The following is a 56829-nucleotide window of genomic DNA, read 5'->3' as shown; positions in this document are numbered from 1 at the left end:
GATGCCCGAGTGGATCACACCGCCGATCCAGCTGATCACCAGCCCCAGCGAGACGATCGTCGACAGCGGGTCGGGGATGTCCTCGAACTGGTCGTATGACAGTGCCGCGATCACGAACGAACCGATGCAGAGCAGGTAGAAGGCCGCGGCCATGCCCTGCCAGACACTGCGGAGCCACAGGGAGGCGAACCCGATCGTGAACGGGGTCGCCAGGCCGCAACTGACTAGGGGGAGGACCGCCCACCCAACGGCTGCAGTCCACACCGCGCCACTGGGACGGCCCGGATGGCTGTACGACATGGCGGAGAGACTATCGCCCAGTTCTCGCACATATCGGGCGCAGCGCAAACCTGTGGATAACCCCCCCTCAGGCTGTGGACAGCTGTGGAAAACCTGGGGACAAGTCCCAGGATCATTTGCCTATACGCCCAAGTGCGCCATGATATTGAAGTATGGGAAGGATCCCAGGAGTGGGACTGGCGAAAGGGTTGTCTATCACCCTTCGCCACATGCTGCGCAAATCGGTGACGCAGCAGTACCCCGAGGTCAAACCTCCCCTCCCGCCCCGTAGCCGCGGCGTTATCGCGCTGGTTGAGGAGAACTGCACCTCTTGCATGCTGTGTGCGCGAGAGTGCCCCGATTGGTGCATCTACATCGATTCGCACAAGGAGACCATCCCGGCGCCTGAGGGCGGCCGTCCACGGCAGCGCAACGTCCTCGACCGGTTCGCCATCGACTTCTCGCTCTGCATGTACTGCGGCATCTGCATCGAGGTCTGCCCGTTCGACGCGCTCTTCTGGTCTCCGGAGTTCGAGTACGCCGAAGGTGACATCCGCGACCTTCTGCACGAGAAGGACAAGCTGGCGAGCTGGGTGGAAACCGTCCCCCCGCCGCCCGCCCACGATCCCGGCGCCGAACCTCCCAAGGAGCTCGCGGCCACGTCCCGCCGCCCGCCTCGATCGGGCGAGGGTGCGGCGGCCTCGCCTCGCGCGACCGGACCGGCCCCGAGCGGCCCGCCGGGCGCCCGTGGCGAGCCACCGAGCCGTGCCACCGCCGGAGAGGCGGCCGCTACCGGTGAAGAGTCCACAGGCCGAACTGCGGACACTCGCGGAGAGGCCGCAGGTCGGGTGGGCGATGCTCGCGGAGAGGCCGCAGACCAGAAGGGCGATGCTCGCGTAGGAGCCGCAGGTCGGACGGCTGATGCTCGCCGAGAGGCTGCAGGCCGGACGGCTGATGCCGGTGCGGAGGCTGCGGGTCTGGCGGCCGGTGCCGGTGGAGATGTCCCGGGTCCTCCCGCTGGGGGAGCCGACCGGCCGCCTGCTGTCGGCGAACCGTCTGGCGGCGCGCCCGTCGCTGTTGAGGGCCCCGCCCCCGGCGGACGGACGACGCCCGGCGGCCTGCCGGAACCCGGCGACGTCGCGGCTTCCGAACGTCCGGCGGACGCAGGAGGCCGTCCCGGGCCAGAGAACTCCGCCGTCGGCGGCACCTCCGCCGGCACCTCGGAGACTTCCACAGGTGCGTCGGGGACCTCCGTGACCCCGGACGCCGTGACAGGTGAGGCCTCGAGTTCCTCGGGCGACGTGTCCGAAACGGGCGCCCCATCAGCGGGAAGGCCTGGGCGCCCGCGCCGGTCGATGGCGAACGTGCGCAACATCCGCCCGCCTGGCGCGTTGCCGTCCCGTCCCGCGGGTGAATCCACAGAGCGCTCCCGGACGGAGTCGAAGCAGGCTGAACCGTCCACGCCACCCGGTAATCCACCTGTGGACGAGCGCGGCGCGGGCACGTCCTCCACGAAGTCGCAGGAGGAAGGCGGACAGGCCGCAGGCACCGGCAGGCCGTCCGGGGAAGTGCCGGACACCGGCTCTTCCGCCGTAGGGGCCCCTTCATCCACAGGGACAGACGCGGGCGAGGAGTTTTCCACAGGCAGTGAGAGCAAGGGCGAGCCGTCGTCCACAGGACACGGGGGTGGTGGCGAGCGGTCGTCCACAGGGCGGGACGAGCGGTTGTCCACAGGAGGGCGACCCGAGGAAGGGTTGTCCACAACCTCGGGCGAGCCTCCGTTGAGGCCCAGGCCGGAGGGGCAGACTTCTGGCGCGAGCCCGCGTAGGCGCAGGATGGCCGATCCCCGGTCCATCCGTCCACCTGGGCGGCTCGGCCCTGACGAGACAAGGGAGTCCGAGGAGGAGTCGTGACCGAGGCGGTGCCCTCCTACCTGTCACCCACCGGGCAAGAGGTCGTCTTCTTGCTGCTGGGCGCGGTAGCGGTCGGATCGGCGCTGCTCGTCGTCACGACAAGACAACTCGTCCACGCCGCCCTCTGGCTCGTGGTCTCCTTCGGCGCACTCGCCGGGAGCTACCTGGTGCTCACGGCCGAGTTCGTGGCATGGGTGCAGGTGTTGATCTACGTGGGCGCCGTGGTCGTCCTGCTGCTGTTCGGCATCATGCTCACCCGCGCGCCGATCGGCCGCTCCGCGGATCTCAACAGCGGCAACCGGTGGGTCGCCGCTCTGGTGGCGGTGGCGACGGCGGCCGTCCTGGTCACGGTGGTCGTCGACGGTTTCCGCACGGCGTACGCGCCGCTCAAACCCGGCCAGGGCGCCGCGAAGGAGCTCGGCGCCAGCGTGTTCAGCACCTGGGTGCTGCCGTTCGAGGCGCTGTCGGTCCTCCTGCTGGCGGCCCTGGTCGGCGCCATCGTTCTGTCCCGCACCGACATACCCGGCGGTTCGCCTTCAGATCAGACCGGGGGTCATTAGTGCACATCGTCTACCCGGCGGTCGTCTCCGCGCTGCTCTTCTCCGTCGGCGTCTACGGCGTGCTCGCGCGGCGCAACACGATCCTCGTGCTGATGTCGGTCGAGCTCATGCTCAACGCCGTCAACCTCAATCTGGTCGCCTTCGACGTGTGGCTGGGCGACCGGCTGCACAGCGGTCAGGTGCTCACGCTGTTCATCATCGTGATCGCCGCCGCCGAGGTGGGCCTGGGCCTGGCCATCGTCCTGGCGCTCTTCCGCAACCGCAGAACCGTCGACATCGACCACCTCCGCGCCCTCGCCGAACCCGCGTACCAGGGGGAGAGCGGCGACGACCCGTCCGAGACCGGCTGGGGCGCCACCGGCCTCACCGGCCAGGCGGGGTCCGAAGATGAGCCTGCCGCCGATTCGGGTGCAGGGATCAACGGCCCGGCGGGGCCAGGGGAAGGACGGGCCGACTCCGGCGAGCAGGGAGCAGACGGGGCGGCTGATGGTTCCGGGCGTGGCGACGGGCGTCACGTCAGGCGAGGGGGCAGGCAATGACGAATCTCCCGTTGCTGGCCGTGCTCCTGCCTTTCGTGGCTGCCTTCGCGGGCCTGCTGCTGTCCCGCCGGCCTCACGGGCACGCTCCTCGCATCGGCGAGGGGATCCCCCCTGGCGCGGGTTCTGAAAGTGCGGACGCATCGGGCGCGACCGGGCACGCGGGCGTGGCGGACGGCGTGGAGCGCAGGGCCGCGGACGCGCGGGCGGCCTGGATCGCGGTCCTGCCGACGGCGGTCTCCGGGGTGCTGGCGCTCTGGCTGGCCTGGGGGCCGGGCTTCGCGTTCCTCGACGGCTCTCCGGCGGCGGACGTCACCCATACCTACGGGACGATCGAGACCGGCGGCATCCCCATCTCGCTCACACTCCAGGCCGGCGGCCTTTCCGGCCTCCTCGGCGTGCTGGTCACGCTGGTGGCGCTCGCCGTGCAGGTGTACTCGGTCGGCTACCTGAGCGACGATCCGCGCTATCCGTCCTACAGCGCGTTCGTCAGCCTCTTCACCAGCGCGATGCTGCTCGTCGTCTACGCGGGCGACCTGCTGGTCCTCTACGTGGGCTGGGAGGTCATGGGCCTGTGCTCCTACCTCCTCATCGGCCACTGGTGGGAGGACAAGGCCAACTCCCGGGCCGCGATCAAGGCGTTCCTCGTCACGCGGCTGGGCGACGTCGGCTTCCTGTTCGGCATCTTCGTGCTCGGCATCTCGGCAGGCAGCTTCCGCATCCCGGACGTGCTGGCGAAGGTGCCGGAGATGTCCTCTGGCACGCTGGTGGCCGCCACGATGCTGCTGCTCGCCGGGGTCGCGGGCAAGAGCGCCCAGGTGCCGCTGCACACCTGGTTGCCCGACGCGATGGCGGGTCCCACGCCGATCAGCGCGCTCATCCACGCCGCCACCATGGTGGCCGCCGGGATCTTCATCGTGGCCAGGCTCTTCCCCGCGTTCCTCGCCGCCCGTCCCACGCTCGACCTGCTCGCCGTCATCGCGGCGCTCGGCATGCTCGGTTCCGCCCTGGCCGCGCTCGCCCAGGACGACCTGAAACGGGTCCTCGCGTACTCCACGATCAGCCAGCTCGCCTACATGGCCGGCGGTCTGGCCGCCGGATCCGACAGGGCCGCGATCTTCCATCTGATCACCCACGGCGCGTTCAAGGCGCTGCTGTTCCTGTGCGCGGGGGTGGTGATCCACCACGTCGGGTCCAACCTGATGAGCCAGATGGGCGGGTTGCGCCGGTCGTTGCCGATCACGTTCGTCGCGATGACGGTGGGTTTCGCCGCGCTCATGGGCCTCCCTCCCGCCAGCGGCTTCTTCAGCAAGGACGGCCTGCTCCTCGCCATGGACCGGGCGCTCGCCGGCGGCGGTCTCACAGACGCCGCCGCCCTCCTCCTGTACGGCTGCGCGCTCGCGACCGTCGCCGTCACCGGGGCTTATGCGACGCGGGCCTGGCTGCGTACGTTCTTCGGCGACGCGCGCGCTCTCGCTCTGCCGGAACCGGAGCCGGGCACGGCTCACGTGATCGATGTCCGCGAGGCGCCGCCGACGATGATGGTGCCGGTTGTGCTGCTCACGGTTCCGTCCCTGCTGCTCGGGTTCGCCGGTGGCCTGCACGTCGAGGCGTCCGTCGCGGTCGTCAGCGTGGCGCTCGCGCTGCTCGGCGGCGGCGTCGTCTACGCGTTCTGGCGCAGCGACCCGGTGCGCGACCCCGCCCGGCTGCTGGGGCCGTTCCTGGCGCCGTGCGAGCGCGCGTTCTACGTCGACACCCTCTACGCCGCCGTGTTCGTCCGCCCGATTCTGGCCCTGGCCCGAATCGTCGTCAGAACCGACGACGCGGTGGTCGACGGAGCCGTGCGCGGTTCGGGCCGGTCCGTGCGCGGGCTGTCGGGGGTGCTGCGGCTCGCCCAGAACGGCAACGTCCAGCTGTACATCAGCGGCGTGCTGGCCGGAGTCCTCTTGATCGCGGTGGGGGCGGTGGTGTTCAGGTGAACTGGCTGCCGGTCGCGTTGCTGGCCGTCCCGCTGCTGGGCGCGCTGCTCCTCGTGGTGGCGCCGAAAACGGTCCGTCCGATCCTGCCGGGTTTCGGGCTGGCCGTGTCCGGCGTGACCCTGGCGATCGCCGTGGCGCTGGTGGCCACGTTCGACTACGGACGGGCCGCGCAACCGCAGTTCGACACGGACCACGAGTGGATCCCGGGGCTCGGCATCCACTTCCACCTGGGCATCGACGGCATCTCGCTGCCACTGGTCGCGCTGACGGCGCTGCTGACCTTCCTCTGCTTCGCCTACCTGAGCTGGCGCGGAGGGCACGCCCCCGGTCAGCTCCTGCACCCGCGTCCCGGCGGTGCCCGGCCGAGAGCGCTGGTGTTCACGCTGCTCGTGCTCGAGGTGGGGATGCTCGGCACCTTCCTCGCCCTCGACCTGCTGTTGTTCTTCGTGTTCTTCGAGATCGTCCTCATTCCGATGTACTTCCTGATCGCGATCTGGGGCGGGGCGGGGCGGCGCAGCGCCGCGATCAAGTTCATCCTCTACACGCTGCTCGGCTCGGTCGTGATGCTGCTCGGCCTGCTGCTCATCTGGTCCCAGACCGGCACACTCGACGTGCTCGCGCTCGGCCGGGCGCACGGCACCGGCATGTCCAGGGCCGTGCAGGTGCTCGCGTTCGTGGCCGTCGGGGCGGGGCTGGCGGTCAAGACACCGATGTGGCCGCTGCACACCTGGCTCCCTGACGCGCATACCGAGGCCCCGACCGTCGGGTCGGTGCTGCTGGCCGGGGTCCTGCTGAAAATGGGGACGTACGGGTTCGCCAGGATCGCCATCCCCGTTCTGCCCGAGGGCGCCGAGTCGGTGGCGCCGTGGCTGGGGGCGTTCGCCGTGGTCGGCATCGTCTACGGCGCGCTGGCCTGCCTGGCCCAGCGCGACCTCAAACGGATGATCGCCTACTCGTCGGTCGGGCACATGGGCTTCGTCCTGCTCGGCTTCGCCACGCTCACCACGGTCGGCGTGAACGGCGCCCTGTTCGCCAACGTCGCCCACGGCCTGATCACGGGCCTGCTGTTCTTCCTCGCCGGGGCGGTCAAGGACCGCTACCACACGGCCGACATGCGCTCGCTGGGCGGCGGCATGCTGGCGACCCTTCCGCACCTGGGCTCGGTTCTCACGTTCGCCGCCATCGCCTCGCTCGGGCTGCCGGGGCTGGCGGGGTTCTGGGGGGAGATGCTGGCCCTCCTCGGCGCCTTCCAGCCCGGTGACGGGCTGCCACGCGGGCTGTTCCTCACCTTCATGGTCATCGGCGGGCTCGGCGCGGTTCTGACGGCCGCGTACTTCCTGGTGATGCTCTCCCGCGTCACGCACGGCCTTCCGGCAGCCGCCTCGCTGATCCCCGCTGTAGCGGGCGGACGGTCGCCTGGATCTCCCGCCAGCGCCGCCGCCGACCGTGACGACCTCGGCGTCAGCGCCCGACTGCCCGGCGGGGGGCCGCCGGATGCGGGTCGGCCCGGCCCGAAGGCCCCCGACGAGCGGCCACTGACGCCCGAGGACTCAGCCGGGCGCGAGGATTCAGCCGGGCGCGAGGACTCGGCCGGGCGCGAAGGACGACCGTCCGAGCTGGAACACCCGCCGGAAGAGCATGCGTCCGAGCGGGGACTCGCGCCGGAAGAGCGTGCGGCCGGGTCGGGACTCGCGCCGGAAGAGCGTGCGTCCGAGGAGTCTGTCGGAGGGGGGACGCAGCCCGAGCCCGACGCTGTCTCCTCGGCTGGCGGCCGGGGCGGTCGGCTGCCTGTGGGGGGCGGCACGGCTCTGCCGGACATTCGCGGATATGAGCTGGTCGCCTGGGTGCCGCTGATCGTGCTGATCCTGCTGTTCGGGCTCTGGCCGAAGCTCCTGCTCTCGCTCACCACGCCGGCCGTGCAGACCTTGCTGGGAGCGATCTCATGATCCAGCAGATCGACTACTTCGTGATCGCGGTGCCGCTGGTCCTCGCGGTGGTGGCCGGCCTGGTGCTGCTGCTCGACGCGTTCCTGCCCGCCCGGCCGGCGACCAGGATCTCCCTCGGGCTGGTCACGCTCGCCGGGGTGCTGGTCTCGCTCGGCCTGGTGGTGGCGCAGGCCGTACGCGGGGGCGGGGCGCTGGCGACCTTCTGCGTCCCCCGCGAACTCGCCGGGGCCGTCTCGGTAGGGGCGGGTACGTCCGGTGCGGCGGCGTCAGGCGGTCATGGCCTGTGCTCCTTCGTGGTCGACCAGTTCACGCTGGTCTTCGCCGGGCTGATCCTCGTCGCCGCCGTCGTGGTGGTGCTGCTGTCGATGACCGAACTGGCAGGCGGTCGCATCCCGGTCGGCGAGTGGTACTTCCTGCTGCTCTGTACGCTCGTCGGCGCGGTCACCCTGCCCGCCTCCCGCGACCTGATCATGCTCGTGGTGGCGCTCGAACTGGTCTCGCTCCCGGTCTTCGCCCTGACCGGGTTGAAACGGTACGACGGACGATCCTCCGAGGCCGCCGTCAAGCTCTTCCTCGTGTCGGTCGTGTCGACGGCCATCATGCTGTTCGGCGTGTCCCTGCTGTACGGCGTGGGTGGAAGTGTCTTCCTGGCCCGGCTCGCGGAGGTGCTCAGCGGTAAGGTCACCGTGCCCGGTGGGGGCTCGTCCACACTGGAGCTCTCTGGCGGGCTGCCGATGGTGGTCACGGTCGGGGTCGTCCTGGTGCTGGCGGGCTTCGGCTTCAAGATCGCCGCAGTGCCGTTCCACTCCTGGGCGGCGGACGTCTACCAGGGCGCTCCCATCCCGGTCGCCGCCCTGCTCTCGGTCATCTCGAAGGCGGCCGGGTTCGCCGGGCTCATCCTCATCCTGGTCGCCACGCTGGCCAGCCAGGCGTCCACCTGGACCCCCGTGGTCGCGATCGTCGCGGCGCTCACGATGACGGCGGGCAACCTGCTCGCCATGCGTCAACGCTCGGCCGTCCGCCTGCTGGCCTGGTCGTCGGTCGCCCAGTCGGGTTACATCCTGGCGCCGCTCGCGGTCGCCGCCGCAGGAGGGGCGGCGGGAGCAGCCAGTGCCGGAGCAGCCGGTGCCGGGGGAGTCGGTGTCGGTGGTGCGTTGCCGGTGGCAGGGGCCGTCGGGGCCTCCCTCGCCTATCTGGTGATCTACGCTGCGATGAACCTCGGAGCGTTCGCCGTGGTCATGCTGGTGTCCCGGACGGTGCCACGCAACGAGCTCGACGACTACCGTGGGCTGGCCTTCCGGAGCCCGGTGGCGGCGCTGGCGCTGGCTTTCTGCCTGATCTGTCTGGCCGGGTTGCCGCCTGGGCTCGCAGGGCTGTTCGCCAAGGTCGTGGTCTTCCGGGAGATCGTTCACGGTGGGGCCGGGTGGTTGGCGGTGGTCATGGCGGTCAACACCGTGATCGGGCTCTACTACTACGTCGTGTGGACCGCGCGACTGTTCACACCCGACGGGGCGGCGCGTGGAGCTCGCCGCGCGCTGCCCGCCACCTGGATCGCCGTCGGGCTCGCCGTGGCAGTCGCGGTCCTGTTCTCGGTCGCGCCGCAACTGGTGCTCAGCATGACGTCGCTTTCCGCCTCCGGCTGAGCGCGCAGCGCCCTCGACGCGCCGGGGCCGAGTCCTCGATCTGGCGTGAGGCCGGGCCTTCTCGTGGGATGTGCGGGGGCGGCGTTGGGGCCTGGGATCTTTGGTCTGGGGTGGGCTTGGGCCGGGGCTTGGTTCGTCGGGGGAGGGGCGTTCCGGGGTGTGGGCGGCGTTGGGGGCGAGGGTTTCGGTCTGGGTGTGAGCGGGGGCGCGTCTTTGATCCGTTGTGGGCGGATCGTTCGGGGGGCTTGGTGAGGTGTGCAGCTGGCGTTGAGGCCAGGGGGTGGGCTTTAGCCCGGTAGCAGGGGCTGTCTTTCGGCGGGTGGTGGGGTTTGGCCGGTGTGGGGTGGCCTTTGGCACAGGGCTATGCGGGTGGTGTTCGGGGTGGACGGGGGATGGGTGGCTCTGTGCCATTGGATGGTTGCGGCGGGGAACGTTGGAGCGGTGTTCCCTCGTTGGAGGAGGTGGACCCGGATCACGAAGGGGGGAACCATGCACCACAACGGTCTGCGCACCGCCGTCCTGTTGGGGGGCCTGTCTGCGTTGATTCTCGTGGTGGGCGCGTGGTTGGGCGGCGGAACCGGGGTGCAGATCGCGTTCCTGCTCGCTCTGGCGGGCAACGGCGTCGCCTACTTCTTCTCCGACCGGATCGCACTGTCGGCCATGCGGGCGAGGCCCGTCAGCGAGGTCGAGCAGCCGACCCTCTACCGGATCGTGCGCGAGCTCTCCACCCAGGCTCGCCAGCCGATGCCCCGGCTGTACCTGTCGCCCACCGTCCAGCCGAACGCGTTCGCCACCGGACGGAGCCCGCGCCAGGCGGCGGTCTGCGTGACGTACGGGTTGACCCAGCTGCTCGACGAGCGTGAGCTGCGCGGGGTGATCGGGCATGAGCTGTCGCATGTGTACAACCGCGACATTCTCATCTCGTCCGTGGCGGGGGCGCTGGCCACGATGATCACCTGGCTCAGTTACGTGGCGGTGTTCTTCGGTGGCTCCGACGACGACGAGGGGCCCGGGTTCCTCGGGGCGCTGCTGATGATGGTGCTGGGGCCGGTGGCCGCCGGGATGGTCCAGCTCGCGATCTCCAGGACGCGCGAATACCAGGCGGACGAGTCCGGGGCCAGACTGACGGGCGACCCCCTGGCACTGGCGTCGGCGCTGCGCAAGATCGAGATGGGTGCTCGGCGGCTTCCGCTCCCCGAGAACAGCCGCCTGACCTCCGCGTCCCACATGATGATCGCCAACCCGTTCAGCGGCTCGGGCTTCGGCCGGCTGTTCTCGTCCCACCCGCCCACCTCGGAGCGGGTCGCCCGGCTCGAGCGCATGGCCGGCTACCGCCGCTGACCCTCAGCCAGTCCTCCACCAGTGCGGAGCTCTCGGCCGGCGGAGGGCGATCGTGTTCACGTCAGGGTGTGGCGAGTGCGTGTACTGCACCCTCCTCGCCCTCTCACCCGAGCACGGCGTCGCCGGTGTTCACCCGACCTACGAGGAGCGCCTGATCTGGGGCGCAGGCGACGGCCACGGCCCGACGGGAGGTGGATCGTTGAGCCGGTATCAGGGGAGGAGCGCCTCGTACTGACCGACACCGCCCTGCCACCTCAGCGCCGAGCGGCAGAACGTCGTCCGGGGGCCATTTTCAACCGCCTCGAGGTGAACCGCCGCCGCCTGAACGGCGTTGAGTTCTCCGACTGACACGGTTGGAAAGCCCGTCAACCACCGCAACAATCGTCACATGGGGCGATCTTCGCGGCTGACCGACGCCGAGCGCGAGCTGTGGAATACCTTTCCCACTGGACAGACGGTGGCGCTGGCGCCGCTCACGATCGGTCGCGGGTGCGTGGCGGGGCAGAACGCGCCCACCGACGGCGACACCTGGGGGCCGGAGCGCACGATCCGGGCGAGCGTGATCGCGGGGCTGCTGCTCGGCGCTCGCGACGCGGGTGCCGGTTCCGTCCCGGCTGTCCGGTTACACGGCGCGCGGATTACCGGCCAGCTGATGATCCGGGGCGGTGATGTGCCGTACGAGCTGGTGCTGAGCGGCTGCCATCTGGACGAACCGGTTGATCTCGCCGGGTCCACGACCCGGACCGTCCGGCTGACCGACTGCCACCTGCCGGGCTTCAGCGGCGGCGGCATGCGGACCGCCGGGCACCTCAGCCTGTCGGGCTCGATCGTCGAGGGGACGATCCGGGTGGCCCGCGCCCAGTTCGAGAGCGGGCTCTGGCTGGGCGGCACCAAGGTCACCGGCGACGACGACTGGGCCCTCTACGCGAACACGATGGTGGTCGATTCCGGGACGTACCTCCGCAACGCCGACTTAACCGGCGGCGTCAACCTGGTCGGCTCCCGGCTGAACGGCGGTCTGTACATGCGGGGCACAACCCTCCGCAACCCGGGCAAGAACGCCCTGTTCGCCGACAACATGGTCGTCGAGGACACGGTGGAGTGCACCGACGGCTTCTCGGCCGTGGGATGCCTGCGGTTGCGCGGCGCCAGGATCAACGGGACGTTCACCCTCGGCGGCACCGTCCACAGCCCTGACACGCCGTACGCGCTCTACGCGAGCCACATGGACGTCCGCGAACTGGAGCTCACCCCGGCAGCGCCGGTCGACGGCGTGGTCACGCTGGCGCACACGCGCGCCGGAACCGTGCTCGACCTCCCCGACACCTGGCCCGCGAAGCTGAGGCTGAACGGCCTGACCTACGACCGGCTGCGCGGGGGCGGCGTCGGCCGCCGGATCGAGTGGGTGAGCCGGGACCCCGAGGGCTTCAGGCCGCAGCCGTACGAGCAGCTCGCGGCCTGGTACCTCAGGGACGGCAACGACGCGCTCGCCCGCCGCACCCAGCTCGCGAAGCTCCGCGCCAGGCGGCAGACGCACGGGCAGGGGCAGCGCGTGTGGGGGTGGCTGCTGGACGTCACCGTCGGGTACGGATACCGTCCCTGGCTGGCCGCGATCTGGTTCGCGCTGCTGCTCGTGGTCGGGACCGTGGCGTTCGGCCTGAACCCGCCCCGCCCGCTCAAGCCCGCGGAAAGCCCGGTTTTCGACTCGTTCGCCTACACCTTCGACTTGCTGCTCCCGATTCCCGCCTTCGGGCAGCGAGAGCTGTTCGACCCGGCGGGCTGGACGCAGGGGCTGGCGTACGTCCTGATCGTCGCGGGCTGGATCCTGGCGACGGCGCTCGTCGCGGGGGCTACTCGGGTGCTGCGCCCGTCGTGATCTCGCGCAGGATGGCCGGGAGGTTCTCCGGAAAGTAGGTCTCGCCGGTGGCTTCGAGGTCTTCGGCGCTCCACCAGCGGTGGCCCAGGGTGGTCTCCTGCTCGATGCCCTCCATGTTGGCGAACGAGACGGTGGGGTCGTCGACGCGGATCGCGTAGAACGTCTGATCCTGGGTGATGGCGTACTGGGCGAAGGTGAACTCGATGGTGTTCGTCCCGTACGGTCCGGTGAAGTCGTTCGCGTCCGCCTTGATGCCGACCTCCTCGTGCAGTTCGCGGGCGGCGGCCTGCTGGAGCGTCTCGCCGTCCTCCAGCGCGCCGCCGATCGTGAACCAGAACGGCTCGTCGGGTCTGGCGGGATCGAAGCCGTGCAGCAGGAGCACCCGGCCCTGCTCGTCGATGGGCAGGGCACGTGCCGTAAAACGCCGCAAAGGGATCATTGTCACCGGCCGAGCTTACGCGTCGTCCGATGAAATGCTCATCTGCCAGGCATCTCTGGGTTACTCTGCCATCGACCGCGCGTCATGACAGGTTGTCAGGTTCGAGCCGTAGGCCCCTCACCAAGCCTGAGGAGACCCCATGATCTGGCGACTCGGCCTCGCTTTCGTGGCTGCCGCGGCAGCGATCACCCATGGCGGCGGCACCGGCGCGATCAGCGTCGTCGCGCACCGCGGCGCGTCCGCGTACGCGCCCGAGAACACCGTCGCCGCCTTCGAGATGGCACGCGACCAGCACGCTGACATGTTCGAGACCGACGTCCAGGAGACCAAGGACCACCAGCTGGTCCTGATGCACGACACCACGCTGGCCCGTACCACCGACGTCGAGAAGATCTTCCCGGGCCGGGCGCCCTGGAACGTGGGCGACTTCACGCTCGCCGAGGTCCGCAGGCTGGACGCCGGATCGTGGTACGCGTCCGAGTACCGGCGCGAGCGCGTGCCGACGCTCGCGGACGCGCTGCACGCCATGGACGGAGAGGGCCTCGACCTGCTGCTGGAGATCAAGGCGCCGCAGCTCTATCCGGGCATCGAGACGCGTGTGGCCGCCGAGCTGCGCCGCCACCCCTCGTGGCTCGGACGGGTCGTCGTGCAGTCCTTCAGCTGGGACTCCATGCGCACGTTCCACCAGGTCATGCCCCAGGTGCCGGTCGGCCTGCTGGGCACCCCGGCCGTCGCGGACCTGCCGAAGCTGGCGAAGTTCGCGAAGAAGATCAACCCGCCCTACGAGAACCTCACCGCGGACTACGTCCGACGCGTTCATGACCAGGACATGGAGGTCTTCACCTGGACGGCGAACACCCCCGGCACCATCCGCCGCCTGGTCTCCTACCGGGTGGACGGCATCATCACCAACAAGCCGGACGTGTGCCGATCCGAGACGAAGGTGCTGGTTTAGCAGGGCCGTCCCCATCAACCGATCGGTGGATTTCGAAGACGGCGCCCGCCGGAGATTCTCGATGCATGACAGTCATCGAGATCGACGGCCTTCGCAAGAGCTACAAAGCCGGCAAGGCGGTAGACGGTGTCTCCCTGAGGGTGGAACGAGGCGAGATCTTCGGAATCGCCGGACCCAACGGAGCGGGTAAGACCACGGTCGTGGAGTGCGCGTCGGGGTTACGGCGGCCGGACAGCGGCACCCTGCGGGTGCTGGGTCTGGACCCGCAGACCAACCGGCGCGAGCTGCTGCAGCACATCGGCGCCCAGTTGCAGGAGGCGGCCCTGCCCGACGCGATCAAGGTCAGCGAGGCATTGCGGATGTACGCCTCCTTCTACGACAGGCCCGCCGACTGGCGGGCGCTCATGGACGAGTGGGGCCTGACCGACAAGCAGCGCGCCAGCTTCGCCAGCCTGTCCGGCGGCTGGAAGCAGCGGCTGTTCATCGCCCTGGCCCTGGTCGGCAATCCGGAGGTCGTCTTCCTCGACGAGCTCACCACGGGCCTGGACCCCTCCGCCCGCCGTACGACCTGGGGTCTGATCCGCGACATGCGCGAGCGCGGAATCACCGTCGTGCTGGTCACCCACTTCATGGACGAGGCCGAGGCGCTGTGCGACCGCATCGCGATCATCGACCAGGGCCGCGTCATCGCCGAGGGCAGCCCGAGAGAGCTGATCGCGAAGGGGCAAGCCGATTCGCTGGAGGGCGCGTACTTCGCGCTGACCGGAAGGGACGTGGCATGAAAGGCATCACGAGCGTCATCGCGGTCGAGCTCAAACTGATCATGCGTGATCCGATGTCGGCGTTCTTCGCCCTGGCCTTCCCGGCGATCATGCTGTGGGTCAAGATGCGCAGCGGCAAACCCCTGCCGGGCGGGCTGCCGGCCATCGACGCCACGGTGCCGATGCTGAGCATCTTCGTCATCGGCCTGGCCGGACTGGTCGTCCTCCCCGCCACCCTGGCCGGATACAGAGAACGCCGGGTGCTGAAGCGGCTGCGTGCCACACCCGCCTCGTCCACCATGCTGTTCGGCGCCCAGTGGGCCGCTCACATGCTGCTGGCCGCGCTCGGGACGGTGCTGTTGATCGTCATCGGCCTGGCCGCCTACGGGCTGACGGCGCCCGCGAACGCGGGGAGCGTCCTCCTGGCGTGGGTCCTCAGCGCGCTGAGCCTCAGCGCCATCGGCCTCCTCGTGGGCGCGCTCGTCCCCAGCGGTCGCACCGCGACCGTGATCGGGCTGGCCCTGTTCTTTCCGATGGGCTTCCTCTCCGGCGCCATCATCCCCCGCGAGACCATGTCCGGCTCGATGCGTGCCATCGGAGACCTGACCCCCATGGCTCCTGCCGTCCAGGCGATCCGCGACGGCTGGACCGGCGCCGCGATGTCCCCGATTACCCTGGGCGTCATGGTCGCGATCACCGTCGTCGCCGGCGGCGTCGCCCTCAGGGCCTTCCGGTGGTAGCCACCGGCGACCCCGCCGCCTCGCGCTGGGATCGTGTCTGGCCCGCCCTGCCGTACCTCTTCATCCTGCTTCCTACGGTCTTCGCCCTGCTGCGGGACTGGAGGCTGGACGCGCTGGCCCTGGCGCTGCTGGCCGGAGCCTGGCACTGGTTCATGGTCACGGCGCACCCCGGCTGGATCGGGAGACCGTTGGCGCTGATCAGCTACTTCGTCGTGGAGCTCGGCCTCATCGGGGCGCTGATGAGCATCGACACCTTGTTCACGGTGACGGCCCTGGGGATGTTCGTCCAGTCCTTCACCCTGATTCGCGGGTGGTGGGCGTACGCAGGGGTGGCTGCGACGGCCGCTGTGCTGGTCGTCGCCCGCCCCGATCAGGGACGGACTCCGAGCCAGATGCTCTTCTCCTTCCTCGTCGCGCTGCTGGTCGCCTCGGCGATCGGCATGGTCGGCCAGGCCATCCGCGACCAGAACGAGAACCGCAAGGTGATGATCGCGCAGTTGCAGGAGGCCGGCGCCAAGCTGGCCGCGCTCGCTGAGGAGAACGCGAACCTGCAGGCTCAGTTGCTGACCAGCGCCCGCGAGGCCGGCGTGCTCGGGGAGCGGCAGCGGATGGCCAGGGAGATCCACGACACCATCGCGCAGGGGCTGACCGCCATCCTCACCCAGCTCGAAGCCGCCGACAGCACGATCGACGACGTCCCAGCCACCCGCTCGCGCCTGAACACCGTGCGCACCCTGGCCAGAGAGAGCCTGAACGAAGCCCGGCGATCCGTTCAGGCGTTGCGTCCCGCGCCGCTGGACGAGGCCCAACTCGCCACCGCCCTGCACGACATCGCCGGGAAATGGACGCGGACCACCGGCGTCCCCGCCTCTGTGACGATCACCGGCGACTCCCGTCCGCTGCACGCGGAGGTGGAGATCACCCTGCTGCGGGTGGCGCAGGAGGCGCTCGCCAACGTCGGCAAGCACGCCTCGGCCACCCGGGTCGGCCTCACCCTGTCGTACATGGAGGACGTCGTGGTCCTGGACGTACGCGACGACGGATCCGGCTTCAGCCCTGAGGCGGCGCGCTCCTCGGACGCGGGCGGCTTCGGACTGGTCGCGATGCGCCAGCGAGTCATCCGGCTGGCCGGGAACTTCGAGATCGAGACGGCCCCCGGCCAGGGGACGGGGATCTCTGCTACCGTCCCTGCCATCCCCGCCGTCTCGGACTCGGGATCGTGACCCATGCCGATTCGTATGATCATCGTGGATGACCACCCAGTCGTCCGCGATGGGCTGCGCGGGATCTTCGCCGACGACGACGCCTTCGAGGTCGTCGGCGAAGCGGCCGACGGGCCCGAAGCACTCGTCCTGGCCCTGCGGACCACCCCGGACGTCGTCCTCATGGACCTGCGGATGCCGAAGATGAGCGGCGCAGAGGTCATCCGCCGGCTGCGCGAGCAGACGCCCGGCATTCGCGTGCTGGTCCTGACCACCTTCGACAACGACGCCGACGTCCTGCCCGCGATCGAGCAGGGGGCCACCGGCTATCTGCTCAAGGACACCCCGCGCGCGGAACTACGCCGCGCCGTGCAGGCGGCGGCCCGCGGCGAGACGGTGCTGTCCCCGTCCGTGGCCGGTGTGCTGACGCACAAGGCGCGCACGCCGGAACAGCAGACGCTGAGCCGCCGGGAACTCGAGGTGCTCGGGCTCATCGCCCGCGGCGCGACCAATCGCGAGGTCGCCGCGAAACTGTTCATCACCGAGGCGACGGTGAAGACGCATCTGCTGCACATCTTCGCCAAACTCGAGGTCAAGGACCGGGCGGCCGCGGTCGCGGCCGCATACGAGACCGGACTGCTCAGGCCGGCCACCGGTTCTTGGTGAGTGGCCCGAGGCACAGGAGAAGACGCGTGCCCTCGTGGACAGCGTGCCTGCCGTGTGCCCCGGTTGCGCCCCCCGCGATCTCCAAGGGCCTAGCGGTAGTTCACGAACTGCAGCGCGATGTCCAGGTCCTTGCCCTTGAGCAGGGTGATGACGTCCTGGAGATCGTCCTTCTTCTTCGAGCTGACCCGCAGTTCCTCGCCCTGGATCTGCGCCTTGACACCCTTGGGCCCCTCGTCGCGGATCAGCTTCGAGAGCTTCTTGGCGTTCTCCTGGTCGATGCCCTCCTTGAGGGTGATCAGCATCCGGTACTCCTTGCCGGACAGCTTGGGCTCGCCCGCGTCCAGGACCTTCAGCGAGAGCCCCCGCTTGACGATCTTGTCCTTGAACACGTCGAGTACGGCGTTCGCCCGCTCCTCGCTGTTGGCCTTGATCTCGATACCGGCCTGCCCGGACCAGCTGACGCTCGCGCCGGTGCCCTTGAAGTCGAAGCGGTGCCCGATCTCCTTGACCGTCTGGTTCAGCGCGTTGTCCACCTCCTGGCGGTCGATCTTGCTGACGATGTCGAAAGATGAATCGGCCAAAACGCACATCCTCTCAGCTGCTGCGAAAGCTCTAGGCGGTGAGCCTAGCCAGCATCGGCCCACCCGTGCAGAACGGGAGGCGTGTCCTGACCCTTGCTCTGGCTCGGATGCCGCTGGATCAGCGTTATCGCCCGGAATGTTAGGGATCACGCGAGTGGCCAGGTTTCCCTGAAGGCCACCCTCGAAACACCCCTGAAAGCCGCCCCCGAGCGGCTCGGTTTCGGGCCGTGCCGCCACGTGACCGAGATCTTCGAACGTCCCAGCCTCGTCCACCGTTGGCTCGACGCCTATGAACCGTCCTGCCCGGGTACACCTCGTCCGTCGACTGGCCGGGCGCCACGTGCTGGCGCGACCTCGCCGACGAAGACCCTGACCGTGCGGGGCCCGCAACGTCGGTCGACGCGACCATCCGCAGGGGTTCGCCCCTGGCCCGCGGCATCTCGACCCTCCTTGGCACCGGCTCCAGATCATCGGAACTCGCGCCAACGGACACACGCCCGCAAGACCTTCACCAGGCACGTCGAAGGGGGCAAAGCGAGGGTTCCGCCGGATCTTCGAAGTCGGCCAGGTCTGGGGCCGCTCTGCCCTTTCCGCGGCGGTCCCCGAACCGGACGAACCGTTCGCCTCGGTCAACGACGCGGCGTCCTTCGAGTGGGACGGGCGAGCACTCGTGAGACGGCTGATGCTCCGGGGAAGCCGTCGAGCATGATCGGGCCCGGGACAAACTGGTGTCACGTGTACGCCGGAAGTCCGCTATTCTTCTGTGTGTCGCCGCAGCGCGGAAGACACGGCAGGTTGCCCGAGTGGCCAAAGGGAGCGGTCTGTAAAACCGTCGGCTCAGCCTACGCAAGTTCGAACCTTGCACCTGCCACCAGCAGTAACAGCAGGTCAGAGGCCCTACGGGGCCTCTTCTGCATTTCAGGGGTGTGCAGCCAGATGCAGCCCTGAGCGGCCGTTTGTCGCTGGTCACGGGATATACACGGGATGGATCACGCCGCGTTTCCCCAGGTAGACGCCCATGATCCGGAATATGCGCGGGATGACGCGGCCCTGCAATGCCGAAAGGCCCCGGGGAAGCCGGAGCCCTTCGAGAAGCGTTGTCCGTGACCTCATGCGGTGAGAACGTCCGTGATCCGCTGGTTGACGATCTCCTCCTGACCGTCGATGCACTTGGCATAGACACGTAGCAGCACATCCACCCCGTGACCGGCACGGGCCGCCACCTCCGGAGCTGGTACGCCGCCATTGAGCCAGAGTGAGACGGCCGCGTGCCGGAGGTCGTACGGTCGCCGGGCGAGCGGTGAGGTGACCTGGGCGGGGCTGAGAGCCAGGGCGCGGGCCTCCTGCCAGACCTCGGTGTAAGCCGTCGAGCCGACGACACCGCCGCGTTCACTACGAAACAGCCGCCCATCGGGGGCGACGCCGAACTCTTCGATGTATTGCCGAAGGATCTTGACCAGTTCTGGAGGGATCGGGATCCGGCGGACGTCATCCTCGCCTCGAGGCTTGAGACCGCGCAGCTCGTGAGCATCCCCTGTGTCGGTCCATCGGCGGTTCACCTCAGGGCGCGAGCCGTCGAGCGTGAGTCGTCCCCAGCCTTCCGTCGGGAGGTGGCAGTCCTGCTCACGGAGACTGACCGCCTCACCGGGCCGGAGTGCGGCGAAGTACATGCAGGCGAACATGGCCATCAGCCGCTGTCCCCGGCCCTTTCCGGCACGCTGGCGCTTGCCGACGTAGGTGAGCGCAACGAGCAGTTCGCGAGCCTGGCCGGGGTTGACCACAACTCGTGGGTCCACTGTTTCGGTGGTCTTCGGGAGCTTCCACTTGATGCGGTGCAGCGGGTTGGAAGGCAGCTCTTCCAGCTCTACCGCGTACTCGAAGACGTGGTGCAGGATGGCACGCTTTCGCTTGATCGTGTTGGCGCCGGCCTTCTTGCCGTCGAGGCGTAGCGTGAGGGCGTCCAGGGCCGGGCGGACGGCCTTGGTCTCGTTGAGGTCATCCATGGTGAGAGAGGCCGCCTCCAGCCAGCGGACGGCCCGCGCAATGTCGGCGGGCATCGCGGGCCGCTTGTCTTCGGGCAGGAGAACGTACTGGCGCAGGGCAAGACGGAGGAGGGCAGCGTCCGGCCGCCCTGCCTTGTTCGTCGTCAGTGCCGGGAGAGCCGTAGCCAGGGCATCGGACATGCTGTCACGGCTCTTGGCAGCCGCGTGTGGCCAGCGCGCCTCGACATACGCCTTCACGAAGTCGAGGACTGTCCGCGCGTCCTTGGCCTTGATCATCGATTGAGGGAGACCCGTCTCCAGGTCGAACGCCTCTCCCCGTCTCGCGGCCTGCCGCAGGTCAGTCAGGAAGCTCTCGCCGAGAGCCTTGGTCTTGTAGGTCTTGGACTTCTGCCGGCCGTCGACCTTCCAGCGCACCTCGTAGGAGGGTGACTTGCTGGACTTGTTCCGCCGGATCTCCCAGAACTTCACGTCGTATGAGGTCGTCATGCTGCACTCCGGAGGGATTCGAGCCAGGCGTCAAGGTCGCTGCGGTAGAAGCGGAGTTCGCCGTTGGGCAGGCGGATGCCCTCTGGTGCCTTGCCGATCTCGCGCCAGCGGTAGAAGGTGCGGCGGGAGACTCCGCCCAGTTCGTCGAGGACCTGGGCGACGGTGAGCAGTTCGTCTCGCCTGCTCATGCCGCCCTCCCCGTCTGCTCAGTTGCCGAAAGATCTTGTCCGTCTGCTTGGGCTTGGAGTTGGGCCATGTGAGCGCGCCAGCGTTGGCGTTCGGCCACCGTGCGCAGGAGGCGGACTGCCAGAGGTGCCACGTTGGCGTCTCCGGCCGGGACGGGCTTCCAGACGTAGCGGTGGGGGTCAGGTGGTGGCTGATCGGTCTGTCCGAGGGCTTCCAGGACCCAGGTGCGGCGGTCCTGCTTGTGCTCGGCGAGAGTCTTGTTGGACCACTTGCGGGAGACGAGGACGCGGCGTCCTGCGTAGCCGAGGTGGTCGGGCTTGTGGGCCTTGCCCCGGCACTGGCCGGGAGCCATCCCGGGTTTGGCGCCCTTGGGCTGGATGCCGTAGCGCAGCCAGTTTGCGCAGGTGGGTGAGCAGGGTTCCCAGCGCAGGGCCTCAGCCAGCCGTCCGGCATGCTGGCGTTGCGCGGGGTCGTCGGGGTCGAGGCTGTCACCGAGGGATTTGGTCAGGTACTTGGACAGATACCGGATGCACTGGTCGGCGTCCGGAGTACCTGCCAGCACGCCTTGGACATCGACCTGGGCGCCGAAGCGCAGCACGTGCAGGGGTTCGGCCGCCTGGTCGGTGTCGAGCTGGTCAAGCGCCTCGTCCCAGGTCGGCAGGACCTCTCCCGTAGCCGGGTTGAGGTAGCCGACGCCCTCTTCCCAGACCGGCAGATGGTCACCGTCGAAGACGACGCGGTCGGTCGAGGGCCACCACACTTGGTGGTAGGTGGCCGCCGCGATCTGCTTGACCTCCGCGCGCGGGAGGGTGCCCCGGATGGCCATGTGCAGGTGCGGGGCGAGTCGCTTCTGAGGCTCTACCGTGGCGAAGTACTGCACGTCGTAGCCCGCCACGCGGCGCAGGTTCTGCACGAACCGATCCACCAGCTTGGAGAAGTGCAGCGCATCCCGAGCCGCCGCCGCGTAGTCGTAGGTCTCTGGATCGACGGGCACCCCATCACGGATCTTGCCGTAGGACGGCAGGGTGAGCGTGACGAACAGGGAGGGCCGGTAGACGTTGCCGTCCGAGCTGGTGAAGGTCCGGCCCAGCGTGGTGGCCGTCATCTTGCGCTTGGGCAGGTCGGGGGCGTCCTGCCGCCGCCGGGTGGAGCGGTTGCGCTTGGGGACGGTCCGGCCGAGCACGTTGCCGCGCATGCTCGCCTCGTTGATCTCGGCGTCGACGCCCTCGATGGCGGCGTCCCAGTCGGAGGTGTCCTCGCCGAGGGCGGCGGCTTGGTCACGATGGGCTTGGAGGTCGGCGCGGAACTCGATCAGCCAGCGTTGTTCGTCGGTGGGTTCGTCCGGTGTGACGGTGGGTTCGTGGTCGAGGTGCCAGCCCTCCCGGCACTGCGCCATGCGGAGCTGCCGGTTGCGCTTGGCACACGGCGGACACTTGGCTTCCAGAGTGGCCCCGCACGGGACATCGACGATCTCCCAGGCTCCGGTGTGGGTGTCGAGCCGCTTGAGCGGGACGGGCCGGATGCACACGCCGTACTGCTTGGCGACCTCTTCGGCCACCTCACGAGCCAGGGGCATGGCCTGCCGCACGGCCCGGGGCAGGGAGCGATGGGTCATGCAGTCCTCCCGTCGTCGGCGTCGGTGACGATGAGCGCGCGCTGGCCGCATTCGCGGCACTCGACCAGAGCGCGGGCCGGGTCGAGCCACAGCGCGTTCAGGGTGCGGCAGAACGAGCAGCGCAGCCCGTCGAGGAAGTAGGCCGGCGTCATCGGCTCTCACCTCCGGTGAAGGTGGCGACCATGGCGCGGATGTCGGCGTCGGAGACGTAGGCGGCCCGGACCCGGATCGGGTCGGGTGAGGTCTCCAGCCGGACGTAGCCGATGCCCGCGCCCAGCTCGGGGTTCGGGGAGATCCGATCGGCCAGCGCTCCCCGGTCGCGTGCACCGTCGCCGAGCACCATGTCCACCTGCTCGGACTCGTCCAGCCGGAGGGCGATCTTGTCGGGGAACAGGTTGCGGATGTTCATGACCTCCTTGCGGGGGTCCTGGAGTGCCGCCATGACCCCGACTCCGACCGCGCGTCCCTGAGTGGTGAGCGTGGCCAGCGCGGCGGAGACGCGCCGCCGGAGGTCCTTGTCGGCCTGGTAGGCGGTCAGGAACGCGACCTCATCGACGATCACCAGGCTGAACGGATCCTCGACGGTGGGCGTGTGGGAGCGTTGGACGCCGCCGAAGCGGGCGGCCCGCTCCTGCATGACCTTGACAGCCTGTTCGAGCAGGTCGGCGCACTCTTCCGGCGTGGCCGCGTACCGGGAGCCGAACAGGGCGCGGCCGAAGGACAGTTCCATGAGCTTGGGGTCCAGCGCCCAGAGCTCGACCAGTCCCGCCCGCACGGCCGGGATGAGGGCGCGGATGGTGGACCAGATGATCGAGCCCTTGCCCGCTCCGGTGGCACCGGCCACCAGGACGTGCGTGCCGTGGATCTTCAGCAGCCACGGCCTGCCGTCCTCCTGGATGCCGATCTCGACGGGTCCCACGGTCGGCTCTGGTGGGATCGGGATCGCTGGCAACGGCGTGGCCAAGGGGTCGCGTCGGGGAAAGGTCAGGGCGAGCCGACCGGCTTTGACGATGGAGACGCGGCAGGAGGGCGCGCCGAAACCGTGCGCTAGGTGGTCGATGCGGTCGGACCAGTCCTTGACCGCTTGCCCATCGAGCATGCGCACGGTGACGGTGTCCGCCCACGGGTTGCAGGTGACCTTGCCGAGGCGGGGCAGGTAGTCACGGCCGCGCAGGTGTCGGCCGAGCCCGGAGACGATCATGACGGGTTGCCAGTGACGGCGGTAGATGAAGATGAGCCGCCACCAGGCCAGCAACCGCCAGCCAACCAGCTGGGCGAACGAGGTGCGATCGACGATGGCCCAGGTGATGAGCCCTGCCGGGACGGGCGAGACGAGGAGCAGCGCGGTCTGCCAGCCGTACAGCCAGCACAGCACGGACGGCACCGCAAGGACCACGATGGCGATGGGGTGCCGCCAGATCAGCCGCACCAACCCCGCGAGCATGCGCCAGGCGAAGATGACGACCGTGACGATGGCCGGGGTCTTGACGACGGCCGGGCGGAAGACGACGGCCGTGTCGGGGGTGGTGGAGACGAGATTGCGCGCCTCGTCACCAGGAAGCCTGCGGAACATAAGCTTGATGCCTCTCGTGATGTGGAGTCGTGGGAGAACCGAGGGGCCGCCGGAAGTTACCGCTTCTGGCGGCCCCGCCTTGCCTGGTCAGGCCGCCGTGTCGGTGGCGGGCTTGTCGGCGGCTGACTGGTCGATGTGCAGGCGCTCGCAGTCAGCCAGGTAGCGAGCGGCGGCGTTGAAGATCTCGCGGGCGGTGGCCAGATCGGCATCGGTGACCGCTCCGGCGCCGGTGGTGGAGATGCGCACGTGGGCCTCTTGCGAGGTGAATTCCAGGAACGGGCGCGGGTTACTGAACAGCAGCCCGGAGCTGACTCGCAGCCTGGGCGTGTAGAACGAAACGCCCAGATGCGGGGCCTCGTCCGGCCCCATCGACAGCGTGACGTAGGTGTACGGGCCGAGATTGCTCACGCTGCCGCCCTCCCCTGAGGAGCCGGTTCACGGCCACCATTCAGGGTGAGCAAGGAACGCTCGACCGAGCGGGCGTAGCGGGCGGCCTCGTGGGCGAGCTGGTGCGCGAACGTCAGATCGTCAGCGGTGATCGGTCCCTGCGTGGTGACCAGGACGCAGACGGCTCCGAAGTCGAGCGCCAGCACGGGCTCACGGTGGCCGTAGGGGCGGAGCAGGGTCCGGGCGGTCCGGCCAGTGGTCAGCCGGATCACGCTGGTTCGAGGGGTACGGCGACGGGTCATCAGGCGGCGTCCTTTCCAGCCTTGTTCGGGGCGCTCTGGCGGGGAGCGTGCATCTCGTGAACCTTGATCGAGTAGGCGAGACGGCCGGCGGCGTTGACGTACGGCGTGACCGACATGCCGTCGAACTCGACCGGTGTGAACGGCAGTCCCGGCATCGGCTGCGGCGGTACCGGCTGGACCGGCGCGAGGATCTTGACCGCCACCGTCTTCTGGGCGGGCTTGAGGGTCGGGTCACCGTCCATGACCGCGACCTGCCAGATCAGCTCTCCGGTCTGCTTGTCGCGGGCCTGCACGAACCGGCCGTTGGACGAGGCGTCGAAGTCCTTGACGGGCTCGACCTCGCCGACGACGTAACAGCCGTGTGGGAACACCATGGCGAAGGTGACAGGGATGGGACCTTGCAGAGCCATAACGGCTCCTCTCTTGGATGTCAGACACTTGACCTATCAAGTGATGCTCTGAGAGTACGGCTGGAAAACTTGGTAGGTCAAGTGCCTAGGGGCGAGTGACGGCGATCTAACCAGCCGGATAGGTCGCGATGTCATGTTGTGTCGCGGTTGGTGCCGAACGCTGCTGGGCTATCCGAGGCGGCAGGGGAACAATCCGGATCATGAAATCGGGTCCGCCGGGCAAGGATGCTGCCTGGCCATGGCTGCTGTTCCTCTTATGGATCCTGGGCACACCCCTCTTGGGAGTGCTGTGGTTCAGCTACGGCTTTGCCCTGATCGGAGGGGAGTCGAGAAACAGGCAGCTCTCGCAGATCTGCGGAAACGCCATGCTGATCGTCGGTTTCGGCGCGCCCATGCTGGGGCTCCTGCTCGCCCTCGTCTCCAGGCGGCGCAGTGCCGCCATTGTGTTCGGCGTGGCCCTGCTCGCGGTGGCCGCTCTCTGGGTGTGGTTGGTGCTGCGCAAGTAGCTGGAAGGGCCGGTCAGCTGATGGGGTAGGCGTCTTCCAGTTCGTGACGGTCTGCCGGAAGTAGTACCTCGACCACGACCAAGGGCCGGCCGGAGGCATCGCGAACGGCGCCGAAGACCGCTAGGAGCGGGACGTTCTTGGGCACGCCGAGTTGCTTGGCCTCTTGAGCGGTGGGCATGCGGGCGGTGATCTGCTCCACGATGTGATCGAAGCGGACCCCCTTGCGAGACTGGAGATGCTGCCGGATGCCCTGAGGCAACGGCTCTCCGCTCGTCAGGTCGGTGCCCTCTGACAGTTCCAGGGGCAGCCATAGTGAGACCAGTTCGCTCGGCTCGCCATCGCGGACGATCAGGCGTCGGCGCAGGAACGCCTTGCTCTTGGGCTGTGCATCCAGCAACGCCGCCACCCGGTTGGGCATCGCAACGGCGCCGGCCTCGACCAGCTCGCCGGGGGCGTTGGTTTCCGGGTTGGTCAGGTACGCCTGCCCGGGACGGTTGGGCTCCACCGCTGCCATCGCGGGACGACCGCGCACGAAACGGCCCTTGCCCTGCTGAGACTCGATCCACCCCTGTTCACGCAGCACCCGAAGCGCCGCCACGACGGTGGGCCGGGAGACGCCGAACTCCTGGATGAGCTGGTGCTCGCTGGGGAGAAGGGAGCCGGGCGGGTAGGTTCCCGCCTCGATACGCCGTTGAAGCTGCTGCACAAGCTGCGCATACTTCGGCGGCACGGACTCTAGCGACATTCTGACCGTCCAACACCCGACAGGTTGTTTTACCAAGTTTGAGCGTAACGTGGCTCGGGCCGTCTGTCCACGTTGGTTCAGGTACGAGAGCCGTCCACGAGACGCCCGGGCAGGCCGGATCAGCCAGCAGGCGGGGGGTAGCCCCTTCGGGATGAAGCTGCCACAGCCTGCCGGGACGAGGAGACGCGACGAGGCAGAGGAATGCATACCCGACCCCCTCCGGCCGAGGCGCTGTCAGTGCCTCGCCGCGCCCGTCTCAGCGACCCTTGACGTACTCGGCCAGGATCGAGGCCGCACCCTGCGGATCGCTGGTCGGGTGTCGCTTGTTCGCGTCCTGCCAGGAGTAGTACGCGCCGCCACGCCCGACGAGCACCGACACCGGCAGCCCCGGATGGGGCCGAGCCACCATGAGTGCGCTGTTGTTGTCGCGCAGTTCAGCATTCACACCGAGAGTGGCGAGCTCATCACGCAGCCGCACGAGCATACGCTCCACAGCCCACCGCATGACATCTGCCGCCAGCTCGGCCGCGATCGGATTCATCTTCCGCTCCCTTCGGCCCGGCCGCTTCCGAGGCAGTCGAGACACTCCTGCTCCCCAATCCGTTCAGCCTCCTCCCCGTCGTTGCCGATCAGGAGGGCGCGGCGTGAGCCCTTCAGCTTGCAACCGCGCCCTCGACACGCAGGGCAGAGCCTTGCCTCGCTGTTCTCGTCTGGCCGGGTCACCGTCGCCATCTCCTTGCGAGTCGTTCGGTACTTCCTGTGGCGGAAGTCCGCTTGACGTACCGTGGTTGATTGATGGCAAGTCCACCGGCAAAGCAGAATGAGGGGACCCGCTAAGAGGCCCCCCTCTTAACCCCCTTTTCGATCCCTCATCGGAAAGCAGGCCAGGTATGCCCGAGGCAACGCCCAACATGCGACTTCGGAACTGGCGACAGCAGGCCGATTTGACCCGCGCCGAAATGGCGAAAATGGTCAACCTCACCAAAAGCGGGGTTAAGTACACCCTCGCCTGCGATGAGGAACGCATACGCCGCTGGGAGGCGGGCGAGGTCACATGGCCGCGCGAGCCGTACCGACTGGCGTTGAGCGAGCTCACCCACCTGGACCCGGAAGACCTGGGCTTCGTCCCCACCAAGCGTGCCCGCCCGCACGCGGATTCCCTCAAAGCGGTTGATATCCTTGCAAATGCACCACGCGCTGTGAATCTCCTCGAAAGAGGAGAGGACGAGAACGTGCGACGCCGCGAATTCGTCGGCCTCACGGGGGCCGCCCTGTTCAGCGCAGTGATCGGACAACCAGCCCCCGCCCAGGACATCGGCCTCGATATCGAGAATCTCGCCGCCGCACTCGTCGATTACTCCACTCCCACGGGCGGACCGATCGACCTCGACGCACTTGCCGCCGCAGTAGCCACCGCCAAGCGCAACTACCAGGCGTGTCGGTACGCCCAGGTGACCGCCAAACTGCCGGCTCTGCTCGGCAAGCTCCGCGCCGCCAGCACCACGCTGCACGGCGACGATCAGCTACGAGCCCACATGCTGTGCGCCGAGGCATACCACGTGACCGCCTCCATCCTGCTCAAACAGGAGGACAAGGGACTCGCATGGCTCGCAGCAGACCGCAGCGTCCAAGCCGCGCACGCCAGCCAGAGCCCCCTCATGATCGGCTCAAGCTCCCGCATCATCACCCACGCCCTGATGGACGGCGGGCACCACCGCGCCGCCACCGACGCCGCACGCAGCGCAGCCCAACGCATGGACGCCGACCTCACCAACCCTTCCCCCGACGACCTGTCGATCTACGGGTCCCTGCTACTACGCGGAGCCGTCGCCGCCGCCAACACCGGCCACCGGCACAACACCATCGAACTACTCGACGAAGCCGCCGAAGCAGGCACACGACTCGGCCACGACGGCAACCACATGTGGACCGCGTTCGGCCCCAACAACGTCCTGTGCCACCGGGCCAACGTCGCCCTCCGCTTCGGAGACGCCGGCACCGCCATCGACTACGCCCGCCAGGTCGAACTGGACAAGCTAGCGATCAACGAACGCAAGGCCACGCTCCTGCTCGACACCTCCCGCGCGTTCCTCATGTGGAACCAGCACGACAAGGCGCTGCACATCCTGCGCGCCGCAGGTGAACTCGCCCCCGAGGAAATCACCGGCCGCCCCGCAGCTCTCCGGCTGGTACGTGACATCCTGGCAACCGCCCCGATCAGCGTCCGCCGCGAAGCCCGCGAGTACGCGGCATCCCTGGGAGTCATCGCGTGACCCAACCCGGCAAGGTCCTCTACATCATCGTCTGCGCCGCAGGACCCGCCCACGACGTCGGCCGCCTCGTCAAACTGGCCCAAGACCAAGGCTGGACCGTCCAGATCATCGCCACCCCGCCAGCTCTCGACTTCATCGACATCCCCGAGCTGGAGAAGCAGGCAGGTCGACCCGTCCGCAGTCAGTACCGCAAACCCGACGAGCCCAAATCGCCCCGCGCCGACGCCATCATTGTCGCCCCAGCTACCTACAACACGATCAACAAGTTCGCCCAAGGCATCGCCGACACCTACGCCCTAGGAGTTCTCTCCGAAGCCCCAGGCCTGGGTATCCCGGTTGTCATCTTGCCGTTCGTCAACAGCGCCCTCGCCTCACGCACACCATTCCGCCGCAGCGTCGAGGACCTACGCGCCGATGGCGTGCGCGTCCTGTTCGGCCCAGGCCAATTTGAGCCGCACCCTCCGAGTTCGGGAGGCGACCGCATCGACGTCTACCCCTGGAAGCGCGCACTCACAGAACTTGCCGAATTGATCTCATAGGTATCAAGCGGCGGCGCGGCGCGCCGCCATACCCCGGCCCTCCGCCCGCCCGCCGTCCGGGCGTGCGGCCTGGGGGCCGGTCCCGGACGGCGGCGGGACACCGGGCCGGCCGCCGCACACCTGCCGCGCCGTGCCGACCGAACGCACCGCTCAGAGTTGCCACGCCGCCGCACAGATGCAGCCCTTACGATCGCCCCAGCATGGCTGGCCATCGTAGATCGCTGAGGGCGATCGAAGATCCAGGGTTCGTTCCTCACCCTGGCTCACCGGAAAACGTGGCCGATCGCCGTGCTGGTGGGAGTACGACCATAGGTCGCAAGGAGTCTTCGGCCGGGGCGTCGGCAGCGGGCGAAGGTGCACGGGGGGCGTGCGCGTCGTGCGAGAGAACAGCCGCTTGAGCGCTGTGCCATGAGCGGGCATTAGGGACTGCCTCTGAGATCTTGTTGTCGACATGTTGAGTGGGTTAGGGGCTGAGCAGTCATGATCTTGCTGATGAGGAGTGGCGCGGTTGCATGCTTTGCGGCTGCTCCCGCGTGCCGCGGTGTGGGGGTGACGGGGTAGAACCGATGGCGTGCGCTCCTTGGTCGACCGCGTGATCCCGCTCAGGAGTCTGATGTCGGGCTTGGGTGTCAGGTGTCGCGGAGATCGCCTGCTCCGTCTTGCTCGGTTAGGAAATAAACGGAGTGGGAGACAACCTGCCGCGCGGATGTGGGTAGGTCGTCCGGCCCGTAGTAGTCGTTCAGCTGGCGCAAGAACTCTCCTTCCGTAGAGGCCGCGCCGATGATCGGATCGCCATCGATCGCCGTCTCCCACACCAACATTTCTCTCAAGCCCGGGCCGTCGAGTTCTTCTGAAATGGCTTCTTGTGAGACGTTCATCAACCGGGACTCGTGTTCACGGCGGCAGTCACGGGGCAACAGCCAGCGCTGCCACCAGGTCCGAAGGTGATTGGCCGCGGAATCGGCGAAATCCTCAGCCGCGTCTTCGGCCGACTGATCGTAGTTCGGGTAGCTTGGCCGATTCACTCGGACCAGCAATTTGTGCTGACATTCTTCGGCGCACGTGTACCGATATAACCGAAACTGCGTGAGCTGGATACCCATGGTCTGATCGTAGTGGGTGTCTTCGAACCCGGATTTCGAAGGCCACGCGAGTCCCGCTCCGCGGCACATCGTGTCGATGATATCTAAGGAAGTGTTTTGGAAGACTTCCCGAGGTGACAGTCCCCTGGCTGTACAGCCGCGAGTACAGCCTAGGGGGCGAACACCGGCGGAATTCGGCGAACGTCCACGGACACCATACGTGCAGGTCAGAGCCTCAGGCCTTCATCGAATCGTCTTCTTTGAATCCGCAGGTTCCGGGGATTATCGTGCCAGGCTCTGCCTCGCGGGATGTACGCGGGATGATCTTCCCTGGTAGCGGGCAAGCGAGAGCCATACTCGGAGGTCAGGGGCCTGATCTAGCCGCGAACGTCGGCCCGCTGTAAAACCGTCGGCTCAGCCTACGCAAGTTCGAACCTTGCACCTGCCACACCAGCAGAAAGAGGCCCGTCACCAGCGGAAACGCGGTGACGGGCCTCTCTCGTTGTGTCCGGCCGTCCATGGTCAGCAACGGCTTCCTACGGCCATCCACGGCAAATACGCGGCCAAGTTTTACAAGGCTCAGACACGTGCCAGATGTGCCGCCTGGCCCCGCGTTCCTGCAGGGGAGCGCGTGTGCCTTCTGAACGCGCGTCACATGGACGCGGGGCCGCCCGCAGGCGCAGGGAGCGCACGTCCGTCACCTCCACGTGCGGACGTTTCGAGACCATCCCACGCGTGCGCGGGGAGCACCTGCCGCGCGGGTACGTCAGCGCGGTCATCTGGGGACCATCCCTGCGTACGCGGGGAGCACGGCACCACCGCGCCGTCCGACGCCTCCAGGGCGGGACCATCCCCGCGTGCGCGGGGAGCACGGCTTCGTCACCGATTTCGGGGACCTCGCGCCGGGACCATCCCCGCGTGCGCGGGGAGCACGCTTGCTGAGCTGCGACGCCATCGACGGTCGGCGGCGAAATCGAGCACTTTCATCGAGTCGGCGTCCGAGGCTCTGCAGATGGCGTGGTCGTGCGGCCGTCCCACCGGGCCGTGTCCGCGGGGGCAGCGCGGGCCGCCCAGGCGCTGGTAGCGCTGCGTGGCGGCCCGGGGCTGTCGAGGGCCTCAGCGAACATGGCCTATCCCAAAGAGAGTTGAGTCAGGAAGGAATGCAAACGGGCCGTGTCGTCTTCGATGACCTCGAGAATATCTTTCGCCGCATCAGATTCGCCATGCAATAGTTCTCTATATATTACCCATATTCCTTCGCGAGCTCTCTTCTGGCACTCCTCGCCGAGAGCTGGATGGCTCTCAGCCTCGTCCGGATGAGGCGTGCCCGTGACGAGTTGGTAAAGAAGATCGAGAGCGCCAATTCGTGCCGGTCTAGCAATTTCGTCCAACAGGCCAGCCATGAGAACCGACACTAGGGGCGGGGCCGCACTATAAAGCTGCCCCTGTACTACTGCGCGATTCTCGAGCTGCCAGTAATAGTGTTCTACCTTGTGGGCGTCTGATGATGAAAGCATCCCTTTGACTGCTTGCGGAATCCCCTCCGCAAATCCTCCGCAAACGGTAAGGGAACGCCAGTCATGCCTCTCGACTTCTATGCTATGAAGGGATCTGTCTGTCATTTCGACCATCTACCATCTGGATCGAAGGTGTTATCCTTGGGAAACTGCTTTCTGGAGTACTTCTCCTGACATTTTACACACGTAGGGATCCGTTTCCACTCGAGTTCTCCGGTTTCCTTGTTTCTGCGCCATCCGTAGGCGTTTGTGAAGTTCTCGGCACCTTGCCGAGCTACATCATCCTCTGCGCAGCCGGTAGGGTTCTTGGAGCAGCCAGCGTAAACGTTGCCATTCCTGTCCCTTCCGCCGATATAAGTTGCATGCTTCCTTCTTCGCTCACGCCCGAGCGTGTCGCGTGCTAAATCGGCAGCCGCCTTCTTCGTCCCAGCCTTAAGCCCGCTGCTTATCACCGCACGTAGTGCGGCCCTTGCGATGCCTCCGATACCGGTTACTGAACTCACGATGGTCGATACATCGTCGTTCTCTTCGACAGTTCCTCTACCGCAGTCGCGATATCGCCTGCAAAGCTCTTCATTGCGGGCGCGTTGTTCTCGCATCCCGAAACGCTTCTCGGCGTCTCTTTTGTCGCGTATTTGTGCGTCTCGGGCTTGGTCGCGAGCCCTCTGCCTCTTCATCTTCCGATCTTGAGCAGCGACAGCCTTCTTGTGCTTGTGCTCTAGCTTGACCTCCCATTTCTTCTTTTTCGCTCCGCTGGCTTTGTGTGTCCTGGAGAACGTTCTGTCGGATTGGGCGTTGCCGGTGTCGACGCGGCGGCCGTCGGGGTCGGATAGGTCGATGGGGTTGTTGGCGGCGTAGGAGTAGGCGTTGGCCCATTCAGGGGTGCGTAGGTCGAGTTCGGGGTCGGTGGAGATGAACTTGGCGATGGTGGGGTCGTAGTAGCGGGCGTCGAGGTAGGTGAGGCTGGTGGAGGCGTCTTCGATCTTGCCGAGGAAGCCTCGGTCGGTGAAGGGCAGGTCGTCTCCGCCGCGGCGTTGGCCGAAGGGCAGATGGCGTTCGCGGTTGACGGTGCCGGTGGTGTCGTTGATGGCGAGTTGGGTGCTGCCGTGTTGGCCGGCGAGCATCCAGGTGACGCCGGTGGCGTCGCGCATGGCGACCAGGGACCCGTCCGATGCGCTGTAGTAGCGCTTGCCTGCGACCTGGCCGCTTGCCAGACGCAGTTCGATCGAGCCGAGGTAGAGGGTGGTGCTGCCGTCGGGGTCGCGGCGGATCAGGCGCTGGCCGTCGGCGTCGTAGACCATGGAGGTTTGCTTGCCGTCTACGGTGGCCTGGGTGAGTTGGCCGAGCTGGTCCCAGTCGAAGGTGGCCTGCTTGCCGGCGACGGTGCGGGCGGAGAGCTGTCCGGCGTTGTCGTAGGCGTAGGTGTCGGTGCCGCTGGGGCGGGTGATTGAGGTGACGGCGTTGGGCCGGACAGCGGTGGGGCCGGCGGCGGGGTAGGTGTAGGTGGCGGTCTGACCGTTGTCGGTCAGGCTGGTGATGTTGCCGACCTTGTCGTAGCCGTAGGCCTGGTTGTAGGGGTCGATGCCCTTGCTGTCGCCGGAGCCGGTGCAGGAGCTCGCCGTGGTGGTGTAGGCGGTCTTCAACCGGAGCAGGCCGTCGTAGGTGAAGCATTCGGACTGGCCGTCGGTGGTGCCGGGGATGGCCGAGGCGGCGTCCAGGACGCGGGTGATGTTGCCGGAGATGTTGTAGCTGTAGCGGTCGTCCTGGACGGTGTCCGGGGTCGAGGTGTCGGCCTTGTTCTGGGTGAAGACCCTCGACAGCCAGTCGGTGGTGGCGTCACGTTCGAGGACGCGCTTGATCTGGCCGTTTTCGCCGAGCGAGCGGGTGGCGAGCTTGCCGGTGGGGGTGAAGGTGGTGTCCTTGACGTAGGTGAACCCGCCGCCCAGGTCGGAGCTCAGCGCCTTGGCGAAGCCGAGGTCGGTGTAGGAGTAGGTGAGCTTCTCCGTGGCCAGTCCGCCGGCGTCGGGGAGGGCCTGCTCGCGCAGGTTGCCGGCCGCGTCGAAGGTGGAGGTGAAGGCGTAGTCGCGGCCGAGGGCGCCTTCACTGGCGGGGATGGTGACCTTGGTGGAGGTCGGCCGGTAGTCGCTGTCGTAGGCGGTCACCGACTGCGTGTAAGCCTGTCCGCCTGCGTAGCGGGTGGCGGCGCTGAGCTCACCCTTGGCGACGGTGTCATAGCCCCACTCGGCCAGCTTGGTGCCGGTGTTCGGCTCTCCGGCCCATTGGATGGTGCGGCGACCGAGGTCGTCGTAGGTGTTGGAGATCTTCTGGTTCTTGCCGTCGATACTCCAGGCGAGCCTGCCAGCCAGGTCGTAACCGTAGGAGGAGTTCCCCGCGTCGGGGTCGGTTGCGGCAGTGCGGCGGTCCTGCCAGTCGAAGGTGTAGGTGCGGACGTTGCCGTTGGCGTCCGTCATCTTCGTGAGGTTGCCGCTCAGGTCGTAGCCGTAGCTGGAGTCTTGGTGCGTGCTGGCGTCGGACCACTCTTCGACCTTGACGGTGCGGTCGAAGACGTCGGTGACGGTGGCGGTCTTGCCACCGACCGGCGGGGTGACCTCGGTGCGGTCGGCTCCGGGGTAGGCGGTGCTGGTGCGGCGCAGCTCGGTGTCGAGATGGTAGGCGATCGACGCGACCGGGCGTTCCTGGTCGTCGTAGACGGTCTTGGTCCACTGCGGCAGGCTGGTCAGCGCCGGGTTGAGCAGGCCACTTCCGGGCTGATCGCTGTTGTGCACCGGCTCCGACACTGCGGCGGTGAGGCCGCGGGCGTCGTAGGTGGTGGCTGTGACGATCCGCCCGCTCAATGGCGAGTCGGTCTGAGCTTCGCGGGTCCGTCCGAGGCCGTCGTCGTAGCTGTGCGCGGTCGTCCACTTGGCGCCTGTGCCGGTGCCGGTCAGGAGCTGCTTGACGGTGGTCTTGACGGGTGCGGTGGGCTGGCCGAGCCATCCGTCGAAGGGAATGGTGTAGGCGGCGGTGGCGCTGGGGGTGCCGCCGCTGCGGGGCTGGCCTGGCTTCCACAGGGCGGTGGTGCGGCCGAGCGCGTCGTAGTCGATCTCGGTGGTCTTGCCGTTCGGGTCGGTTACCGCGATCGCTTCGCCCAGGACGTGGGACAGGCGGGCGGTGACGGTGTGGCCGAGCGGGTTGGTCGTGGTCACGCCGGTGGTGGGCCAGCCGACGGCCGGGGTGTAGGTGGTGGAGGCGGTCTTGCCGAGCGGGTCTACGCTCGTGAGCTGCCTGCCGTACTCGTCGAAGGTCGCCTTGACGGTGGAGATGGTGCTGGCGTCGGCGTAGGAGCGGACCTCGGTGGGGTTGCCGTCGCTCGGCTTGTTCGTCGCCGGGTCGGTGCCCAGGTCGTACAGGTTGATCGTCTTGCCGATCAGCGTGCCGGCCGCGCAGTCGTCCCCGGACCGCTCCTCGATCACGGAGGGGAAGTCGAGTAACCACTGGCCTGGGTCGGTGTTGCGGGCGTAGCTGGTGGTGGTGCACTTGTTGTCGGTGGTGACGCCGTCCTGGCCGTAGTCGTTGACCTTGATCGGCAGGCCGTCGGCGTTGTAGGTGGTCTTCTCGTCGGTGTAGCGCCAGCAACGTCGACAACTTCTACGACGACAACACCGCGGAACTGATCTGGACCGCCAAAGAGAACGGGATCAGCGGCAAGGCACTGTGCTGGGAGTCACCAGACGAAACCGACGGCGACACCACCACAAACGACAAGTCGCAGTCGGAGCTGGTGCTGAGCGCGGGCAGCCGATCGGCGCAGATCGTCAAGGACCGCACCTACGAGCGGTTTCAACTCCTCCAAGAACGCCCCGGCGGGCATGGCCACGCAGGGGAGCACTGCGCTCGCCTGTGGAGGGCGAAGCATCTCGCTGATGTCTCCCTGCGTGCCCGGTGCACGGCGGCTTCCGCTCATCCCCGACCATGACCAGCATGAGTTGATCGTCCACGACCGGCGCCAGTTGGCCTTCGCCAAGCGCGGCATGAAGGATCCAGTCACCCTGCTCACCGTCACCTTCGACGGCCGGCTGGAAGTCACCGATCCCGATGCGCTCAGGCGCACCCTCACCCGCGGGCTCGGCCGGGCGAAGTCCTACGGATGCGGCTTGATGACCCTGGCCGAGGCGTGAGCTGTGGCCACCGTCGGCCAGCGCGGCATGTCCTCGCCGCGCGAGCTCACCCGCATGGGAGACCGTATCTCGTTCATCTACCTGGAACGATGCATCCTGCACCGCGAAGACAACGCCATCACGGCCGAGGATGCTGAGGGAGTCACCCACATTGCCGCCGCCACGATCGGAACCCTGCTGCTCGGCCCCGGCACCCGCGTCACCCACCAGGCGATGAGCCTGCTGGGGGACAGCGGAGCAGGCGTGGTGTGGGTCGGTGAGCAGGGGGTGCGCTTCTACTCTGGCGGGAGGTCACTCAACCGCTCCTCTTCGCTCGTCGAAGCGCAGGCGACCAGGTGGGCCAACCGCCGCACCCGGCTTGACGTTGCACGCGAGATGTATCGCATGCGCTTCCCGAACGAGAACCCCGACGGCCTCACCCGGCACGAACTTCTCGGCAGGGAAGGACGCAGGGTCAAGGAGTGCTACCGCCGGGAAGCAGAACGAGTCGGGCTTCCCTGGAACGGCAGAATCTACGTTCCCGGCGACTTCAACGCAGGTGACCCCGTCAACCAAGCGGTCACCGCAGCCGCGCAATGCATGTACGGCATCGCCCAGACCACCGTCACCGCGCTGGGCTGTGCGCCTGGTCTCGGTTTCATCCACTCCGGGCACGAACTGGCATTCGTCCTCGACATTGCCGACCTCTACAAGACGGGGGTCGCCATCCCGATCGCCTTCGACGTGGCGGCGCAAGACCCCGAAGACGTTGGGTCGCGTACACGCAGAGCGATCCGCGACCACGTCAACAAGACCCGCTTGCTCAGACGATGCGTGGACGATATCAAGCACCTGATCCTGCTGGATGAGGCCAAGAGTGATGTCATGGAAGACGACACCGACCGCGTCACGCTGCAGAGCGACCATGGCATCGAAGTGGAGTCCGGCCGCAACCACGCCGACGACGACTTCGACGAGGTTTCCTGGTGACCGTCATCGTCCTCACCCGCTGCCCTGTAGGGCTACGCGGGTTCCTGACTCGCTGGTTGCTGGAGATCTCTCCTGGCGTCTTCATCGGCGGTCCGTCGGCCCGCATCCGAGAGGCCCTCTGGCTAGAAGTCCAGAAGTACGCCGACACAGGACGGGCGCTGCTCGCCTACACCACTGACAACGAGCAAGGCTTCACCTTCGAAACTCATGACCACAAATGGCACCCCATTGATCATGAGGGCCTCATACTGCTACGTCGTCCTAAAGATCCGCCCGTACCGTCCGCAGCCGCCGCACCCCGCAATTGGAGCAAGGCGGCAAAGCGCCGCAAGTACGGACAGCGCTAACGAGTCGTTGCCCAGCCATTCACACACCCACAGTCGCGAGATGACAGAACTTTGACGATGTCGCAAATGTCCGAATCTCTGAAAGTGCTCGATTTCCGCTCCCTCGCTGGCTAATCATGCAGGTCAGCGAGTGTGCTCCCCGCGCACGCGGGGATGGTCCCGGTGGTGGCGGTGACTGCTCGGGCCTGGTGTGGTGCTCCCCGCGCACGCGGGGATGGTCCCTCGCGAAGCTGTTCGGTTGCACCATCGAAGAGGTGCTCCCCGCGCACGCGGGGATGGTCCCTCGCGAAGCTGTTCGGTTGCACCATCGAAGAGGTGCTCCCCGCGCACGCGGGGATGGTCCCGTCTACGACTGGAAGGAACCCAAGGGTGGCCGGTGCTCCCGGCGCACGCGGGGATGGTCCGTAGTCCGCGCCGAACACTGCGCCCTCCCTCAGGTGCTCCCCGCGCACGCGGGGATGGTCCCGCCAGGGCGCCGGCACCGACCGCGAGCACGGGGTGCTCCCCGCGCACGCGGGGATGGTCCCGGATCCGGAACATCGCCCTGGCCATCGGCGCGGTGCTCCCCGCGCACGCGGGGATGGTCCCACTCAGAGCAAAGATCAAGGAGCTAGAGCAATGTGCTCCCCGCGCACGCGGGGATGGTCCCACCAGCCACATGACCTCCGAGGGGCTCAGGGAGTGCTCCCCGCGCACGCGGGGCTGGTCCCGCCGGGCACCAAAGTCGAGATGCTCCAAGCCGGTGCTCCCCGTGCACGCGGGGATGGTCCCGATCGCCCCGAGAAAGATCCCGGCGCCGAACCGTGCTCCCCGCGCACGCGGGGATGGTCCCAGGCGGGTGCTCGGCTCGGAGAGCAGGCCGACGTGCTCCCCGCGCACGCGGGGATGGTCCCACCTCACGACTCTGGGCAAGGACGCGGCGGAAGTGCTCCCCGCGCACGCGGGGATGGTCCCCCCGATTTCGCCGCCCAGACCTCGGGCGCGACGTGCTCCCTGCGCACGCGGGGATGGTCCCAGCACGTAAACGTGGCGCCCGCCCGAGGGAGAGTGCTCCCCGCGCATGCGGGGATGGTCCCGCGCAGGCCGATACCGCCGCGCGAGTCCATGAGTGCTCCCCGCGCACGCGGGGATGGTCCCGTCCGGGAGTGGGCTCCCACGTGGGGCGAGTAGTGCTCCCCGCGCGCGGGGGATGGCCCTCCACGATCGCCAGTTACGGCGTTCTCTCCGGAGACGATCTTGCTCGCCATTGCAACGGCCAGCTTGGTCGGCCGTGCTCACCGCACGCGTGATCATGCGGGCAAGGCGGGTGCTGATGTGCCTCTTCTGGAAGGTGTTCAGACAGGAGCACGGCCAATACGCGGCCAATTCTAGACTCCGATCCGCGTTTTGCCAGGTCAGAGCGTTATTGCGACGGGTCTGTAAAACCGTCGGCTCAGCCTACGCAAGTTCGAACCTTGCACCTGCCACCAGCAGTAAGTGCAGCTCAGAGGCCCTTCGGGGCCTCTTCTGCGTTTCTGGGGTACGCAGCCAGATGCCATCGAGAGCGACCGTTTGTCGGTGGCCCACCAATATACGTGCAATGGTTTTGACGGCGTTTCCGCTGGTCGGGGTGTCGATTTGGGGACTTGGGTAGCGCACTTGACTGGGATCAGATCGGTGCGCGCGACCTGCCCGGCTGTCCCACCTGTCTGGGCCGAGGGTCGGTTATCCACCTCGGGGACTCCAGGCCCGCGCGTACGCTCGTCCGCGCGCCCTGTCCCACCTGCTCCGGTACTTCGGCATAGATCGGTGTGGCCTGACCGATGATTTTTCCGCGCCGTGCTGGTCTGTACGCCGAGTACCGACTCACAGGAGGCTGACGCCATGCGGAAACTGACCTTCAGCATGAACCTGAGCCTGGACGGCTACATCGCCGCACCCGGCGACGACCTCGGCTGGAGCGTGCCGAGCGACGAGCTGTTCCAGTGGTGGTCCGACCGGTTGGGCGCGACGGGCCTGGCGCTGTACGGGCGCAAACTGTGGGAGACGATGAGCTCCCACTGGCCGACCGCCGACCAGCAGCCTGGCGCCACACCGGCGGAGATCGAGTACGCACGCCGCTGGCGAGACATGCCGAAGGTGGTGTTCTCCTCGACGACCAGCACGGTCGACTGGAATACCCGCCTGGTCACCGGCGACGCGGTCACCGAGATCACCCGGCTCAAGGCCGAGGACGGTGGCCCCATGGACATCGGCGGCGCCACACTCGCCGCAGCGGCCATGCGGGCCGGGCTGATCGACGAGTACGTGCTGGTCACCGCACCGGTCTTGCTGGGCAGCGGCACGCCGTTCTTTACGGCCCTGGACAACTGGGTGAACCTGACCCTGATGGAGACCCGGACGTTCCCCGGCGGCGTACTCCTGACCAGGTACGAGACCAGGCGCTGAGTACCCAACCTCGGATCGGCCCGTGCTTCGGGCCACCCAAGGAAGGGGCGCACGGTACAGCCGAGAAGTACAGCAACCGGCGGGATCGTCAGCGAACTCCGGCGAACGGTGACGATCCCGCAACCGTGAGCCGTTCGAATGATCGCTCGATTGCCGAGGTCTGGGGGTCACGGGGCCGCAGGTCCAACCCGGCCAGTGCGAGCGAGTCATGGAACGGCGAAGGGCCCCGGCTGGTGTCCGGAGCCCTGTGGGTTGGCTGCGTATCACGCCGCCAGTGCGTCGCCGATCCGCTTGTTGGCGATCTCTTGGTGGCCGTCGATGCACTTGGCGTAGACCCTCAGGAGGACATCGACGCTGTGGCCCGCTCGTTCGGCCACATCCGGAGCTGAGACGCCTGCGTTGAGCCAGAGCGATACGGTCGCGTGCCGAAGATCATATGGGCGTTTGGCGAGTGGAGAGGCGATCTGGGCGGGTGTGAAGGCCAGGAGGCGAGCGTCCTGCCAGACCTCGGTGTAAGCGGTGGATGCCACGACGCCGCCTCGTTCGCTGGAGAAGATGCGGCCGTCCTTGGCGGTTCCGTACTCGGCGATGTGCTCGCGGAGGATCTTGACGAGTTCGGGCGGGATGGGCACCGGCCGGACGTCCTGTCTGCCCCGGTGCTTGAGGCCGCGTTCCTCGTGGGCGTCTCCGCTGTCGGTCCACTGGGTGTTGACCTCCGGGCGGGATACGTCGATGGTGAACAGTCCCCAGCCTGAGGCGGGTGGGTGGCAGTCCTGGATGCGGAGGCCGACCGCTTCGGCCGGGCGTAGGGCGGCGTAGTACATGCAGGCGAAGCCTTGCACCTGCCACACCAGCAGAAAGAGGCCCTTCGCCAGAAGAATCGCGGTGAGGGGCCTCTCTCGTTGATCGCCCGTGAGTGTCCGCGATTCCCCCTGTTTCCCCGTGGCATCTGGCACGGATCTGGCACAGCGATCACGGGTTGTGCCCGGTGCGGACGCACGCACTCCTCCCGCCGGATCTTCCCGTCGCCGTCGTCCCACCCGCCAGGGGAGCGGGCCAAGAGCCGGAGGTGAAGGTGGAGCTCCCCGCTGGAAGAACGACCTTCGCCTCCGGCTCTTGGTCTGCTCGGCTTGTCCTGGGCGACGGCGACGGGAAGAGCCGGCCCTACCCAGCCACTTACTACGTGCTGTCTTTCAGAACCATCTCGGAGCCGGAGGCCCCCGCCGGAGGCCCTTGTGACAGGACCATGCTTGTGGATCAGATCTTCGTCACCAGTGGATTGGCGAAAATACCGTAGGCAAGGACAGAAACCTCCGGCTGTTGAGATTCTGCTTGCAAAACGGTCTGATCTTCAAGGACAACGGCCTCGACCTGCGCTGAGGACGGTCCGCGAGTGACCGTGATTGACCGCTGCTGACCGCCCTTAATGGCACGCTAATGGCACAGGTCTTCTCTTGAGCACGCCTACCGGGATCACCCGCGCATATCCCGTGGTTTGCGATAATGGACGCGTGAGTCGCTCACGGGCCCGACGTACCAAACGAGAGCACTGGCCTGGATCGTGCACTCGCTGTGGTCGTCGGCAAGCCTACTCGGATCGCTACGATGCTGCCTTGTGCCCGTGGTGTGACGAATGGCGTGAGGGCGCTTGCTGGGACGATGAGTGTTCGTATTGCCGTGACCGGCCAGAGCGTCCCAGCATGGCCAGAGAACTGGCCCCTGATGAGCCGGCCCTGCGCAAAGCAGCTCGGCTATCGGCCCGACGGTCTCACAGGCTACAAGAACCCTAGTTTGGAAGATTCCGGCTCATGGTCCCCTGACGTGCTCCGGCCCTGGTCAGATGCCGTGCAGCCCTGCCCGCGAGTCCCCGCTACTCCCCTTGATCACCGTCCCATCGGGCACGCAACGGGCACACGCGCCCACTGGCGACGGTTTTACAGCGCGTGACCGTTACGAACGGCAAAGGGCCTTTCACCTGCACCGCAGCCATGTCTCGTTGTCTCAAGTCTCATGATCATTGGACGTATATTGCACGGCGGCCTTTGAGGCAGACGCCGAGGGCTCGAACTGGACCTTGAGAGAGACCGTAGCCACCGATCCAGCAGTAGATCATCTGATCTTCCTTCTGTGCCCGCTGAGCAAGATCGAGCAGCTCTGTAAGGACCTCCAGGAGGAACCCATTAGCGGGCGGGAAGTCGGCGAACTCTTCGATCTGTTCCCAGCCCTCAGCGAACTGTCCCAACCTGCTGTCCGAGATGCCGGCGAGCGTGTCGCGCACGTCTACTGAGAGCTCTTCGATCCCCGCCCGTCCTTGTAGGGAGAGTCCTCCGGAAGAGCCTCCCACTCCTCGATCGTCGCCGGAGCACCCTCGGGCGGCCGCGTGCGCGGGGAGCACTACAGCCTGCCTGCCAACCCGACCAACAATCAGGAACCATCCCCGCGTGCGTGGGGACGACAGCTCCGGTACGACGACGCCGATGGCCAGCTGCGGTTCACCCCCGCAGGCAGCGGACCGGTGTCCGGGTCCCACAGGTGAACCAGATCGGCTGTCCGGTCGCCCGCGTTGTCGCCGGCGTCGTCGGGATTCAGCAGCGCCTGGATGTCCGTGACGATCTGTGGCATGAGCTTGAGTGCCCGGAATTCCTCCCGCAATCGTCTGCGTGCCTCTCGCTTGGGATCTTGCGAACTGTGCAGCGGAAAGGTCATCGGAATGGTAATCCGGGCCTTGTATAGGTCGGCGACGTCGTAGACGGAATGAGGGAGTGCTCGTAGCGCGTGGAGCTGGTGCGGGCGGCGCAGGATGGGGGAGACGGTGCGTTCGGGTACGCCGGTGAGTTGGGCGATGAAGGCCGGTCCTCGTCGCTCTGCTCGGCGGCAGGGCAGTACCTGTGCTTCGACGGTGGCGGGGGTGCGGTTGGCTATCCGGTGTGGCCGGCAGGGGCGATCGTGCAGGCCGGCCCAGCCGTGCTCGTCGTAGCGGCGTATCCAGCGGTGGGCGCATTGCCGGGAGAGGCCCAGTTCTTTGGCGACGTGAGCGACGGGCCGTCCGTCGATGCGGACACGTCGGACGAGCAGGATGCGCCCGTGAACGGTCAGCCGGGCGTTAACGCGTGACACGAAGACCTCCGTGAGCGGTGAAGACGGCATCTCCACCACATCCGGAGGTCTTCTTATTGATCAAGCATCAACCGCGGTGTGTCACCAATCCGCTGGCCGAGTACAGCTAGTCGCGGCCCATGCCACGGTAGAGGTCGAGCTCGCCGTCGAGCTCCAGCGCGATCACCGTGGCGTGCGGGTCGATCGCGCCAGCGGGCGGCGCGTCGATCCACAGGATGCCGGGCACCCCGTCGAGCTCTCCGGTGATCGCGTGCCCGAGCTCGCCGTCGGCGCCGACGACCCTGGCACGCAGGACGGCGTTGCGCAGCCCGCGCACCGCGACCGTGTCGCGGGGCGGGTCGAAGCAGGTCAGGTACAGGGTCCTGCGGTCGGCGGACAGCGTGCTCGGGCCGTAGTGGTGGCCCGCCGGCAGCCCGGCGGTTGTGCCGTACACCGCCTCCGCGTGCCGTTCGATCCACGCGCCGAGGCCCTTCAGCCGGTCGGCCTGTTCGGGGAGGATGCGGCCGTCTGCGGTGGGCCCGACGTCGAGCAGGAGGTTGCCGCCCGCGCCGATGGTTTCGGCGAAGTAGCGGACGAGGTGGCCCGCAGGCTTGTGGTTGGTGTCGTCCGGGCGGAAACCCCAGCTGTCGTTGATGGTGAGGCACAGCTCCCACGGGCCGTCAGGCGGCATGATGGGGACGCCCTGTTCCGGTGTCGCGTAGTCGCCGCGCGAGAGCATGCGCCCGTTGAGCACGGTCTGCGGCCGTACAGCGAGGATGCGGTCGGCGAGGCCGTCGATGCCCCACTGCTCCTCCGAGCGCTCCCACTCGCCGTCGAACCACAGCAGGTCGGGCCGGTACCGCTCGACGAGCTCGTCGATCTGGCCGTCGCGGTAGGCCAGGTAGCGGGCCCACGCGGCCGGGTCCTCCTGCCCCTCCGGGGGAGTCACGTAGGGGCTCGGGTGGGCTTGCGGGCCGCGGACGCTGGGGTAGTCGGGGTGGTTCCAGTCCGAGTGCGAGTAGTACAGCCCGACCTTCAGCCCGCGCTCGCGCAGCGCGTCTGCGAAGGAGCCGACCAGGTCGCGTCCCGCTGGGGAGGCCGTGACGTTCAGCTCGCCGTACGCGCTGTCCCAGAGGGCGAAGCCGTCGTGGTGTCGGGTGGTGAGCACGGCGTACCGGGCTCCGGCCTGGACGAACAGCTCCGCCCAGGCCGCAGGGTCGTAACCGTCCGCGGTGAATCCGTTGAGCTGGGCCAGGTAGGCCTCACGGGAGATGTCGCCGTTGTAGAACGACCAGGACTCGGCCACTCCCTCGACGGCGTAGAGGCCGTAGTGGATGAAGATGCCGAGCTTGGCGTCGGGAAACCAGGGCTGCATGGGCATGGGGGGATCCTTCTTCGGTTCTTACCATTTCCAGGGCGGTGTCGAGGTGCTGGAGAGAGTCCTGCCGCCCAGGGCCGAGGCGTAGAGCTGTTCCATGACCGAGGTGGCGGCCAGGCCGCCTGCGCCGGTGATCGACGCGCGATCCTTCAGCGCGGAGGGGACGATTGGGGGCGCGGGCCGTACGGTGCACAGCCTCTCGACGTGGCGGCGCAGCGGGTCGAGGAAGGTGTCGCCCGCCTGGACGTTGCCGCCGCCGACGACCACGATCTCGGGGTCGATGGCGAGCACCAGCGCGGCGATGCCGATCGCGATGACGTCGCTGAAGCGGTCGACGGCGGCCACGGCGAGCGGGTCGCCCGCGGTGGCGGCGTCGAACACGCCCTCCCTGCTGACCCGTCGGCCGTCGGTGAGCTCGACGTCGTGCAGGTACTGCTGGGCCTGCTCCCAGCCCATCTGCGGCAGTGCGCCGATCTCGCCGGCGGCGCCGTTCGCGCCCCGCACGACGGTGTTGTTCAGTACGACCCCCGCCCCGGTGCGGTTGCCGGAGTGCACGTAGATCATCGAGCTGGCCTCGGCGGCGCTGCCCTTCCAGGCCTCGGCGAACGCGGCGAGGTTCGAGTCGTTCTCGACGGCGATGGGGCACTCGAAGGACGACTCGAAGGCGGTGCGGACGTTGAGACCCTCCCAGTCGTCGAGGCCGCGCGTGACGACGTCCTGGTAGACCACGGCGGGGACGGACACCCCGATCGCCCACACGTCGGCGCGCTCGCGTCCCTGCGCGCTGAGGAGCTGGTCGACAACCTCGACGGCGTCGGCCACGACGGCCTCGGGCGGGTCCGCGACGGAAACGGTGATCGAGCGGGTGGCCTGGACCTCGCCGTTCAGGTCGGCGAGCTCGGCCCGGGTGGTGTGCTGGCCGATGTCGATGCCGGCGACGACGGCCGCGCCCGCGTTGAACTGGTAGCGGTTGGCCGGCCGCCCGGCTCCGGTGGGGGAGAGGGGCTCGATGCTCTCCACCCAGCCGAGGGCGACGAGGTTGCCCACCACCGTGTCGGCCGCGGTCTTCGACAGCCCGGTGACCTGGGCGATTGCCGGTATGGTGAGAGGCTCTCGGCGGATCGCCTCGATCACTGCTAGCGAATTGATACGGCGCAGGCGCGACTGGCCTACGGGCTGGCGCAGGAGGCTCGCTTCACGTCCGATCAGCACTCACGTGGCCCTTTCGTTTCCTGAGACGTCTTCCATTAAAACACAAAGTGTATTTATTATTGCCCACCGTACCCCCAGCAAGAAGGGACCGTCCATGCGTAATCGCGTCATAGCCGTCGCCACGTGCGCCTCTGCCGTGCTCGCCCTCGGCGCGTGCGGCCAGAAGCTCCAGGACGCCGGTCCGTCGGCCTCCGCCGATGCCAAGCCCGCGAGCCTCCTCTATTGGGGCAAGTGGGCGAAGGGCACGCCGCAGGCGAACCTGTTCGAGAGCGTCATCGCCGACTACACCAAGCAGACCGGCGTCAAGATCGACGTTCAGTGGCTCGCGCAGGGCCAGGAGCAGCAGGTCAAGAACGCTGTCGCCACCGGCACCGGTCCCGACTTCTTCGACACCGCCATCGACCACACCGCCGAGTTCCGCACCGCCGGCGTGCTCGGCGACATGGGCCCGATCTTCAAGACCCAGATCCCGGGCGAGGGCAAGACCATCGAGGAAGTCCTGCCGAAGAGCGTGATCAAGGCCATCAGCGACGACAAGGGGTACGGCTTCGTCCCGCACAGCGTCTTCTCCATCGGCCTCTGGTACGACTCCGCCAAGTACCCCGACTTCGCCCCCAAGTCGTTCGACGAGTTGCTGGAGATCGCTAAGAAGGAGAAGGCCTCCGGCCGCGCGCCGATCGCGCTCGATGGCTCGATCAACGCCTACAACTCCTTCTGGATCCACCAGATGCTGCTCTCCACGGCCGGCCCCGGCATCCTGCTGAAGCTCGCCACCGACCCGGCCACCTGGGACCTCCCCGAGGTGAAGCAGGCGGCCAAGGCGCTGGAGTCGCTGGTGAAGGCCGGTCTCTTCGAGCCCGACTATATGGCCACCAAGTTCCCGGCCGCGCAGAACGCCTGGGCAGGCGGCAAGCACAGCTTCATCCTGAACGGCTCCTGGCTCGGCAGCGAGACCGCCTCGCTGCGCGCCGCCGCGGTCAAGCCCCGCATCATCGCCTTCCCGCCGGTCGACCCTGCCAAGGGCTCGGTCGCCACGGTTGGCGCGCTCGGCTGGGGCGTGAACGCCAAGTCGAAGAACCAGAAGGCGGTCGCCGACTTCCTGGCCTTCGCCATGCAGAAGAAGTACATCGACCGCATCGGCACCGACGCGGCCAATATCCCCTCGCGCATCGACTCGCCCGCCCCGGTGGAGCTCCAGCAGCTGCAGGCGTCCATCCGCGACGCGGAGCAGGTCACGCTCGACGGCGACGGCGTTTCGACCGTGAAGCCCAAGTGGCTGGTCGACGTCTTCCTCCCCCTCGACGACAAGTTCATCGCCGGCAAGCTCAGCGCCGAGGAGTTCCTGGCCGAGGGCAAGGCGAAGACCGCCGCCATGAACGGATGACCGTGACTGTGTCCGACACCGCCCTGCGGGCTCCGTCCGCAGGAAGGCGGGCGAAGGTGTCCGGCGGCGCGCTCCAGGGCGAGCGCCGCCGGCTGTACCTGCCGATGCTGCTTCCGGCACTGATCGCCTACCTGGTCTTCTTCGTGCTGCCGTCGCTGTTCGGCGTCGTGCTCAGCTTCGCCGAGTGGTCAGGACTGGGGACGGAGTTCTCCTGGGTCGGCTTCTCCAACTACGTGTCGATGGCCGAGAGCGAGCTGTTCCGCGCCTCGTTCGTGCAGACGCTGACCCTGACGCTGATCGTGGGCCTAGCGCTGTTCCTCATCGCCGGCGCCTCGATGATCGTGTTGCGTACGGCCCGCGGCAGCGCGTTCATCCGGGCGGCCGTCTTCCTGCCGTTCATGATCTCGCCCATCGCCGTCGGCCTCGCCATCTCCTTCCTCTTCAACCCGGACGGAATGATCAACACCGTGCTGGGGGTCCTCGGCCTGTCCGAGTTGCGCCAGCCCTGGCTGGCCCCCGAGCTGATCTTCAACGTGATCATGGCCGGGGTGGTCTGGAGCGCGGCCGGCTTCTACGTCGTGCTGGTGATGTCCGCGGTCGACGGCATCCCGCCGAGCTACTACGAGGTGGCCAGGATCGAGGGCGCGAGCGAGCTCCAGCAGTTCCGCTACGTCACGCTCCCGCTGACCAGGGACATGCTGGCCATCGCCGCCTCGCTCTGGGCGATCGCCGGCATCAAGACCTTCGAGATCATCATCGCCTTCGTCGGTACGGCGGGCACCCCGCCCCCCGAGGCCAGAACCCTCGCCGTCGAGCAGTACCTCCGGGTCGCCGGCGGCCGTGACGGCGGACTGGCCCAGCTCGGCGAGGCAGCGGCGGTCGGGATCGTGATGATGATGATCACCGCCGTCCTGATCGTCCTGTCGCGCAGGATCCAGCGGCGCGAACGACTGGAGCTGGCATGATCCGCGCCGGATTCGCCCTGATCAAGGCCCTGATCTGGGCCTGGGTGCTGTTCAACGTCGGCATGGTGGTCTGGGTCCTGCTGAACTCGGTGAAGAGCTCGCGGGAGATCTTCGACAACCCGGCGGGCCTGCCTGCCACCTGGATGTGGGAGAACTTCGCGACCGCGTGGTCGGACTCCGGGCTCGGCGCCGCCGCGATCAACTCGGTGGTCCTGACGCTCGTGTCCGTCGTGCTCATCATGGCGCTGTCCATCCCCGCCGCCTACGCGGTGGCACGGCTGGGCGGGCGCTCCAGCGGTCCTGTCGCGACCTTCTTCGCGGTGGGCATGAGCATCCCGTTCCAGGCGTTCGCCGTTCCCATGGTCCTCATCGGGGCAGGGCTGTCCCGGTTCATGATCGACTGGGTCACCGGCGTCTGGGACACGCGGATCACCGTCACGCTCTTCTATGTCGTGCTCAGCCTGCCGTTCAGCATCTTCGTGCTCATCGGCTACTTCCGCTCGCTCCCCGGCGACCTGGAGGAGGCGGCCGCTCTCGACGGCGCGTCGCCGTTCCGTACCTTCTGGCAGATCATGGTGCCGCTGGCCAAGCCCGGCATCACGACCGTGGCGGTGCTGAACGCGCTGAGCCTGTGGAACGAGACCGTGATCGTGCTGATGCTCGTCCCTGAGCAGAGCGCGCAGACCCTCAACGTCGCCCTGCTCAACTTCTACTCCAACATGCAATACACCTCGAACTGGGGTGGGCTCTTCGCCGGCGTCGTCATCGTGGTGCTCCCGATGATCGTGACCTATCTCTGGTTCGGCCGCCGCATTGTCAACGGCATGACGCAGGGCATCGGCAAATGAGAATGGATGGATCTCCCATGCACGCAACGGTCGGACTCATCGGCGCCGGTGGCATCGCCAACGCGCACCTCCCGGCCTGGCTCGACCTCGGCTACGACGTCGTCGTCTACTCGATCGCCGACGACGCCGGGGCCCTGACCCAGCGCCACGGGGGCGGCCGGGTCGTCCCCAGCCTGGACGCCCTGTTCGAGGCGGCGGACGTCGTCGACATCTGCACGCCGACACACACCCACTACGAACTGGCGCTCGCCGCGCTCGGTCACGGCCTGCCGACGATCTGCGAGAAGCCGCTGACCCGCACGCTCGCCGAGGCGGAGGACCTGGTCGCCCGCTTCGCCGACGCCGGGGTCCCGCTCTTCCCCGCGCACGTCGTGCGCTACTTCGCCGAGTACGCCGAACTGCACCAGTCCGTCACCCGCGGCGACATCGGAAGCGTCGCCGTACAGCGGCACACCCGCCAGGGCCGGAGCCCGGGCGGCGGCTGGTTCCTCGACGAGGCGCTCTCCGGCGGGGTGCTGCTCGACCTCATGATCCACGACATCGACATGGCGCGCTGGATCGGGGGAGAGGTCGAGCGCGTCTTCGCCCGCACCCACGTGGTCGGCGGCAGCCAGAGCACCCAGGCCTTCCTCACGCACGCGAACGGCTCGATCTCCATGCTGACGGCAACCTGGACCACCGCGCCGATCGAGTTCAGGACGCTGTTCGAGGTGGCCGGTTCGCGCGGGCTGCTGCACGCAGACTCCGACGAGCGCCGCCCCTACCGCTACCAGGGCAACGCCGTACCCGCGCCCGACATCCTGCCCGACTTCTCCCCGCTGACCAGCCCCTACCGAGCCGAGATCGAAGACTTCGTCCGCTCGGTCGCCACCGGTGTCCCGCCGCGCGTCACGGCGCTGGACGGCCTCGCCGCCATGCGCATCGCCGACGCCGTCGCCCGCTCGGCCGCCGAAGGCCGGCCGGTCGACCTCAAGCCCCTGGAAGCCGCATGAAGATCGCCCTGCTCTCCTTCGCCCACCTGCACGCCGCCGAGTACGCCGCCGCGCTCATGCGCTGCGGCGACGTGGAGATCGGCGCCTACGCCGACGGCTACGACGGCGTCCCGGACGGCGTCACCGCCTTCGAGACCGAGGACGAGTTGTGGGCCTGGCGGCCCGACGGCGTGGTCATCTGCGCCGAGAACGCGCGTCACCGGGAGTTCGCGCTGCGCGCCGCCGCCGAGGGCGTGCACGTGCTCTGCGAGAAGCCGCTCGCCACCTCGCTCGCCGACACCACCGCGATGCTGGAGGCCGCCCGCACCGCGGGCACCGTCCTCATGACCGCCTTCCCGGTCCGCTTCGCGCCGGCCTACGCCGACCTCCGGGCCGCGGTACGGCGGGGCGACCTCGGCCAGATCGTGTCGATCGCGGCCACCAACTGCGGCGGCGTCCCCACCAACCGGGACTGGTTCACCGATCCGGAAAGCAGCGGCGGCGGTGCCCTGACCGACCACGTCGTGCACGTCGCCGACCTGCTCGCCGACCTGCTGGACGACGACCCGATCGAGGTCTACGCGATCGCCAACTCCATCCCCAACCCGGGCACGGCCGTCGAGACCGCCGGGCTGGTCTCCCTGCGCTACCGCGACGGGGTCATCGCCTCCATCGACTGCTCCTGGTCGCGCCCGCCCGGCCGTCCCAACACCGGTGACCTGGTCACCCTCACCGTGATCGGCACCGAGGGCGTGGTCGACATCGCGCCCTTCTCCGGGGTCCTCACCGGCTGGAACAGCGGCCCGCTCGCGCACGGGTACGGCGCGCCGCTCGACGACCTGCTCATCCGCGCCTTCCTCGACGCCGTCCGCGACGGCGAGGCCCGCCAGCCCGACGCCAGGGCGGGCCACCGCACCGTCGCCCTCGTCGAGGCCGCCTACCGCTCCCTGCTCGACGCCGCCCCCATCCCCCTGGAGATCTGATGATCCGCCATGTCCTCGGCGCCGCCGCGACAACCGCCGCCTTACTGGTGCTGCCCGCGAACGCCGCCTCCGCCGCTGAACCGACTGCCGGCCGTACGACGGTGTCCTTCTCCGACACCCACGAGATCCTGCACGGCAACCCGTACACCGGCACCGCGTTCGACGTGAACACGCACAGGACGCCGGGCACGCCCGGCTACACCTTCACCAACGACCCGGGCATCACCGACTTCATCGAAGGCACCAGGAAGATCCCCGCCGACGCCGACGTGGTGCGGCTCCAGATCGCCTGGGCCGACTTCGAGCCCGACGACGGCGTCTTCGTCTGGGACCGCCTCGACGCGTTCATGAAGCGCGTCAACGAGCAGGGCAAGACGGTCGAGTTCCAGCTGCTCATGTCGGAGGCGCCCGACTACAAGAACGACCCGGGCGTCTTCCCGTACGAGTACCCGCCGGCCTGGCTGTTCGATAAGGCCGGGGTGCCCTTCCGGATGGCGCCGTACAACAACTACTTCTCCAAGCAGCCGATCTACTACAACCCGATCTACCTGGACCGACTCAAGCGCGCCGTGGACGCCTTCGCTGACCGCTACGACGCCAACCCGGGCGTGGCGTGGGTGGACCTGCGCGCCTTCTCCCTGTTCGGCGAGTGGTCGGGCTGGAACGACGCGATGAACTTCCCGTGGCCGGACAACGCCACCCGCGTCTCGACGCTCCAGGCGATCCTCAAGATCTACGACGACGCGTTCGACAAGTCGATGGTCATGATGCAGAACGCCGGTGCGGAGGTGAACAAGAACGATCCCGACGCGGACACCCAGGCCAAGCGGTTCAGCGTGTACGGCTACGACAAGGCGGCCACGTTCAAGAACTGGGGCATCCGGTCCGACACGGTCAACGCCGGTTTCGTCTGGCACAACTACGGCGACACCGCGCAGGCCCCGTACGTCAACCGCAGACTCCGCCGCGACATGATCCAGGTGTCCGAGGGTTCCAACTGGGACAACCCCACGATCATGCTGAACAACCCCCGGCTGTTCGTGAAGAACTCGCTTGAGGGGTACCACTCCAACCTGCAGGGCATCAACAACACCGGCTTCGAGAACTGGCAGCCGATGAAGGACGCCTACGGCGAGTGGTTCGAGACGCTGGCGCGTTACACCGGCTACCGCTTCCTCATGCCCACCGCGACCTTCGACACCGAGGTTAAGCCCGGTGGCGAGTTCCGCATCTCGCACACCTGGACCAACAACGCGGTCGGCTTCAGCCCCCGGCGCTACCCGGTCGAGGTGCGCTTCACCGACAAGTCCACCGGCAACGTCGTGTGGCGCGGCACCGACGCCACCCTCGACCAGACCAAGCTCTTCAAGGGCGACGTCCGCCAGATCAACTCAGCCTTCACCCTCCCGGCCGACCTGCCCGCGGGCTCCTACGACGTGGCCGTCGCCATGCTCGGCGAGGACGGCAAGCCGCGCGTCGAGCTGGCAATGCCGGGCGGCAAGGACAAGGTCTACCCGATCGGCACCGTCCAGGTCGCGGCGGGAGCCGCACAGGCCGGGCAGCCGACGACCCCGCTGACACAGTTCACCATCCAGAACGAGGACTACACCGCGGCCAGCGGCGCCTACGGCGTCGAGACCCCGCCCGAGGGCGGCCTCGGCGCGCTCTACATGGACGCGGCCGGCGAGTCCGCCGAGTACGACAACGTCGACGTGCCCGCCACCGGCACCTACCGGGTCGAATTCCGGGCCTCCTCCGAGGAGGCCAACCACCTGAAGTTCGAGGTTGACGGCAAGGAAGTCACCACCATCAAGGTGCCGGACTCCGGCGGCTATAACACCTACAGGACCTTCGAACGGCAGATCCCGCTCACCGAGGGCCGTCACACGATCAAGCTCACCCGGCCTGACGGGCGCTGGTTCTTCCTCAACTGGATGAGGTTCACCCTGGAACGGCCCGAGTCGATCACTCTCCAGGCCGAGTCGGCGACTGAGCAGCAGGGCACCCAGAACACCGACCTCACCGACAGCGACGACGGCACCCCCGGTGTCGCCTACATCGACACCGGCGACTGGTCGCGCTTCGACGACGTCAGCGTCCCCGCCGACGGCAAATACCTGCTGCAGCTTCGCTATTCGACCGTCAACGACAAGCCGCTGAAGTTCCGCGTCGAGGTCGACGGCACCGACGCCACGGGACTGCTTAGCCTGCGCCCCACCAGCGGCATGCTCAGCCCGCGGACCGAGGACTTCGTCCTCCCGCTGACCGCAGGCAAGCACTCGGTCAAGGTCGTCTGGATCGAGGCGAGCACCAGCATCGTGTGGAACTGGATGCGGCTCGACCTGCAGGGCACGTCCGAGCAGACCCTCGAGGCCGAGCACTGGACCATGCAGTGGAACACCGACCAGGAGTGGAACTGGAAGGGCCCCGACACCGGCATCGTCACCAAGGATGGCATCGTCGGCGGCATCGACCCGAACGACTACCTGCGCTACGAGAACGTGTTCGTCCCGAACACCGGCATGTACAAGGTGACCTTCAAGGGCTCGGCCGCCGAGGACACCACGTTCAGGTTCGAGGTGGACGGTGACCGTAACACCGTCTTCGTCCCCAAGTCCGACGACGCGAACGTGACCACCTGGGTCAAGATCCCCGCCGGCCTGCACACCCTCCGGATCGTGAGCGAGGGCAGCGGGCTGAAGCTCGACAAGTTCACCCTCACCGCCTCCACCGCCGCGATCAAGGCACTCGACGTCACGGGCGCCGGCGCGCTCAAGGTCGGCGAGCCCGGCCAGCTGTCCGTCGCGACGGTCGGCGCGGACGGCACCCGCACCCCGGTGACCAAGGGCGTCACCTTCAAGAGCTCCGACCCGTCGATCGCCACCGTGGACGCGGATGGTCTCGTCACCGCCCGCACCTGGGGCACCGCCACGATCACCGCGATCTACGACGGATTCTCCGGCGAGCACAAGATCACCGTCACCGACCCGAGGGTGGTGCTCACCTACGTCAACGACACCGACGAGCGCATCGCCTACCCCGACAACGACTTCACCTACAGCCGCGACCGCGGGGTGGGCGACTACAACGACGACGTCCACGCCGGCTGGCACGCCGGGCAGGCCGTCGAGTTCACCTTCACCGGCACCGGCATCAGCCTGCTGTCCGAGCGCTACTCCGACATGGGCACCATCGACATCTACGTCGACGGCGAGCTCAAGGCCACGGTCGACTGCAACTCCCCGGTACGGCTGGCCGCCCAGCGGGTGTTCCAGCTCACCGGGCTGCCGATGGGCGATCACACCATCAAGGTCGTCAACGGTGCGGACAAGTTCGTCATCATCGACGCGTTCGTGGTCGAGACGCCCAACACCTGGAACGGCGCCGAACTCGGCGTCGGCAACCTCAACGCCAAGTCGGTGACCCTGACCTGGCCGTCCGTGCCGACCGCCACCGGTTACGCGGTCTTCAACGGCGACACCGAGGTCATGCGGGTGACGGGGACGACGGCTCGGGTCACCGGGCTCCGTGGCCGAACGAGCTACACCTTCACCGTCCGCCCGCTGGCCGCCGACGGCACGACGCTCCCGATCGAATTGTCAGCCACGGTGCAGACCAAAGGCTGACCGCGCCCGCTTGAACGAACCGGCCGGATCAGCCAGGACCTGCACGTTCACTCCGTGCCGGTGATGCTTTCCCGAGTAGGGGTCGCCGTAGTATCCGCCGAACATCCAACACATTTGCCCGACCAGCAGAAATGACGGCCCCGTAACAGCTCACCAAGCTCCCAAGAGCTCCTGATCAACTCGTGGAGGCCGCCGCTGTCGCGGTGGCTTCGTCGTGGTCGTGGAGCATGCGCAGGACAGTGGCCGGGGAGGGATGCCGGCCCTTCTTCTTGCCTTTGGTGATGACGAGGCTGGCGGCGATGTCGCGCAGGCTGAAGTTCTGCTCGCGCAGGTGCAGGGCCATGGACAGCATCGCGTCATCGGTGACGGCGGCGCCGCCTATGGTCTTGCCGCGGCTGCGAGCGGATTCGTGGCCTTCCAGGGTGCGGTCGCGGATGTACTCGCGTTCCATCCCCGACAGCGCGGCCAGCACGGCGAACACCACCGTGCACCACGAGCGTGACCGCGACGCCCGCGGAGCGGAGCTCGCGGGCCAGGGTGACGGCCTTGTCGAGTTCGGGGCGGATGGTTGCGCGGGTGGAGATCTTCTCGGAGAAGACGCGGGTGACGCCGGCGGCCTTGAGCGCGTCGAGTTGGGTGTCCAGGGACTGACGGACAGTGGACGCGCGGGCGTATCCGATGCGCACGTGCCCCGCCGGTTCGGTGCCGGCCGCAGCGGGGCGGGGCAGTTCGATCCACAGCGTGCCGGGTTTGCGGACGGGCGGGGTCGCCACGGTGAGTTTCTTGGCGAGGGAGGGCACGAGCCGGAAGCGGGCGGTGTGGTACTGGACGGCGACCTTGCCCTTGCCAGTCCGGCAGGGCGAGCCGGCCGGGGCGGCGCAGGAGGTCATCGGGCAGGCGCGCGTGCCGAAGCAGCCTCGCTCCGAGCCCGACCATGAGGACACGATCGATCTCCAGCCGTTCGGCAGCGGTCCAGCGTGCGTGGGCGGGTTCTTCGACCTTGCCTCTGCGGGATCAGGCACGCCGCCTGCTCGATGGCCCGCCCCGGCACGCGCTTTCCTGGGGTGTCTCTGATCTCCCTGCCCCGGGGATTGTTCGTTCTCAGGTTTCGGCCGGGCCTTCGGTGAGAGCGGCCGATCTGTCGACGGCGTTAAGGAACCGTGTGCCCCAATTTCTCAGGTGATCGACGAATTCCGGCGATTCGAGCACCTCGAATTCGGCGCCGACGTTGCCCAGCGCCTGCGTGGGCCAGTCCAGGCTGGTGGAGATCATCGTGAGCCGGCATCGATGATGGGCGACCGGTTCGATCTCGCCCCATTGGCCGACCATCCGGCGCACGTGTTCTGCGGGTGCGTGAACCAGCACGACGACTGTGTGAGCGGTCGAAACCTGGGCCGCGGTGCGTACGAACGCGGCGGCGTCCCCGCCGGGAAGCGGCCGTGGCAGGAAAGGGGCGCCGGTGTTGCGTGGCTGTGCCAGCCGGTCGAGGCGGAAGCTGCGCCAGTCGTGTCTGGTCAGGTCGTAGGCCACCAGATACCAGCGGCCCCCGAGCGCGACGAGGCGATGGGGTTCCACTTCGCGTTCGGTTTGCGCGCCGCCGCGCGTGGTGTAGTGGAAGCACAGCCGTTCCTGGTCCCGGCACGACTGGGCGATCATCGTCAGCACCTCCGCCGGGATGACCGGCCCGGTGGACGCCGCCGAGACCGTCATCGCGCGCAGCGCGTTCACCCTGGCCCGCAGACGGGGCGGCAGGACCTGCACCACCTTGGTCAACGCGCGTACCGCCGCCTCTTCCAGCCCCGCGATTCCGCTCTGCGCCGAGTCTCCCATGCCGACCGCCAGCGCAACCCCTTCTTCGTCGTCGAGCAGCAACGGCGGCAGCACGGCCCCGGGCTCCAGTTGGTAGCCGCCGTCGGTGCCCCGGGAGGCGTGTACCGGATACCCCAGCTCACGCAAGCGATCGACATCCCGGCGCAGCGTGCGTTCTGACACGCCGAGACGATCGGCCAGATCTGCGCCTGGCCAGTGGCGGTGCGTCTGCAGCAACGACAGCAGCGTGAGCGTGCGGGAACTCGTGTTGGCCATATCACCATTATTCGGTCCTTCCGGTCAAAAACTGGCCGGAAGCCCCAATAGGGTGACCACCATGATGACTCGCGAGGTTCAGTTGACCGCCCAGATCGCCGCCGTCCCCGGCCCCGAGCACTTCACCGTTGCCCAGACGGAGATCGAGGGCGAGGTCGTGGTGCGCACCGACTACCTGGGGCTGGCCGCCACCTACCTCGAACTCATGCGCGCCGACTGCCACCTTCCGATCCCGGCCTGGCAGCCCGGCCAGCGGGTGGGCGTCATGGCGATTGGCACCGTACTGAGCTCGGCCAGCCCTGACCTGCAGGAGGGCGACCTGGTCCAGTCGATGAGCGGCTGGAGCACGCACTCGGCGGGACCGGCGGCCTCCTATGTCAAGTTGGACCCGGACGCCTATCCCGACCCGAGCTACTACCTGGGCCAGGGCCCGACCGCCTACTACGGCGTCGCGGACGTGGCCAAGGTCGGCGAGGGCGACATTGTGTTCGTCTCCGGCGCGGCCGGCGGTGTCGGCTCGCTGGCCGGGCAGATCGCCCGCAACCTGGGCGCCAAGAAAGTGATCGGCAGTGCGGGTAGCCAGGCCAAGGCCGACTACCTCGTGGACGAGCTCGGTTTCGACGCCGCCTTCGACTACCACCACGACCCGGTCGCCGCGCTTAAGGAATTGGCCCCGGAGGGCATCACAGTCTTCTTCGACACCGTGGGCGGTGCGCTGTATGACGCCGCGCTCGAGGTCGCCGCACCGGGCGCCAGGTTCGCCCTGTGCGGATCGCTGTCCACCCAGCTCGGCGCCGCCTCCGACCGCTTCCCCGAGCCCGATCGCGACGCCGCCCAGGCCAGGGGGGTCGAGCTGCTGCCGTTCTCCTGCTACCACACCCCCGACCAGATCGCCGCCTGGCACCACCACTTCCGCACAGCGCTCGACCAGGGCCGCTTCGTCTACCCGCGGACCGTGGTCGAGACCGGCATCGACGGCGTGCCCGGCGCATTCCTGGACATGCTGCGGGGCGAATACCGAGGCAACGTCTCGGTACGGCTGGCATGACCACCCTGTCCCGCCGAGCGCTCAACCGGGCCCTGCTCCAGCGGCAGTTCCTGCTGGAGCGGGCCGACCTGGCGGCCCTGGAGGTGATCGGCCACCTGGTCGCCATGCAGGCGCAGGAGCCGAACTGGCCCTACGTCGGCCTGTGGACTCGGATCCGCCACTTCACCCACGCTGACCTCACCACCCTGCTCGCCGAGGGGCAGGTGGTGCGTTCCGGCTTCCTGCGCAGCACGATGCACCTCGCCGCAGCCGACGACTTCCGTCGGCTGCG

Annotated in this window: 50 protein-coding genes, 1 tRNA gene, 2 pseudogenes and 1 CRISPR repeat array (2 of these 54 cut by a window edge); of the genes and pseudogenes, 29 read left to right on the top strand and 24 right to left on the bottom strand. The window is 67.9% G+C overall.

Features of this window, described 5'->3' with window-relative positions:
* Nucleotides 1-300: the 5' end (the start) of a serine/threonine-protein kinase gene (locus ABT294_RS07745; protein WP_350804292.1), read on the bottom strand. 966 nt of this gene lie to the left of the window's left edge; only the first 300 of its 1266 coding nucleotides appear in the window; the start codon lies at nt 298-300; its stop codon lies off the left edge, out of view.
* A 152-nt stretch (nt 301-452) separates the two neighbouring features.
* Here ABT294_RS07745 and ABT294_RS07740 point away from each other — a divergent pair, with 152 nt between their 5' ends.
* The 8 genes from ABT294_RS07740 (at nt 453) to ABT294_RS07705 (ending at nt 12073) form a co-directional block, all read left to right on the top strand.
* Complete coding sequence (locus ABT294_RS07740) at nt 453-2192, top strand: 4Fe-4S binding protein (protein ID WP_350804291.1); 1740 nt, start codon at nt 453-455, stop codon at nt 2190-2192.
* Complete coding sequence (locus ABT294_RS07735) at nt 2189-2752, top strand: NADH-quinone oxidoreductase subunit J family protein (RefSeq protein ID WP_350804290.1); 564 nt, start codon at nt 2189-2191, stop codon at nt 2750-2752. Before ABT294_RS07740 ends, ABT294_RS07735 begins: the two co-directional genes overlap by 4 nt.
* Nucleotides 2752-3291 (top strand): NADH-quinone oxidoreductase subunit NuoK, encoded by a 540-nt coding sequence (gene nuoK, locus ABT294_RS50820; protein ID WP_502911983.1) that lies wholly within the window; start codon nt 2752-2754, stop codon nt 3289-3291. Before ABT294_RS07735 ends, nuoK begins: the two co-directional genes overlap by 1 nt.
* Nucleotides 3288-5267, top strand: coding sequence for an NADH-quinone oxidoreductase subunit 5 family protein (locus ABT294_RS07725; RefSeq protein ID WP_350804289.1), 1980 nt, complete (start codon nt 3288-3290; stop codon nt 5265-5267). The genes nuoK and ABT294_RS07725 overlap by 4 nt, the downstream gene beginning before the upstream one ends.
* Nucleotides 5264-7213 carry an NADH-quinone oxidoreductase subunit M gene (locus tag ABT294_RS07720; RefSeq protein ID WP_350804288.1) on the top strand — a complete coding sequence of 650 codons (1950 nt, stop codon included), beginning with the start codon at nt 5264-5266 and terminating at the stop codon, nt 7211-7213. The genes ABT294_RS07725 and ABT294_RS07720 overlap by 4 nt, the downstream gene beginning before the upstream one ends.
* Nucleotides 7210-8856: an NADH-quinone oxidoreductase subunit N gene (locus ABT294_RS07715; RefSeq protein WP_350804286.1), complete on the top strand. Its 1647-nt coding sequence runs from the start codon at nt 7210-7212 to the stop codon at nt 8854-8856. The genes ABT294_RS07720 and ABT294_RS07715 overlap by 4 nt, the downstream gene beginning before the upstream one ends.
* Nucleotides 8857-9345: 489 nt before the next feature.
* Nucleotides 9346-10197, top strand: a complete 852-nt coding sequence (gene htpX / locus ABT294_RS07710; protein WP_350804285.1) for a zinc metalloprotease HtpX — start codon at nt 9346-9348, stop codon at nt 10195-10197.
* A gap of 388 nt (nt 10198-10585) precedes the next feature.
* Nucleotides 10586-12073: a hypothetical protein gene (locus tag ABT294_RS07705; protein ID WP_350804284.1), complete on the top strand. Its 1488-nt coding sequence runs from the start codon at nt 10586-10588 to the stop codon at nt 12071-12073.
* Here ABT294_RS07705 and ABT294_RS07700 read toward each other — a convergent pair.
* Nucleotides 12048-12512 carry an NUDIX hydrolase gene (locus ABT294_RS07700; RefSeq protein ID WP_350804586.1) on the bottom strand — a complete coding sequence of 155 codons (465 nt, stop codon included), beginning with the start codon at nt 12510-12512 and terminating at the stop codon, nt 12048-12050. The genes ABT294_RS07705 and ABT294_RS07700 overlap by 26 nt on opposite strands.
* Nucleotides 12513-12651: 139 nt before the next feature.
* On the opposite strand from ABT294_RS07700, the gene ABT294_RS07695 reads away from it, so the two are divergent.
* The 5 genes from ABT294_RS07695 (at nt 12652) to ABT294_RS07675 (ending at nt 16836) form a co-directional block, all read left to right on the top strand.
* The gene (locus ABT294_RS07695; RefSeq protein ID WP_350804283.1) at nt 12652-13467 is read left to right on the top strand and encodes a glycerophosphodiester phosphodiesterase; all 816 of its coding nucleotides are present in this window, start codon (nt 12652-12654) and stop codon (nt 13465-13467) included.
* A gap of 65 nt (nt 13468-13532) precedes the next feature.
* Nucleotides 13533-14249: an ABC transporter ATP-binding protein gene (locus ABT294_RS07690; RefSeq protein WP_350804282.1), complete on the top strand. Its 717-nt coding sequence runs from the start codon at nt 13533-13535 to the stop codon at nt 14247-14249.
* Nucleotides 14246-14968, top strand: a complete 723-nt coding sequence (locus ABT294_RS07685) for an ABC transporter permease (RefSeq protein ID WP_350804280.1) — start codon at nt 14246-14248, stop codon at nt 14966-14968. Before ABT294_RS07690 ends, ABT294_RS07685 begins: the two co-directional genes overlap by 4 nt.
* Nucleotides 14962-16191, top strand: coding sequence for a histidine kinase (locus tag ABT294_RS07680; RefSeq protein WP_350804279.1), 1230 nt, complete (start codon nt 14962-14964; stop codon nt 16189-16191). Before ABT294_RS07685 ends, ABT294_RS07680 begins: the two co-directional genes overlap by 7 nt.
* Before the next feature lie 15 nt (nt 16192-16206).
* Nucleotides 16207-16836, top strand: coding sequence for a response regulator (locus ABT294_RS07675; protein ID WP_350804278.1), 630 nt, complete (start codon nt 16207-16209; stop codon nt 16834-16836).
* 89 nt (nt 16837-16925) lie between these two features.
* Here ABT294_RS07675 and ABT294_RS07670 read toward each other — a convergent pair whose 3' ends face one another.
* Nucleotides 16926-17426 carry a YajQ family cyclic di-GMP-binding protein gene (locus tag ABT294_RS07670; protein ID WP_350804277.1) on the bottom strand — a complete coding sequence of 167 codons (501 nt, stop codon included), beginning with the start codon at nt 17424-17426 and terminating at the stop codon, nt 16926-16928.
* A 780-nt stretch (nt 17427-18206) separates the two neighbouring features.
* Between ABT294_RS07670 and ABT294_RS07665 the strand changes: the two genes are divergently transcribed.
* Nucleotides 18207-18291, top strand: a tRNA-Tyr gene (locus ABT294_RS07665).
* Nucleotides 18292-18526: 235 nt separating this feature from the next.
* Here the strand turns inward: ABT294_RS07665 and ABT294_RS07660 are convergent.
* From ABT294_RS07660 to ABT294_RS07625, 8 genes are all read right to left on the bottom strand, one after another.
* Nucleotides 18527-19834: a tyrosine-type recombinase/integrase gene (locus ABT294_RS07660; protein WP_350804276.1), complete on the bottom strand. Its 1308-nt coding sequence runs from the start codon at nt 19832-19834 to the stop codon at nt 18527-18529.
* A 68-nt stretch (nt 19835-19902) separates the two neighbouring features.
* Nucleotides 19903-20094: a helix-turn-helix transcriptional regulator gene (locus ABT294_RS07655; protein ID WP_350804275.1), complete on the bottom strand. Its 192-nt coding sequence runs from the start codon at nt 20092-20094 to the stop codon at nt 19903-19905.
* A complete protein-coding gene (locus ABT294_RS07650) occupies nt 20091-21707 on the bottom strand; it encodes a replication initiator (protein ID WP_350804274.1) in 1617 nt (538 codons plus the stop codon). The genes ABT294_RS07655 and ABT294_RS07650 overlap by 4 nt, the downstream gene beginning before the upstream one ends.
* Nucleotides 21704-21859 carry a hypothetical protein gene (locus ABT294_RS07645; protein ID WP_350804273.1) on the bottom strand — a complete coding sequence of 52 codons (156 nt, stop codon included), beginning with the start codon at nt 21857-21859 and terminating at the stop codon, nt 21704-21706. The genes ABT294_RS07650 and ABT294_RS07645 overlap by 4 nt, the downstream gene beginning before the upstream one ends.
* Nucleotides 21856-23280: an FtsK/SpoIIIE domain-containing protein gene (locus ABT294_RS07640; RefSeq protein WP_350804272.1), complete on the bottom strand. Its 1425-nt coding sequence runs from the start codon at nt 23278-23280 to the stop codon at nt 21856-21858. Before ABT294_RS07640 ends, ABT294_RS07645 begins: the two co-directional genes overlap by 4 nt.
* Nucleotides 23281-23367: 87 nt before the next feature.
* Nucleotides 23368-23688, bottom strand: a complete 321-nt coding sequence (locus tag ABT294_RS07635) for a hypothetical protein (RefSeq protein WP_350804271.1) — start codon at nt 23686-23688, stop codon at nt 23368-23370.
* Nucleotides 23685-23969 (bottom strand): hypothetical protein, encoded by a 285-nt coding sequence (locus ABT294_RS07630; RefSeq protein ID WP_350804270.1) that lies wholly within the window; start codon nt 23967-23969, stop codon nt 23685-23687. Before ABT294_RS07630 ends, ABT294_RS07635 begins: the two co-directional genes overlap by 4 nt.
* Nucleotides 23969-24379, bottom strand: coding sequence for a plasmid replication, integration and excision activator (locus tag ABT294_RS07625; RefSeq protein WP_350804269.1), 411 nt, complete (start codon nt 24377-24379; stop codon nt 23969-23971). The genes ABT294_RS07630 and ABT294_RS07625 overlap by 1 nt, the downstream gene beginning before the upstream one ends.
* 200 nt (nt 24380-24579) lie before the next feature.
* Between ABT294_RS07625 and ABT294_RS07620 the strand changes: the two genes are divergently transcribed.
* Entirely contained in the window at nt 24580-24885 is a 306-nt protein-coding gene (locus ABT294_RS07620) for a hypothetical protein (RefSeq protein ID WP_350804268.1), read from the top strand.
* 13 nt (nt 24886-24898) lie between these two features.
* Here the strand turns inward: ABT294_RS07620 and ABT294_RS07615 are convergent, their stop codons facing one another.
* Both ABT294_RS07615 and ABT294_RS07610 read right to left on the bottom strand, forming a co-directional pair.
* Nucleotides 24899-25591: a GntR family transcriptional regulator gene (locus ABT294_RS07615; RefSeq protein ID WP_350804267.1), complete on the bottom strand. Its 693-nt coding sequence runs from the start codon at nt 25589-25591 to the stop codon at nt 24899-24901.
* Nucleotides 25592-25886: 295 nt separating this feature from the next.
* Nucleotides 25887-26171, bottom strand: coding sequence for a hypothetical protein (locus tag ABT294_RS07610; RefSeq protein ID WP_350804266.1), 285 nt, complete (start codon nt 26169-26171; stop codon nt 25887-25889).
* Nucleotides 26172-26520: 349 nt separating this feature from the next.
* Here ABT294_RS07610 and ABT294_RS07605 point away from each other — a divergent pair, with 349 nt between their 5' ends.
* Nucleotides 26521-27903 (top strand): helix-turn-helix transcriptional regulator, encoded by a 1383-nt coding sequence (locus tag ABT294_RS07605; RefSeq protein ID WP_350804265.1) that lies wholly within the window; start codon nt 26521-26523, stop codon nt 27901-27903.
* Nucleotides 27900-28442: a flavoprotein gene (locus ABT294_RS07600; protein ID WP_350804264.1), complete on the top strand. Its 543-nt coding sequence runs from the start codon at nt 27900-27902 to the stop codon at nt 28440-28442. The genes ABT294_RS07605 and ABT294_RS07600 overlap by 4 nt, the downstream gene beginning before the upstream one ends.
* 629 nt (nt 28443-29071) lie before the next feature.
* Here ABT294_RS07600 and ABT294_RS07595 read toward each other — a convergent pair.
* From ABT294_RS07595 to ABT294_RS07585, 3 genes are all read right to left on the bottom strand, one after another.
* Nucleotides 29072-29545: a hypothetical protein gene (locus ABT294_RS07595; protein ID WP_350804263.1), complete on the bottom strand. Its 474-nt coding sequence runs from the start codon at nt 29543-29545 to the stop codon at nt 29072-29074.
* 1109 nt (nt 29546-30654) lie between these two features.
* Nucleotides 30655-30927, bottom strand: coding sequence for a hypothetical protein (locus ABT294_RS07590; protein ID WP_350804262.1), 273 nt, complete (start codon nt 30925-30927; stop codon nt 30655-30657).
* A 215-nt stretch (nt 30928-31142) separates the two neighbouring features.
* A complete protein-coding gene (locus ABT294_RS07585) occupies nt 31143-34514 on the bottom strand; it encodes an RHS repeat-associated core domain-containing protein (protein ID WP_350804261.1) in 3372 nt (1123 codons plus the stop codon).
* Nucleotides 34515-35000: 486 nt separating this feature from the next.
* On the opposite strand from ABT294_RS07585, the pseudogene cas6e reads away from it, so the two are divergent.
* From cas6e to ABT294_RS07565, 4 genes and pseudogenes are all read left to right on the top strand, one after another.
* Nucleotides 35001-35219: pseudogene (cas6e, locus tag ABT294_RS07580) on the top strand (type I-E CRISPR-associated protein Cas6/Cse3/CasE); the annotation flags it as partial.
* A gap of 3 nt (nt 35220-35222) precedes the next feature.
* Nucleotides 35223-36188, top strand: coding sequence for a type I-E CRISPR-associated endonuclease Cas1e (gene cas1e, locus ABT294_RS07575; protein ID WP_350804260.1), 966 nt, complete (start codon nt 35223-35225; stop codon nt 36186-36188).
* On the top strand, nt 36185-36535 hold the full coding sequence (cas2e, locus tag ABT294_RS07570; protein ID WP_350804259.1) for a type I-E CRISPR-associated endoribonuclease Cas2e: 351 nt from the start codon (nt 36185-36187) through the stop codon (nt 36533-36535). The genes cas1e and cas2e overlap by 4 nt, the downstream gene beginning before the upstream one ends.
* Nucleotides 36536-36667: 132 nt before the next feature.
* Nucleotides 36668-37672: direct repeats of the CRISPR family, unit length 29 nt; unit sequence GTGCTCCCCGCGCACGCGGGGATGGTCCC.
* A 726-nt stretch (nt 37673-38398) separates the two neighbouring features.
* Nucleotides 38399-38962: a dihydrofolate reductase family protein gene (locus tag ABT294_RS07565; protein ID WP_350804258.1), complete on the top strand. Its 564-nt coding sequence runs from the start codon at nt 38399-38401 to the stop codon at nt 38960-38962.
* Between the two features lie 263 nt (nt 38963-39225).
* Here ABT294_RS07565 and ABT294_RS07560 read toward each other — a convergent pair whose 3' ends face one another.
* From ABT294_RS07560 to ABT294_RS07540, 5 genes and pseudogenes are all read right to left on the bottom strand, one after another.
* Nucleotides 39226-39813, bottom strand: coding sequence for a tyrosine-type recombinase/integrase (locus tag ABT294_RS07560; RefSeq protein ID WP_350804257.1), 588 nt, complete (start codon nt 39811-39813; stop codon nt 39226-39228).
* A gap of 1163 nt (nt 39814-40976) precedes the next feature.
* Entirely contained in the window at nt 40977-41240 is a 264-nt protein-coding gene (locus ABT294_RS07555; protein WP_350804256.1) for a hypothetical protein, read from the bottom strand.
* A gap of 512 nt (nt 41241-41752) precedes the next feature.
* A pseudogene (locus tag ABT294_RS07550) lies at nt 41753-42079 on the bottom strand (helix-turn-helix domain-containing protein); the annotation flags it as partial.
* Between the two features lie 106 nt (nt 42080-42185).
* On the bottom strand, nt 42186-43439 hold the full coding sequence (locus ABT294_RS07545) for an alpha-L-fucosidase (protein ID WP_350804255.1): 1254 nt from the start codon (nt 43437-43439) through the stop codon (nt 42186-42188).
* A 21-nt stretch (nt 43440-43460) separates the two neighbouring features.
* Nucleotides 43461-44570 carry an ROK family transcriptional regulator gene (locus ABT294_RS07540; protein ID WP_350804254.1) on the bottom strand — a complete coding sequence of 370 codons (1110 nt, stop codon included), beginning with the start codon at nt 44568-44570 and terminating at the stop codon, nt 43461-43463.
* 172 nt (nt 44571-44742) lie between these two features.
* Between ABT294_RS07540 and ABT294_RS07535 the strand changes: the two genes are divergently transcribed.
* The 6 genes from ABT294_RS07535 to ABT294_RS07510 are packed head-to-tail and all read left to right on the top strand — an operon-like array spanning nt 44743 to nt 53425.
* On the top strand, nt 44743-46032 hold the full coding sequence (locus tag ABT294_RS07535; RefSeq protein ID WP_350804253.1) for a sugar ABC transporter substrate-binding protein: 1290 nt from the start codon (nt 44743-44745) through the stop codon (nt 46030-46032).
* The gene (locus ABT294_RS07530) at nt 46029-46997 is read left to right on the top strand and encodes a carbohydrate ABC transporter permease (RefSeq protein ID WP_350804252.1); all 969 of its coding nucleotides are present in this window, start codon (nt 46029-46031) and stop codon (nt 46995-46997) included. The genes ABT294_RS07535 and ABT294_RS07530 overlap by 4 nt, the downstream gene beginning before the upstream one ends.
* Nucleotides 46994-47845 (top strand): carbohydrate ABC transporter permease, encoded by an 852-nt coding sequence (locus ABT294_RS07525; RefSeq protein ID WP_350804250.1) that lies wholly within the window; start codon nt 46994-46996, stop codon nt 47843-47845. Before ABT294_RS07530 ends, ABT294_RS07525 begins: the two co-directional genes overlap by 4 nt.
* On the top strand, nt 47842-48837 hold the full coding sequence (locus ABT294_RS07520) for a Gfo/Idh/MocA family protein (RefSeq protein ID WP_502911979.1): 996 nt from the start codon (nt 47842-47844) through the stop codon (nt 48835-48837). Before ABT294_RS07525 ends, ABT294_RS07520 begins: the two co-directional genes overlap by 4 nt.
* Nucleotides 48834-49799 (top strand): Gfo/Idh/MocA family protein, encoded by a 966-nt coding sequence (locus ABT294_RS07515; protein WP_350804247.1) that lies wholly within the window; start codon nt 48834-48836, stop codon nt 49797-49799. The genes ABT294_RS07520 and ABT294_RS07515 overlap by 4 nt, the downstream gene beginning before the upstream one ends.
* Nucleotides 49799-53425, top strand: coding sequence for a carbohydrate-binding protein (locus ABT294_RS07510; protein ID WP_350804245.1), 3627 nt, complete (start codon nt 49799-49801; stop codon nt 53423-53425). The genes ABT294_RS07515 and ABT294_RS07510 overlap by 1 nt, the downstream gene beginning before the upstream one ends.
* A gap of 175 nt (nt 53426-53600) precedes the next feature.
* Here the strand turns inward: ABT294_RS07510 and ABT294_RS07505 are convergent, their stop codons facing one another.
* The 3 genes from ABT294_RS07505 to ABT294_RS07495 form a co-directional block, all read right to left on the bottom strand.
* Nucleotides 53601-53768, bottom strand: a complete 168-nt coding sequence (locus tag ABT294_RS07505; RefSeq protein ID WP_350804244.1) for a hypothetical protein — start codon at nt 53766-53768, stop codon at nt 53601-53603.
* 13 nt (nt 53769-53781) lie between these two features.
* Nucleotides 53782-54369, bottom strand: a complete 588-nt coding sequence (locus ABT294_RS07500) for a zinc finger domain-containing protein (RefSeq protein WP_502911977.1) — start codon at nt 54367-54369, stop codon at nt 53782-53784.
* 157 nt (nt 54370-54526) lie between these two features.
* Complete coding sequence (locus ABT294_RS07495; protein WP_350804243.1) at nt 54527-55510, bottom strand: helix-turn-helix transcriptional regulator; 984 nt, start codon at nt 55508-55510, stop codon at nt 54527-54529.
* A gap of 61 nt (nt 55511-55571) precedes the next feature.
* On the opposite strand from ABT294_RS07495, the gene ABT294_RS07490 reads away from it, so the two are divergent.
* Together ABT294_RS07490 and ABT294_RS07485 are read left to right on the top strand one after the other, a co-directional pair.
* The gene (locus ABT294_RS07490) at nt 55572-56558 is read left to right on the top strand and encodes a zinc-binding dehydrogenase (RefSeq protein ID WP_350804240.1); all 987 of its coding nucleotides are present in this window, start codon (nt 55572-55574) and stop codon (nt 56556-56558) included.
* Nucleotides 56555-56829, top strand: partial view of a winged helix DNA-binding domain-containing protein gene (locus ABT294_RS07485; RefSeq protein WP_350804238.1) — the 5' end (the start) only. It continues 778 nt past the right edge of the window; 275 of the gene's 1053 nt are visible here — the first part of the coding sequence; the start codon lies at nt 56555-56557; the stop codon falls past the right edge of the window. Before ABT294_RS07490 ends, ABT294_RS07485 begins: the two co-directional genes overlap by 4 nt.

The sequence above is a fragment of the Nonomuraea sp. NPDC000554 genome, assembly GCF_040300065.1.
Classification (GTDB): domain Bacteria; phylum Actinomycetota; class Actinomycetes; order Streptosporangiales; family Streptosporangiaceae; genus Nonomuraea.
Note: the sequence above shows the minus strand (reverse complement) of the source record. Positions and strands in the feature narration are given on the sequence as shown.

Excerpts from the sequence above, each read along its gene's own strand:
- ABT294_RS07510 (WP_350804245.1), top strand. The coding sequence starts at position 49,799 with ATGATCCGCCATGTCCTCGGCGCCGCCGCGACAACCGCCGCCTTACTG.
- ABT294_RS07670 (WP_350804277.1), bottom strand. The coding sequence starts at position 17,426 with ATGTGCGTTTTGGCCGATTCATCTTTCGACATCGTCAGCAAGATCGAC.
- ABT294_RS07685 (WP_350804280.1), top strand. The coding sequence starts at position 14,246 with ATGAAAGGCATCACGAGCGTCATCGCGGTCGAGCTCAAACTGATCATG.
- ABT294_RS07610 (WP_350804266.1), bottom strand. The coding sequence starts at position 26,171 with ATGAATCCGATCGCGGCCGAGCTGGCGGCAGATGTCATGCGGTGGGCT.
- ABT294_RS07595 (WP_350804263.1), bottom strand. The coding sequence starts at position 29,545 with ATGGGTATCCAGCTCACGCAGTTTCGGTTATATCGGTACACGTGCGCC.
- ABT294_RS07530 (WP_350804252.1), top strand. The coding sequence starts at position 46,029 with ATGACCGTGACTGTGTCCGACACCGCCCTGCGGGCTCCGTCCGCAGGA.
- ABT294_RS07620 (WP_350804268.1), top strand. The coding sequence starts at position 24,580 with ATGAAATCGGGTCCGCCGGGCAAGGATGCTGCCTGGCCATGGCTGCTG.
- ABT294_RS07605 (WP_350804265.1), top strand. The coding sequence starts at position 26,521 with ATGCCCGAGGCAACGCCCAACATGCGACTTCGGAACTGGCGACAGCAG.
- ABT294_RS07545 (WP_350804255.1), bottom strand. The coding sequence starts at position 43,439 with ATGCCCATGCAGCCCTGGTTTCCCGACGCCAAGCTCGGCATCTTCATC.
- ABT294_RS07695 (WP_350804283.1), top strand. The coding sequence starts at position 12,652 with ATGATCTGGCGACTCGGCCTCGCTTTCGTGGCTGCCGCGGCAGCGATC.
- htpX (WP_350804285.1), top strand. The coding sequence starts at position 9,346 with ATGCACCACAACGGTCTGCGCACCGCCGTCCTGTTGGGGGGCCTGTCT.
- ABT294_RS07700 (WP_350804586.1), bottom strand. The coding sequence starts at position 12,512 with ATGATCCCTTTGCGGCGTTTTACGGCACGTGCCCTGCCCATCGACGAG.
- ABT294_RS07715 (WP_350804286.1), top strand. The coding sequence starts at position 7,210 with ATGATCCAGCAGATCGACTACTTCGTGATCGCGGTGCCGCTGGTCCTC.
- ABT294_RS07520 (WP_502911979.1), top strand. The coding sequence starts at position 47,842 with ATGAGAATGGATGGATCTCCCATGCACGCAACGGTCGGACTCATCGGC.
- ABT294_RS07655 (WP_350804275.1), bottom strand. The coding sequence starts at position 20,094 with ATGAGCAGGCGAGACGAACTGCTCACCGTCGCCCAGGTCCTCGACGAA.
- ABT294_RS07675 (WP_350804278.1), top strand. The coding sequence starts at position 16,207 with ATGATCATCGTGGATGACCACCCAGTCGTCCGCGATGGGCTGCGCGGG.
- ABT294_RS07505 (WP_350804244.1), bottom strand. The coding sequence starts at position 53,768 with ATGGCCCTGCACCTGCGCGAGCAGAACTTCAGCCTGCGCGACATCGCC.
- ABT294_RS07725 (WP_350804289.1), top strand. The coding sequence starts at position 3,288 with ATGACGAATCTCCCGTTGCTGGCCGTGCTCCTGCCTTTCGTGGCTGCC.
- ABT294_RS07690 (WP_350804282.1), top strand. The coding sequence starts at position 13,533 with ATGACAGTCATCGAGATCGACGGCCTTCGCAAGAGCTACAAAGCCGGC.
- ABT294_RS07645 (WP_350804273.1), bottom strand. The coding sequence starts at position 21,859 with ATGACGCCGGCCTACTTCCTCGACGGGCTGCGCTGCTCGTTCTGCCGC.
- ABT294_RS07525 (WP_350804250.1), top strand. The coding sequence starts at position 46,994 with ATGATCCGCGCCGGATTCGCCCTGATCAAGGCCCTGATCTGGGCCTGG.
- ABT294_RS07515 (WP_350804247.1), top strand. The coding sequence starts at position 48,834 with ATGAAGATCGCCCTGCTCTCCTTCGCCCACCTGCACGCCGCCGAGTAC.
- ABT294_RS07625 (WP_350804269.1), bottom strand. The coding sequence starts at position 24,379 with ATGGCTCTGCAAGGTCCCATCCCTGTCACCTTCGCCATGGTGTTCCCA.
- ABT294_RS07630 (WP_350804270.1), bottom strand. The coding sequence starts at position 23,969 with ATGACCCGTCGCCGTACCCCTCGAACCAGCGTGATCCGGCTGACCACT.
- ABT294_RS07590 (WP_350804262.1), bottom strand. The coding sequence starts at position 30,927 with ATGGCTGGCCTGTTGGACGAAATTGCTAGACCGGCACGAATTGGCGCT.
- ABT294_RS07705 (WP_350804284.1), top strand. The coding sequence starts at position 10,586 with ATGGGGCGATCTTCGCGGCTGACCGACGCCGAGCGCGAGCTGTGGAAT.
- ABT294_RS07495 (WP_350804243.1), bottom strand. The coding sequence starts at position 55,510 with ATGGCCAACACGAGTTCCCGCACGCTCACGCTGCTGTCGTTGCTGCAG.
- ABT294_RS07490 (WP_350804240.1), top strand. The coding sequence starts at position 55,572 with ATGATGACTCGCGAGGTTCAGTTGACCGCCCAGATCGCCGCCGTCCCC.
- ABT294_RS07565 (WP_350804258.1), top strand. The coding sequence starts at position 38,399 with ATGCGGAAACTGACCTTCAGCATGAACCTGAGCCTGGACGGCTACATC.
- ABT294_RS07740 (WP_350804291.1), top strand. The coding sequence starts at position 453 with ATGGGAAGGATCCCAGGAGTGGGACTGGCGAAAGGGTTGTCTATCACC.
- ABT294_RS07640 (WP_350804272.1), bottom strand. The coding sequence starts at position 23,280 with ATGTTCCGCAGGCTTCCTGGTGACGAGGCGCGCAATCTCGTCTCCACC.
- ABT294_RS07535 (WP_350804253.1), top strand. The coding sequence starts at position 44,743 with ATGCGTAATCGCGTCATAGCCGTCGCCACGTGCGCCTCTGCCGTGCTC.
- ABT294_RS07650 (WP_350804274.1), bottom strand. The coding sequence starts at position 21,707 with ATGACCCATCGCTCCCTGCCCCGGGCCGTGCGGCAGGCCATGCCCCTG.